We start from the raw sequence: 54852 nt of genomic DNA on the forward strand, positions 1-54852 counted from the left end.
GCAGGTCCTTGATCAGGTCCATCAAGACGTGGATCGACGCCGGGGTCTGCTCGGCGGGCTTGATGACGACCGCGTTGCCGGCGGCCAGGGCCGGGGCGAGCTTCCAGGTCGCCATCAGGATCGGGAAGTTCCACGGGATGATCTGCGCGACCACGCCGAGCGGCTCGTGGAAGTGGTACGCGATGGTGTCGTCGTCGATCTCGGAGAGGCTGCCCTCCTGCGCCCGGACCGCGCCCGCGAAGTAGCGGAAGTGGTCGATGGCCAGGGGGATGTCGGCGGCCAGCGTCTCGCGGACCGGCTTGCCGTTCTCCCAGCTCTCGGCCACCGCGAGGAGCTCGAGGTTCTGCTCCATGCGGTCGGCGATCTTCAGGAGGATGTCGCCGCGGTCGCCGGGCGACGTACGGCCCCACGCGGGCGCGGCGGCGTGCGCGGCGTCGAGGGCGCGCTCCACGTCCTCCGCGGTGCCGCGCGCGATCTCGGTGAACGGCTGCCCGTTGACCGGTGAGGGATTCTCGAAGTACTGGCCACGGGCGGGCGGTACGTACTCGCCGCCGATGAAGTGGTCGTAGCGGGCCTCGTAGGAGACGACGGAGCCCGGGGTGCCCGGGGCTGCGTAGCGGGTCATGGTGAGTTGCCTCCTGTCTCGGCTGCCCGCCGTTGGGCAGCTTTCGCTCGGGAGGCTAGGAGCGCGTACGTTGCAGCTACGTTGCGTGCGCGGGCCCGGCGCCCTGTTCGGCGTCCAGCGTGGCCAGGCGGGCCAGGACCGGCGGCGTCGGCCGGACCGCCGCGAGCGCCTGCCATACGTCGAGGTCGTCCTCGCCCCACGGGGCGTGCGCCCAGTCGGCGAGCAGGTCGGGATCGCCGCGGGCGATGAGCGCCGCCCGCAGCCCGTCGGACACCCTGCGCCGTATACGAGCCACCGCCGGCGCCTGCGACGCGGGCAGCAGCGGGCCGGTGTACGCGGACGCCGCCGCCGTCACCGACCCTGAGCCGAGGCGCCGCTCGACCGTGTCCAGGTCCGACTCCACGGGGACGGTGAGGCGGTAGGGGCGTGACGTGAGGACGCCCGTGCCCAGCACCCGGCGCAGCCGCGCCAGTTCGGCCCGCAGCGTCACGGGGGTCACGGACTCGTCCTCGTACAGCTGGCAGAGCAGTTCGTCGCCGGTCAGGCCCTCCGGGTGGCGGGCCAGCAGGACGAGCAGTTCGCTGTGCCGGCGGCTGAGGCGGGCCTTTTTGCCCGACGGGGTGAGCAGCAGGGCCTCGTCGCGGCCCAGCACATTAAGGCGCAGTCCCTGCTCCCTGCTGGACTGCGGTGTGAGCAGGGCGAGTTGGGACTCGGCCGCACGCGCCACGGCCTGCACGAACGCCAGGCTGTGTGGATGCGCGAGCCCGTCGCCGCCCGTGATGTCGACCGCGCCGAGCAGCCGGCCGGTGCGGGGGTCGTGCACCGGCGCCGCCGCACACGTCCACGGCTGCACCTGGCGGATGAAGTGCTCGGCGGCGAACACCTGCACCGGGCGGTCCACGGCGACCGCCGTGCCCGGCGCGTTCGTGCCCATCGCCGACTCCGACCAGAGGGCGCCCGGCACGAAGTTCATCCGGTCCGCCCGCTGCCGGGTGACCGCGTGCCCTTCGACCCAGAGCAGCCTGCCCTGCGTGTCGCACACGGCCAGGAGATGCTCGCCGTCCGTCGCGAACGTGCCCATCAGCTCGCGGAACAGCGGCATGACGGCAGAGAGCGGATGCTCCGCCCGGTACGCCCCGAGATCGCTGTCGGTCAGCTCCACCGACGCCGAGGCGTCCGGGTTGACGTGCGCGCCCGCCGAACGCCGCCACGACGCGGCGACCACCGGCCGCACCGGGCGGGCGACGGTGCCCGCCGCGGTGAACCGGTCGTGGGCGCGACGCAGCGCCCGCACCCGCTCGGACGGATCGGTACCCGGCTCCAGGGCGACCCATGGATCGGTCAACGCTGCCTCCCCGACACGTTCTTCACTCGACGCGTTCCTCACCCGGCACGTTCCTGACGGCGGTGGGGACATCGTCGCTCCGGGGACGGAGACCGACAAGGCGCGCGGCACCGATCGCACGAGGTGGCACATGCCGCGTGGGGGTGTGAGGACCGGCCGGTCGCTGTCGGTCAGGCGAAGTTGACCATCCTCAGGTAGCGGGTCCAGTCCCAGTACGGGCCGGGGTCCGTGTGGTCCGTACCGGGCACCTCCACGTGTCCGAGGATGTGCTCGCGGTCCCTCGGGATCCCGTAGCGCGCGCAGATCGACGCGGTCAGTGCCGCCGACTGCTGGTACATCGCGTCCGTGAAGTACTGCGGCTTGTCCACCCATCCCTCGTGCTCGATGCCGATGCTGCGCGTGTTGTAGTCCCAGTTCCCCGCGTGCCAGGCGATGTTCTTCTCGCGTACGCACTGCGCGACGTGTCCGTCGGACGAACGGACGACATAGTGCGCGGTGACCTGCTTGGCGGGGTTCTTGAAGATGGCGAGGGTGTCGGCGTAGGTCTCCTGCGTGACGTGGATGATCACGTAGTCGATCGGATAGGAGGAAGGGCGGCTGGAGACCGTGTAGTTGGAGGTGCTCGCGGGGACGGACTCGGCCAGGGGGTAGTCGACCGCCTGCGCTCCGGCGGCGGCGCGGCCCGCGGGCAGCAGCGCTCCGGGTACCGCGGCGAGCGCCCCGGCCTGGAGGAGACGGCGGCGGCTGGTGCCGGGGGAGTGCGAACCTCTTGCTCGGTCCATGACGATCCTGCCTTTCGACTGGCTCGGACGGTGGGGGGAAACGAACCGGCAGTGCTACGGCGCCCGGTATGGCTCGGGGCGCGGCAGCGTCGCCGCTATCTCACGCAGCCGCGCATGGAGTCCGCGGTGCGTCTCGTGTGTCGGCAGCCATTCCTTGCGGAGCTTGGCGACGCACGTGTAATTGGTGTCGCAGACGTTCGCCAGCGGCGACTCGACCGTCTGCGTCGCGAACTGGTAGGCGTCCAACTCGCTGAAGCCGTAGTCCCTGACGAGCCACTGCACCAGGTCGAGCTGGGATATCCGGAACGCGTCCTCCAGCGGTCGGGCCGAGCCCGTCGAGATGATGTGGGTGTCCGACTCGATCCGCGGCCAGGGTGTCGCCACGCCCTTGAGCAGTTCCACGATCACGACGGTGCGCATCGCGCACTCGACGGCGACCCCGCAGGTCTCGCCCTCGCCCTGTCGGGCGTGCCCGTCGCCCAGGCTCAGCAGCGCGCCCTCCACGTTCACCCCGAGGTAGCAGGTGACGCCCGCCCTCATCTCCGGCGTGTCCATGTTGCCGCCGTGCGCGTCGGGGACGAGCGCCGAGCGCACCTCCAGGTTCGCCGGGGCCACGCCCACGGTGCCGTGCATCGGGTCCATCGGCAGCTCCACCGTGAACGCGCTGTCCCGCGCGGCGAACTGAGCCGTGCGCCGGCCCCGGTCGAGCTGCCAGATCCAGACCGCCTCGGGGAGCGGCTGCTGGAGTGTGGCGGTGGTGTGCGTGGACGTGAGCGCCCCGAACAACGGCACCGTCGTGGAGGCCGCCCAGTCGCGGGCCGGCTCCACCGACACGAAGTGCACGGCGACCGTGTCGCCCGGCTCCGCGCCCTCGACGTGGAAGGGACCCGTCTGGGGATTGAGATACGGGAATTCGCAGACTTCCGACACCAGGTCCTTCTCCGAGCGGACCCGGCCCGCGAAACAGTCCTCCGTGTACAGGTCGAGGACGGTGCCCGGCGCGATCCGCGCGACGGGCGGCGCGCCGCCGAACGTCCAGGCGTACTCGCCGGGTTCGGGCCGGACCGTCAACATCCGGGGGTCGCTCATGAGGTCTGAGCTCCGCTCTGTGTGGGGTGGGCGGTCGGTGCGGGGTCGCCGAGCGGGGCCCGGGCCGTCTCGGGTGTGCGCTCCGGATGGCGCCGCGGGAGGGCCACCGGGACAACGACGCCGAGGGCGCGCCGGATACCGGCCACCGGACCCGGTCCCGCCCGTGCGGTAGCGGTGGTGCTGTCGCCGACGTCCCCCGACACAGGAATCCCCCTTCCCGTGCGCACGCCTCCACCCACCGGACGAACGGGAGCGCGACGCCTCGCGTGAAGTACCGTACGGGGCCCGCCGGTTGAGGCGAAAGAGGGCGCGGCGGATCTGTGGATAACCCACGCACTGTGAATAACCGCACGTCAGAGGGGCTTCAGAGGTTCGGACCACTGGCGGTACCCATGAGGCCCGCCCGCCCTACCCCACCGTCCCCACGGCACCCATCGGATCGTCGAGCACACCCCGCACCACCGAATGCGCCGCCCCGAGCAGCGGACCTTCCGATCCGAGGCGCGATACGACGACCCCGTCCGCCGGCGTGGCCGTCCGCCGCGTCAACTCCCTTTCGAGGGACGGCAGAAGCCACGGCGCGAGCCGGGAGAGGGCGCCGCCGAGGACCACCGCGCGCGGGTCGATGAGGTTCACCGCCCCCGTCAGCGCGATACCGAGGGCAGTGCCCGCTCCGCGCAGCGCCTTGCGGGCGGCGGCGTCACCGGACTCGGCCCGCTCGGCCAGCAGGGAGACCCGGTCGGGGCCCGGTGCGATCCCCGCCGCGTGCAGGACCGCCTCCTCGCCGGCGTACTGCTCCAGGCAGCCCCGCCCGCCGCACGGGCAGGCCGGCCCCTCGGGCCGCACCGGCACATGGCCGAGTTCACCGGCGAACCCGCGTGTCCCGCGCAGCAGTAGACCGTCCACGACGAGTGCCGCGCCGATGCCGATCTCGGCGGACACGTGGAGGAAGTCTGCGGGGGAGTCGTCGGCGAGCCACAGTTCGGCGAGTGCGCCGAAGTTCGCCTCGTTGTCGACCGTCAGCGGGACGGAGTGCGGCAGCAGCGCGGCCACGTCGGTGTCGTGCCAGTCCAGGTTGGGGGCGCGTACGACGGTGTGGGTGTCGCGCGCCACCAGTCCCGGCACCGCGACCGCGAGCCCCGCCGGACGCAGCCCCGCCGCCTCCGCCTCGTCGCTCACCTGCCGTACCAGCGCGGCCAGTTCGGCGAGCACGGGCCGCGGTGCACGCCCCCGGTTGCCGACCCGGCGTTCCGCGCGCGCCCGTACCTCGCCGCGCAGATCGACCGCGCACACCGCGAGATGGTCCACGCCCACCTCGGCGCCGAGCCCGGCCGGGCCCCGGCCGCTCACCGCGAGCGCCGAGCCGGGCCGCCCCACGCCGCCCGGCCGCTGCGGGCCCAGTTCCTCCAGGAGCCCGGCCCGGATCAACTCGTCGACGAGGGTGGAGATCGCGGCCCGGGTCAGCCCGATGCGCTGGGCCACCGACGCTCGCGACAACGGTCCCTCGGCGGCCACCGTGTGCAGCACGCGGGACAGATTGCGGCGACGCATGGCCTGCTGGGTGTCGGGCGTCCCCGGGCGCGGCCGGTGCAGTGGTGCGGTCATGCGGACATCGTCCCAGGGCGGACGGCCCGAGGTGGGCGCGGGCCGGACCCACCCGCCGTGAAGGTCCTCATCCCCGCTCCAGAAGAGCCGCCGCGCCCGACAGCACGCCCGAGATCCGGTCCATCGTCGCCTCGTCCCGCTCGACCGGATCGAGCAGCGGACCGCGCGCCGTGTCCCAGCGCCGGGCCACCGCGGCCGGATCCTCACCGGTGAGCAGGCCCGCGGCCTGCGCGGCGGCGCCGAGCGCCACGAGTTCGCGGGCCTCTGGCACCTGAACGGCCCGCCCGGAGAGACGTCGCACCGTCTGCTGCCAGGCCGCGCCCCGCGCACCCCCGCCGATGAGCAGCAGGGGAGTCGACGGATCGGCGTCGGCGGCGTCGTTGGCCAGGACCCGGTCGAGCGCGCCCAGCAGCGCGTGCACCGCCCCGTCGTAGGCGGCCTGGAGCAGCTGCCCGCCGGTCGTGTCGTGCCGCAACCCGGTCAACAGGCCGGAGGCGTCCGGCAGATCGGGCGTCCGCTCACCGTCCAGATAGGGCAGGACGGTCGCCGAGCCGCCCGCCTCCACGGCCTCCCGGTCGAGACCGAGCAGCGCGGCGATGCGGTCGACGGCGAGCGTGCAGTTCAGGGTGCAGGCCAGCGGCAGCCAGTCGCCGCGGGCGTCCGCGAAACCGGCCACCGTGCCCGACGGGTCGGCGGGCCGGTGCCGGGACACCGCGTACACCGTCCCGGAGGTGCCGAGGCTGAGCACCGGCGTGCCCGGCCGCAGGCCCAGACCTAGAGCGGCGGCGGCGTTGTCACCGGTCCCGGCCGCCACCAACGTGCCCTTGGCGAAGGGAAGTTCACCGGAGGCGTCGCGCACCGTGCCCGCGACCTCGCCGGGGCCCACCACCCTGGGCAGCAGCGCGGGATCGAGCCCCACCCGGCCGAGCACGTCCTCGTCGTACGCCTCGGTGGACGACGCCCACCACCCCGTACCGGACGCGTCGCCGCGGTCCGTCGTGCCCGCGCCGGTCAGGCGCCCGGTCAGGTAGTCGTGGGGGAGCCGCACCGCCGCAGTGGCCCGCACGGCCTCCGGCTCGTGCTCGGCCAGCCACGCCCACTTCGAGACGGTGAACGAGGCGCCTGGCACGCTCCCGAACCGCTCCGCCCACGCCTTCGGACCGCCCAGTTCGTCCACCAGGTGCCGGGCCTGCGGCGCGGAGCGCACGTCGTTCCACAGCATCGCGGGGCGCACCGCGCGCCCCTGCGCGTCCAGCGTCACCAGACCGTGCTGCTGACCGCCGACCGACACCGCGGCGGCCCGCCGAGCGGCGTCCCCGCACCGGGCGAGGGCCTCGCGCAGCGCCGCGTACCACTCCTCGGGGTCGCTCTCCCGGGCCGCGCCCGTCGTCACCGTGTGCGGCGCCTGCCCGCTCGCCACCACCGCACCCGTGGCGACGTCGACGACCAGCGCCTTCGTGGACTGCGTGGAACTGTCGATCCCTACGACGAGGGGACCGTCGGCAGCGGACATGCGGCTCTCCTGACTCGTACCTGATGCGTATGTGAATCGGGCCGCGCCCGGTCCCGTACCGAGGCGGCTCTTCCCAGCGGCGTGCCCGCATACTAATTTGTAAAGCGCCATGACGAAATAGGCGGGCGGCGAGCGCTGCCGTGCGCCCGGCAACGGTGAGGGAGCCGCAAGATGACCTACCAGCCCACGCGCGAGGACAAGTTCAGTTTCGGCCTGTGGACGGTCGGCTGGCAGGGCGTCGACCCGTTCGGTGTCGCCACCCGGCCCGCGCTCGACCCCGTCGAGTCGGTGCAGCGCCTGTCCGAACTCGGCGCGTACGGCGTGACGTTCCACGACGACGACCTGATCCCGTTCGGCGTCTCCGAGGCCGAACGCGAGTCGCACATCAAGCGTTTCCGGCAGGCGCTCGACGCCACGGGCATGGTCGTCCCGATGGCGACGACGAACCTGTTCACGCACCCGGTCTTCAAGGACGGCGGCTTCACCGCCAACGACCGTGACGTGCGCCGCTTCGCGCTGCGCAAGGTCGTCCGCAACATCGACCTGGCCGCCGAGCTCGGCGCGAAGACGTACGTGGCGTGGGGCGGCCGCGAGGGCGCCGAGTCCGGCGGCGCGAAGGACGTCCGCGACGCCCTCGACCGCATGAAGGAGGCCTTCGACCTCCTCGGCGAGTACGTCGTCGAGCAGGGCTACGACCTGAAGTTCGCCATCGAGCCGAAGCCGAACGAGCCGCGCGGCGACATCCTGCTGCCGACCGTCGGTCACGCTCTCGCGTTCATCGAGCGCCTGGAGCGCCCGGAGCTGTACGGCGTCAACCCGGAGGTCGGGCACGAGCAGATGGCGGGTCTGAACTTCCCGCACGGCATCGCCCAGGCGCTGTGGGCGGGCAAGCTCTTCCACATCGACCTCAACGGCCAGCACGGCACCCGCTACGACCAGGACCTGCGCTTCGGGGCCGGCGATCTGCGCTCCGCGTTCTGGCTCGTCGACCTGCTGGAGAGGGCCGGGTACGCGGGCCCGCGGCACTTCGACTTCAAGCCGCCGCGCACCGAGGACTTCGACGGTGTGTGGGAGTCGGCCGCCGGCTGCATGCGCAACTACCTGATCCTCAAGGAGCGGGCCGCCGCCTTCCGCGCCGACCCGGAGGTCCAGGAGGCGCTGCGGGCCTCGCGGCTCGACGAGCTCGCGCAGCCGACCGCGGCCGACGGGCTCGCCGCGCTGCTCGCGGACAAGGGCGCGTACGAGGAGTTCGACGTGAACGCGGCCGCCGAGCGCGGCATGGCGTTCGAGCGACTCGACCAGCTGGCGATGGACCACCTGCTGGCCGCCCGCGGCTGACGTCGCTTTCTCGCCCGTCCGGTCCCAACTCCCGTCAGGGGGTCGCGTGTTCGGCCCACTGACGGGACCCTGGGGGCATGGCCACGCCGCCCATGCCCCCGCAGCCGCCACCACCGCCCCCGGGCGGTCCGCCGCCCTCGGGCGGTGACTTCGGACCGCCGCACGACGGTTCCTTCGGCGCGCCGCCCCCGCGCGGGCCGGGGCGCGGTGGGCGGGGCCGCTTCGGAGTGATCGCCGCGATCGTGGCCCTCGTGGTGATCGTCGTGGTCGTGATCGTGGTGGCGACGCACGGCGGCTCCTCGGGCGGCGACGACAAGCCGTCGCCGTCCAAGAGCGGTGAGGGGTCCACGCGGTCGTCGTCGCCCCGGATTCCGAGTGAACTCCCCAGCGAGCTGCCGAGCGAGCTGCCCAGTGACCTCCCGTCGGAGCTCCCGACGGAGCTGCCCAGCGAACTGCCGAGCGGACTGCTGCCGAGCGACGTGGTGGACCTGGTCCGGTGAGCGGCCGTGCCTCGCCGGCCGGCCACCTCGCCGTACCGCCGGAGACTTAGAGCGCGCCCTTCGGCAGCTTCACGAACGTCACTCGCGTCTCGATGCCGCTGTCCACGAGCCGCCCGTTCGCGTCGAACGCCTCGGCGCCGTCCGTCATACCGAAGTCGTTGTCGTTGATCAGGGCGAGCGTGCCGTGTCCGATGACGGCCACGCCCTCGATCTTGTCCTGTACGCCGTCGACGGTGTTCAGGTCGACCACGAGCCGCTTCTTGAGCACCGGCACGCCGGCGGCCGCCGGGTCGTCCAGTTGCTCCAGCGACGGGGACGTCGTCGCGTCGTCCCACTCGTCGCCCAGGATGTTCGCGCCGCGCGTGAGCCGCACCTCCTGGAGGCGGGCCGCCTTGTCCGTGCGCTCCTCCACGAGCAGCCGGTCACCGCCGAGCGCGACCACGGAGGAGATCTTGAGCTCGGAGGTGTCGTCCTCGCCGGGGTCGACGACGTCCACCGCGTCGAAGCGGTACGCGTACTCGGCGGTGACCGCCTGCTTCTTCGGCGAGAAGCGGACCAGGCGCGTGTTCCGCGAGGCGTCGCCCGCGGCTCCGTCCGGCAGGGACAGCGGGCTCTGCAGCGCCAGCACCAGGTCACCGTTCGGCAGCAGGGCGAGTCCCTCGAAGCCGCGGTTGACCTTCCGGTTCAGGAACACCGACGGCAGCGCCTCGACGACCGGGTAGTCGGCGCCCTTCAGGTGCAGTCCCTTGGGCACGTACCGGGTCAGCACCTTGCCGCGCGGCGACACGTGCACGAGCGAGGGGCCGTACTCGTCGACCAGCCAGAAGCTGCCGTCCGCGGCCCGCACGATGCCCTCGGTGTCCAGGCCGTTCGCGTTGTACGTCAGGGGCGTCTTCGCGTCGTACGTGTACGGCTTCTCGTCGCGGCTCTCCTGGTTCGACAGGCCGGTGACGGCCCTGCCGGAGGAGGTGGTGATCGGGATCGCGTCCAGCACCTTCACCTGGTCGCCGGTGACGCGGATCTTGACGATCGCCGGGTCGAAGCCGGGCACGGGGAACGTCCGGCGCTTCGTGCCGTCGATCTTGATCTGACCGTTGGGACCACGGTCGGTCACCGTCCAGAACTCGCCCTTGCGGCCCGCCGGGTAGATGTCGGAGCCGATGCCGCCGAGGTCGACCCCACGGTCGTCGGCGACGGTGCCCTTGAGCAGGCTGTTGCTGAAACCGGCCAGGGGTATGTCGCCGAGCGTGGCGCTGCCGGTGACCTCGGCCGAACCGCCGTGGTGGGACGGGGCGCCCGTCGCGGTCCCGGCGACGGCGAGCGCGGCCAGCGCGGCGAGCGGTACACCGGCGGCGACGGTGCGGCGTACGCGACGGGCGCTGCGGGAGCCGGGGACGAGCGGGGACATGGTGCCTCCAGAGGCGCTTGAACGCTGAACTGCGTGAACTGCGCACACGCTCGACCCCGGCGCCGAACTCCTGGTGACGGCAGGGTGAATGAAAGCGGTGAGGGAAAGTGAACGCGTGGCAGGCCGGACGCGTAGGACGCGCGGACGCGGTAGATGTTCGTCCCGGCGTACGGGAACCGCGCTTTGGGCGAGCCGGTGGCCGCCGGGTCCGCGGCCCGCCTCACCATCCTGGCGTGCCGGGCTCCGGCCGCAGCCGGGTGGCCCGTGCCGTGAAGCTGATGGCGTGGTAGAAGCCGCACAGCATGAGGAGGTCGAGCAGTTGCTCTGGGCCGAACTCCACGGCCAGCCGCTCCCACAGTGGGTCGTCGATGTCATGAGCGGTGTGCAGGGCGTCGACGGCCTCGACCAGCAGCCGGTCGCGCTCGCTCGTCCAGCACGCGTCCGTGCCCGAACCGTCGGCCAGCGAGGAGACCTGCGCGGCCGTCAGGCCCGCACGCCCCGCGAACCGCGCGACGTGCACTCCCCACTCGTACGCGCAGCCGCACCGGGCGCAGGTGCGGTCGATGACGATCTCGCGGTCGCGCAGGCCGAGGCTGAGATTCCGGCTGAGCTGGTAGGAGCCCCAGGAGTGCAGGGCTTCGGCCAGGCGCGGGTGGTGCGCGAACGTGCGGAAGAGGGCGATCGGCTCTTCGCCGGGCGGCATCACGCGCCGCAGCACCGGAGCGACGTCGTCGGGGTACGGGGCATCGAGCGGTGGAATGCGGGCGGACATGACATCTCCCTCGCGAACAGGATCGGGCCCTGGCGGCAGCTGCTTCTTTTTCAGAAGCGGTCGGAGCGAATGGCCGGAGCGTACTGTGTCGAAAACAGAAGCGCCATCCTGTGTCGAGCAGAACAGAACAGAACAGAACAGAACGGAACGCATCGCCGATGACGGCAACTCCCGCACCCGGAAGGCCTGTTCGCGGATCCACCACGGGTCGTCCCGTCATGGCGGCGCTGGATCTCTTCGGGCGGCGCTGGACCCTGCGCATCCTGTGGGAACTGCGCGGTGAGGCGCTCGGCTTCCGGCCGTTGCAGCACCGGTGCGACGCGATGTCGTCCAGCGTGCTGCGCCGACGCCTCCTGGAACTCCAGGAAGCCCGCCTCGTGGAGCGCGACGAGGCGGACGGCTACCGCCTCACCGGGCTCGGCGAGGACGCCTGCGCCCAGCTCGAGGGACTGAACCGCTGGTCCGAGCGATGGGCGGCCGAGGTCGGACGCTCCGCGTGAGGGCGGGATGACGTCGAGGTTTCGTCTAGGGGATCGTTATGAGCGTTGACGATCGATACGATGATGTCGCTCCGGCGCCGTACGCGTCCGGGCACGGCACCGGGGGAGGGTCCACGCCATGCGACTGCACGTCGACCGACGCCACGCGCGCGTCCTCCAACTGGTCAGGGAACGCGGCACTTTGCGCGTCGCCGACCTCGCCCGGGAGCTCGGCGTCTCGCCGGTGACGCTCCGCCGCGACGTCGAGACCCTCGCGACGCAGGGCAGACTCCAGCGGCTGCACGGCGCGGTCATGTGGCCGGGGGACGCGACCGAAGCGCCGCGCGGGGGAGGTCAGTTGGCGAACACCCCTGCGCCCGCACACGTACTCGTGCCCGGCACCGTCGTCGGCATGGTCGTGCCGACCACCGAGTACTACTACGCCGATGTGGTGCGCGGCGCCCGTGAGGCCGTCGAGGAGCGGGGCGCCCGCCTCGTCGTCGCCCTGTCGCAGTACCTGCCCGGTGAGGACACCGTCCAGGTCGACCGGCTGCTGGCCTCGGGCGCCGAAGGGCTTTTGCTCACGCCCAGTTGGGAGGCCGGCAGCCCGGGCCCCGGCGAGGGGGTGCGGATCACCGAGCGGCCGGTGCCGACCGTCCTGGTGGAGCGCTCCGCGCCGCTCGGCCATCCCGCGGCCGCCCTCGACCGGGTCCGCTCCGACCATGCCCACGGCGCGGCCGAGGCGGTGCGTCATCTGGCCGCGCTCGGCCACCGCACGATCGCGCTCGCGGCCCAGGAGTCACCGACCAGCGCCGCGCTGCGGCGCGGCCACGCGGCCGCGGTGGCGGCCCTCGGGCTGCGCCCGGCGCCCGAACAGACGCCGCCGCCGCGCACCGCCACCGAGGCCGAGCGTTTCGAGCGCACCTTCGCCTACCTGCGGGACGCCGTCGAGGAGCACGGGGTGAGTGCCGCGATCCTGCACAGCGACGTCGACGCGATCGTCCTCGTGCCCCGGCTGCGGGCCCACGGCATCCGCGTCCCCGGTGACCTCGCCGTCATCACGTACGACGACGAGGTGGCCGGCCTCGCGGACCTGCCGCTCACCGCGGTCGCCCCGGCCAAGCGGACCGTCGGCCGGCGCGCCGCCGAACTGCTGCTGTCCCGGCTCGCCGAGCGGTCAGGTACTCGCGAGCCGGGACAACACCTCGACATTCTCCCCGAGTTGCGCGTCCGGGAGTCGTGCGGCTCGCCGCTCAGGCCAGTGTGACCGTGACCTTCTGGGTCAGCCCGCCGGTCCCGGAGAGATCGCCGAACGTCAGCTTCAGCTCCCGGCCCGTCTCGGCGCCGGTCACCGAACCCGGCTTCGAGGCGACGGACCTGACCGGCCGCCGCCAGGTCAGCGTGGCCCCCTTCACCGCACGGTTCGGGTCGCTCACGCACACCGTCGCCGTGCCGTCGCGCCGCTCCCGGATCTGCACGATCAGCGGAGCGTCGACACTCACCCTGCCGACCGTCCCCGGCTCCCAGAACGTCACCGAGGTCAGCCCGAGCGACGGCACCCGGACCCCCTGCTGCGCAGCGGAGTTGACGGTGACCTGCATCCAGTCCCGCTCCAACGCCCGCGCGGCGGTGCGCTGTTCACTCGCGCCCGGCAGCACCACGTACGCGTAGGAGGCGTTCGCCGGATCCGTGCCGTGGTCGGCGAGCAGGGTCACGTACCGGCGGGTGACCGGGTCGGTCGAGCCGCCGCCGTTGATGCTCTGCCACGCCGCCGTACGCTCCTCGCGCAGCGCGGTGAGCGAGGCGCCGCCGGGGAAGAGATAGCCGCCGTGCCCGGCCAGATGGGCCCAACGGGCGTCCTTGACCGTCGAGTTCCAGCCGAGCGTGGACGGCTGCGACCGGCCGTCCACCGTGAGTCGCGCCGTCCCGGACGCCCCCAGATTGCGGTTGTCGACCACGCTCTCCACGCCGGCGCCGTCCGTGCTCGTGATGCCCGCGCCGAGGCAGACCACCGCGTCGTCGAGGAAGAACCACGACTTTTTCGCCCGCAGCGTCGACGACAGACCGCGGGTGTCCTGGGCCACCGCCGCGTACGTGCCGTCCGTCGTGCCGCCCACCCACGTCGTGTCGGGACGTGCCGCGCCCCACGTGCCGCCCTCGCCGTCCGCGAGCTTCTTGCGCGAGACCGTCGTGCCGGGCAGCCGGTACGGGTCCACGGTCGGCCAGTACCCGTCGCTGTACTGCCCGCCGCCCGTGCTGTCGCCCGCGGCCCACCAGTACAGCATCCCCGAACCGGTGTGCCAGCCGTGGATGTTCTCGCCGTTGCCGTTCTCGTAGAAGGTGATCGCCTTCGACGACATCGACACGGACGCGGTGAACCGGCTCGTGCGGTGCGCGGCCCGCGCCATCGACGGGAACAGCTTGTGCCCCGTCGGCTCGGCCCCCGCCTTGACCGCCGAGTCGTCGAGCAGCGTCGCGACCCGGGACAGCGCGGCGACGCCCAGGGTGCGGCCGCTCGTCACGTCGCTGTAGCGGTCCCGCGTGAACCAGCCCTTCGCGAGGGCCTGCCAGCGCGCGTTCTCCTCGGCGCTCGCGCCCTGCCCGAGCAGCAGGATCGACGCGATGATCCCATGCCCGCGGGAGTGGTCGTCCTGCTGGACCTTCAGCGTGTCCGTGGCGACCAGGCCGCGGCTGATCGCCCGCCCCGAGACGTTGTCCATCATCAGGCCGTCGTGCAGGAACGGCGCGTACGCGGACTCCACCGAGTCCAGGAAGATCTGCCGCCCGCTGTCGGTGATCGCCCACGTCGACCCGCCGAGCAGCGCGAACAGACGGCTCAGGCCGTCGATGAGGACCGCGCCGTACGAGCCGGTGTACGGCACGTACGTGTGCTGGATCAGCGAGCCGTCCGCGTACAGGCCGTCGCCCGAGGTGACGTAGGGGAAGACCGGCGAGACCGCGTCACGGGCGAGCGCGACCTTCGCGGCGGTGCCGTCGAGGATGCCGCGCAGGGCGAGGACGCGGCACAGGTCGATGCGGTTGGCGCCGGTGCTCGTGCCCGTGTACTTCGACACGAGCGAGTCCGGGACGAAGTGGTCGATCGCCTCGGTCGCCGCCGTCAGCTGGGCCTGGCTGAGGTGCTCGTACATGAGGACGCAGATGTCGAGCAGCCGCTGCGGGGCGCCTATCTGGAAGTTGTACCAGTTGCCGTACTGCGTCTGGGACTTGTTGTAGACCTGCGTGCCGAGGTGGTCAACGGCCGTGAGCACGGCGGTCTTGAGCGACGTGTCGCCGGTGAGGCCGGTCCCCGGCTGGCAGAACGCCTCCGCCATCGTGCGCACGCGCTCGTAACTCGTCTGGATCTTCTCGGAGTAGCCGTACGACTCCGTGTCCGTGTCCGGCTCCGGATCCCCGAACACGGCGTCCGGCCACAGCGATCCGGTGGCCGGGGCCATCGCGTCCTGCCAGGCCTTGGCCTGCGCGCCGAGCGTGGCGAGCTTCGACCTGAACGGCTCGGCGGTCGGGCTGAAGCCCTCGCCGAGGTACAACGCCCGCCACTTCGCGCGCAGTCGGGCGAACTCGTCGGCGCCGTCGGCGGCGGCTGCCGGACGGGGCACTCCGACGGTGAGCGCGGCACCGACGGCCGCCGAGGTGGCGAGGAAGGCGCGACGGGACCAGGGCAGGGACGGCGACGTCATGAAGAGCTCCGGGAGACTGGAGGATCCGCTGGGAGTAAGCGGTTTCTAGCACCCGGTGAATCAAACGCTCAAGAGAAACGACCAAATTGATCGTTTCGATCGTTCAGTGGTGGCTGAAGGGAGAGGGGCGGCGGTCAGGCCCCGACCCACACCGTCGTGATGTTGCAGAACTCCTTGATGCCGTGGCCCGCCAGCTCGCGCCCGTACCCGGACCGCTTGGCGCCCCCGAAGGGCAGGGCGGGGTGCGAGGCCGTCATTCCGTTCACGAAGACACCACCCGCCCCGCTGTCCCGGACGAAGCGGTCGATGTCGGCCTCGTCGCCGGTCCACAGGTTCGAACTCAGCCCGAAGGGCGTGTCGTTGGCGACCTCGATCGCCTCGTCCAGGTCGTCGACCCGGTACAGCGTCGCGACCGGGCCGAACGTCTCCTCGCGGTGGATCCGCATCTCGGGCGTCACATCGGCGATCACGGTCGGCTCGTAGAACCAGCCCCGGTCCGACAGGTCCTTGGGCCGCTGCCCGCCGCACAGCACGGTCGCGCCGCTCTCCACGGCCTCGTCGACCAGCTCCTCCAGATCCTTGCGGCCCTGCTCGCTGGCGAGCGGTCCGACGTCGGTGTCCTCGTCCAGCGGGTCGCCGACGCGCAGCGCCCGCATCCCCTCCACGAACGCGTCCCGGAACTCCTCGAAGGCGTCCTCGTGCACGATGAACCGCTTCGCCGCGATGCACGACTGCCCGTTGTTCTGCACGCGTGCCGTGACCGCGGTCTTCGCCGCCTTCGCCACATCGGCCGACGCCATCACCACGTACGGGTCGCTGCCGCCCAGCTCCAGAACCGTTTTCTTCACCTCGTCGCCGGCGATCGCGGCGACCGAGCGGCCCGCGGGCTCGCTCCCGGTGAGCGTCGCGGCGGCCACCCGCTCGTCGCGCAGAATGCCCTCGACCGCGCCGGACCCGACCAGCAGCGTCTGGAAACAGCCCTCGGGGAATCCGGCCCGCAGCAGCAGATCCTCCAGGTAGAGGGCGGTCTGCGGCACGTTCGACGCATGCTTGAGCAGGCCCACGTTCCCCGCCATCAGAGCGGGCGCCGCGAACCGGACGACCTGCCACAGCGGAAAGTTCCACGGCATGACGGCGAGGACCACGCCGAGGGGCCGGTAACGGACCAGGGCACGCGCCGCGCCGGAGTCCTTCACGTCCTCCTCGGACGGGTGCTCGTCGGCGAGCAGACGCTGCGCGTTCTGCGCGTACCAGCGCATCGTCTTCGCGCACTTCGCCGCCTCGGCACGGGCCGCCGCCACCGGCTTGCCCATCTCCGTCGTCATGACGCGGGCGATGTCGGGCGTGTCCGCGTCCAGCAGGTCGGCGGCCTGCAGCAACGGACGGGCCCGGTCGAAGAACGTCGTCGTGCGGTACGTGTCGAACGTCCGGGACGCCAGGGACAGCTTCGCCTCGATGTCCTCCGGGGACAGGGCGTCGTACGTCTTCAGCCTCTCGCCCGTGGCGGGGTTGACCGTCGCGATCGGCATGGGGGGCGACCTCCTCTGCGCGGTTCCTTCGACCTTCGCGCGCGGCGCGGGGCCGCGCAACGCGGGCGGCCCGGGTACCCGCAGGGCCCGGCGTCAGACCTGCTCCGCCAACCGCTGCAGGAACGCTGTCTGCGCCGTCACGATCACGGCTCGCGCCGCGTCGAGCCCGAACCACGCCACCCGGTCCAGCTCCGGGAACTCGGCGGTCCGGCCGCTGCCGCGCGGCCACTCCATCGTGAACGTGCCCGGCACCACGTCCGCCGGATCGAGATCGCCCTCCACCGCCCACACGGTGACGCGCTTGCCGCCCGACTGGGTCACCTCGCCGAGCGGCAGCGGCGTGCCGTCGGGCGCGGGCAGCCCGAGCTCCTCCCGGAACTCGCGCCGGGCCGCGTCCCAGGGCGTCTCCTCGGAGCCGTCCTCTCCGTACTCGCCCTTCGGGACGGACCACGCACCCGCGTCACGGCGGGCCCAGAACGGGCCGCCCATGTGCCCGAGCAGCACCTCGGGCCCGTCCGGAGTGCGGCGGAAGAGCAGGATTCCCGCGCTGCGCTTGGCCATGTGATCAGTCCCGGTGGAGATAGCGGATGACGGCGAGGACGCGTCGGTTCTGATCCTCCGACGCGGGAAGACCGAGCTTGCCGAAGATCGCCGCGACGTGCTTCTCGACGGTGCCCGCGGACACGTGCAGCGACTGGGCGATCGCCCCGTTCGAGCGGCCCTCCGCCATCAGCGTCAGAACGTCCCGCTCCCGGCCGGTCAGCGACGTCAGCTCCTCGCTCCGGCGCCCCGCCCCGGCGAGCTGGGTGACCACCTCGGGGTCGAGAGCGGTGCCGCCGGCCGCGACCCGCTCCAGCGCGTCCGTGAACTCGGCGACGTTCGCCACCCGCTCCTTCAGCAGGTACCCGACACCGGCCGAGCCCTCGGCGAGCAGCCGCGTCGCGTACTTCGTCTCGACGTACTGGGAGAACAGCAGGACGCCGGTGCCGGGGAGATCGCGGCGGATGTCGATCGCGGCGCGCAGCCCGTCGTCGGTGTGCGTCGGGGGCATCCGGATGTCGACGACGGCGACGTCCGGACGGTGCTCCGTCACGGCCGCGCGCAGGGCGTCCGCGTCGGCGACGGCGGCCGCGACCTCGTGGCCGCGCAGGGTGAGCATCTGGGCGAGGAGTTCGCGCAGGATGGCGGCGTCCTCGGCGATGACTACGCGCATGGGGGGAGCCTCGCACACTTCGGGACGCCGAGCGGAGGCGTCGTACTGGTCAGGCATGCACCGGCAACCTCACGGTGACGGCGGTGGGCCCGCCCCGCGGACTCGACACCGCCAACTCCCCGTCCACCGTCCGCACCCGCTGCACGAGCCCGGCCAGCCCGCCCCCGTCGACGATCCCGGCGCCGCCCCGCCCGTCGTCCGCCACCCGCAGCCGCAACACGCCCTCCCCGGCGGCCAGTTCGACGCGGACTCGGCCCGCCCCGCTGTGCTTGATGGCGTTCGCGAGCAGCTCCGCCGCGCAGTAGTAGGCGAGACTCTCGATCGCCGGGGTCGGGCGGCGCGGTATATCCACCGTCACGTCGACGGGCAGCGAGGACCGGGCGGCGAGCGTGGTGAGCGCGTCAGCGAGACCACCGTCGAGCGCCGGCGGGTGCAGACCGCGCGAGAGGTCACGCAGTTCCGTGAGAGCCTCGGCGGCGCTGTCGCGCGCGGTCTCGACGAGCCGGCGCAGCTCGGGCCGGTCCCGGTCGTCGAGCTGCTCGCGCACCATGTCGAGGCTCATCGCGAGGGCGACGAGCCGCACCTGCGCACCGTCGTGCAGATCGCGCTCCAGCCGCCGAAGGCGCGCATTGGCGTCGTCGACGGCGAGCGCCCGGGTCTCCTCCAAGTCCCTCACCCGCTCGGCGAGTCGGTCGGGCCCGAGCAGGGCCCGTACGAGACGACGGTCGGCGCGGACACACGCCCGGGTCAGCCACGGCGCGACCACGACGATCGCGCAGCCGACCACCGTCGTCCCCAACGCGCCCCACAGGGAGTGCAGTCGGGGCGAGCCGCCGAACGGCAGCGGCGTCACCAGGCTCACGTCGTCCGGGGTGAACGCCCACCGCACCGGCGCCACCACGTTCACCGCACCGACGACCCACCACGACACCGCGTACAGGGCGAGCATCGCCACCGGCAGCCGCACCACCGCGTACGCCACCGCACGCCACGCGGCCCCGTCCCGCAGCCGCGCCTCCGTCCGGTCGAACAGACCGCCGACCGCCCCCGGCGCGCCCGGATCCGCGACCCGATCGTCCAACAGGCCGTTCGCCAGGCGCCGTTGCAGAGCCCCGAGCCCCCGCGCCAGCGCCAGGCCGCCCACCAGGAACAGCACGCCGAGCACCGCCCCGACCAGGGTCAGCGTGAACGCCGTGCCCAGCGCCAGCGCCACCACGACGAGCAGGAAGCCCGCGAGCGCGGGGACGCAGGACAGGAGACAGTACGCCGCCTCCGCCCACGCCCGCCGCGTCAGACAGGCTCGCAGAACGTCACGCATCGCGACGGGCCAGGAGACGGTCGGCCGCCGCGAGGAAGGCGGCCGTGTACAGGCACAGCACGACGAACCCGGCCCACGGCGAGAGCATCCCGTCCATCGGCACCGTCACGGCGAGGGAGTTGCCCGCGATCATCGTGGGGAAGAACCTGGCGACCGCCGTGCCCGTCGTCCCCGCGAGAAGCGCGGGCAGCACGTACGTGATGCCGACGAGCACCCCGATCGCACTTGCCGTGTGCCGGGTGATCACCCCGATCGCGATGCCCATCAGGCCCACCATCGCGAGGTACGCACCCGACAAGAGGACCGCGCGCAGCACGTCGGGATCGCCGAGCGAGGGGTGCGGCACGTCGGCGGAGAGCGCCGCACTGCCCGCGACGAACGACACGAACGTCACCAACTCGCCCACGAACAGAGCGAGTCCGCCGAAGACCGCCGCCTTCGCAGCCAGCGCCAGCCGGCGATCCGGCACCGCGGCGAGCGTCGAACGGATCGTGCCCGACGCGTACTCGCCCGTCACCACCAGCACGCCGAGCACCCCGATGACGAGCTGACCGAGCGCCACGCCCGCGAGAACGTTGTTCGTCGGATCGAAGCTCGCCACCTTCGAAGCACCCTGCGGAGCCTTCGTGTTGGCCATCGTCACGACCCCCATGGAGATCATGCCGACGACGGTGAGGAGCAGCGCGTACGCCGTCGACCGCAGGCTGCGCAGCTTGATCCACTCCATGCGGGCGGCCTGCCGGAAGCCGTAGTGCCCGCCGAGCACCGGGGGAGCGTAGGCCGTGCTCATCGGATACCTCCTGCTTGGCGCGTCGCACCCTGATGCGCCGCACTCTGCCGCGCCGCACCCAGGTGCGCTGCGCCCTGGTACGTGGCGACATCGCCGGTCAGCGCGAAGAAAGCCTCCTCCAACGACCGTCCCGACGCGGTGAGTTCGGCCACCGACGTGTCGGCGACCAGCCTGCCCTGCCCGATCACCAGCAGATGATCGGCCGTCAACGCCATCTCACTGATGAGGTGGCTCGACAGCAGGACCGTACGGCCTTCGGCGGCCAGTTTCCGCGTCAACTCGCGTATCCAGCGCACCCCTTCGGGATCGAGCCCGTTCACCGGCTCGTCCAGGAGCAGCACGCCGGGATCGCCGAGCAGGGCCGCCGCGATGCCGAGCCGCTGCGCCATGCCGAGCGAGAACGTCCCCGCACGTCGGCCCGCGACCGAACTCAGTCCGACCGTCTCCAGGACCTCGTCGACGCGCGCCGCCTCGATGCCGCCGCCCGCCGCGAGCGCCGCGAGATGGCTGCGCGCGCTGCGCCCGGGATGGAAGGCCCTGGCATCGAGGAGCGCGCCGACCTCGCGGAGCGGCCGGCGCAGCTCGCCGTACCGGCGGCCGCCGATCAGGGCCTGCCCGGCGTCCGGCCGGTCCAGACCCATGATCATGCGCAGGGTGGTGGACTTGCCGGAGCCGTTCGGGCCGAGGAAGCCCGTCACGCTCCCGGGACGGACCCGGAACGTCAGGCCGTCGACGGCGAGCGTCTCGCCGTACCGTTTGGTGAGCCCCTTGGCCTCGATCATCACGACTCCCTGCCCGTCGAATCCGTCGCTGCGTGGTGTGTGATCCACGCTAGGAGCGACGGGGAGGCGCCGGAACGAGGTTGTCCTCCGACCCGCCTGGGGGAAATCCCCCAGGCGACGACCGGTTCAGTGGCGCGGGACGCGCGCCTGCACACCCCGCGCCGTCGCGTCGGCCAGGTGCTGGCCGAGGCGCAGCTGGAGCGGCCCGGGCGGCCCCGTCCGCTCCGACAACAGGCTGAGCGAGCCGACCGCGCGGTCGGCCGCGCGCAGCGGCACCGCCACCACGCACGCGAAGCCCAGCGAGCGTGCCATCGCCGTGTACGAGGGCCAGTTGGCCCGCGCGTAGGGATGTGCCAGCGGCACTCCGCGGATCGCCTGCTCGGAGGCCCGGCAGTCCGCGCCGGGACCCTCGCCCCAGGACAGCGAGGCCCGCTCCAGACGCAGCCCCCGGCTGTCGGACGCGGCCAGCTCGACACGGCCGGTCGGCGGCTTGAGCACGGCCGCCGCCGACGGCACTTCCAGCAGCGTGACGCAGCAGGCCACGAGCGCCGCGAGCGCCTGTGAGCCACCGCGCACGGAGGCATCGGCCACTTCGACGAACGCCGTCGCCAGCCGGTCGCTGTCCACCTGGTACGTCTCGTACGGCACGCCACGCATGACGCGTCCCCCTCGCTCCGCTCCACTGCGCCCCCGCCACGGCACCGCCGCCCGCCCGGCACGAGGCCCGGCGGGCGGACTTTGCTCAGGGGGTATGCCCCGTACATGTGGGGTCCAAGCGGCCTCACATGTGGACAGCGCTCCCGCCCGACAGACTCTTCGGCGGACCCGAGCGGTACAGCAGCAGCGTCACGACGAATCCGACGGCGAAGAACAGCGCCGACCACCAGTACGCGGTCGAGTAGCTCTCGATCGAGGCGTTCGCCCGCACCAGCGGCGTGGGCTGCTTGCCCACGAGGTAGCTCGTCGCCGCCGTGGTCGCGAGCGTGTTCAGCAGGGCCGTGCCGATCGAACCGCCCACCTGCTGGCTGGTGTTGACCATCGCGGAGGCGACGCCCGCGTCGTGCGCCGCGATCCCGGACGTGGCCAGGTTCATCGCCGTGGCGAAGATCAGCCCCATACCGATGCCCATGACGAGCAGCGGCGGCAGCACGTGTGCGGCATAACTGCTGTCCAGGTCGAGGAACGTGAGCCACACCATCGCCACGGCGGCGAGGGCCATGCCGCTGGGCACGATGGGCCGAGGCCCGAACTTCGGCACCAGCACGTTCGTGGTGACGATCGACGAGACGACCATGCACGCGACCATCGGCAGGAACGAGACGCCGGTGATCACCGGCGAGTACTCGAGGATCTGCTGCAGGTAGTACGTCAGGAACAGGAACACGCCGAACATGCCGGCACCCGCGATGAACATCGCCAGGTAGGACGCCCCTCGGTCCCGGTCGAGCACGACGCGCAGCGGCAGCAGCGGATGCACCGCCCGGGTCTCGAACCAGGCGAACGCCGAGAGCAGCACCACACCGGCCACCAGGAATCCCCACACCTGGGCCTCGCCCCAGTCGTGCGTCTCGGCCTGCGAGAAGCCGTACACGATGCAGAACAGGCCGACCGACACCAGGATCGTGCCGGGCACGTCCAGCTTGGGCCGGTCCGCGGGGCGGCCGCCGTGCAGCAGACGCGCACCGCCGATCATCGCGACGACGGCGAAGGCCAGGTTCACGAACAGGCACCAGCGCCAGTCCAGGTACTCGGTCAGCACACCGCCGAGCAGCAGACCGACCGCACCGCCCGCACCGGCGATGGCACCGTAGATGCCGAACGCCTTGGCGCGCTCCTTCGGGTCCGTGAACGTCGTCGTCAGCAGCGACAGAGCGGCCGGCGCGAGCAGCGCGCCGAACATGCCCTGCAGCGCCCGTGCCGCCACCAGCATCCCGAAGCTCGTCGCGGCGCCGCCGAACGCGGAGGCCGCGGCGAACCCGGCCAGGCCCGCGAGGAAGACCGCTTTGCGGCCCACCAGGTCGGCGATGCGGCCGCCGAGCAGCAGCAGGCTGCCGAAGGCGAGCGCGTAGGCGGTGACGATCCACTGCCGGTTGCCGTCCGTGAAGCCCAGGTCCTGCTGGGCCGAGGGCAGCGCGATGTTCACGATCGTCGCGTCGAGCACGACCATCAGCTGGGCGAGCCCGATGACGCCGAGGATCAGCCATCGGTGTTCGTGCGCGCCCCCACCTGAGTACGGGACTCCGCCGCCACCGGGCGACACGGCCCCGACCTCGGGTCCAGCGGCACCTGCGGCGGACTCGGGCGAGCGATCCATAGTGGGCCTCCAGACACCCCCGGAACACCCCCCGACCTCGTCCACCACGCTAAGCGCCCTGCTCACGGACGGCGACCGGGGAGAGAACGGGCCCGTACACCGAAGTGCACGGGCCCGTGTCGTTCGCAGCGCTCTGCGCCTTGTGCTCTGCGTCGTCCGTTCCGTGGAGGCGTTCGCCGTCCGGCGTCGGCGGCCGTCAGCCGATCTGCTCGTCGACCGGCGCGGTCTCCTCCGAGGACCGCGGCGCCGGCACGGCCACGGCCTCCTGGGCGCGCGGCCGGAAGAACCGCTGGGCGAGCGGCTGCGTGTAGCGCGCGGTGAGCGGCCCCACGATGACGAGGATCAGGACGTACGCGGTCGCCAGCGGCCCGAGCCGCGGCTCGATCCCGGACGTCACGGCGAGCCCCGCGATGACGATGGAGAACTCGCCCCGCGCCACGAGCGCGCCACCGGCCCGCCACCGGCCCTTGACGGAGATGCCGGCCCGCCGCGCGGCCCAGTACCCGGTGAAGATCTTCGTGCAGGTCGTCACCACGGCCAGCAGCAGCGCGGGCAGCAGCACCGGCGGAATGCTCGCCGGGTCGGTGTGCAACCCGAAGAAGACGAAGAAGACAGCCGCGAACAGGTCCCGCAGCGGCAGCAGCAACTGGTGCGCGCCCTCGGCGACTTCACCGGACAGCGCGATGCCGACGAGGAAGGCGCCCACGGCGGCGGACACCTGCAGCTGCTGGGCGAGACCGGCCACGAGAATCGTCAGCCCCAGCACCACGAGCAGCAGCTTCTCCGGGTCGTCGCTCGACACGAACCGCGAGATCTGCCGGCCGAAGCGCACCGCGACGAACAGGACGAGACCCGCCGCGCCGAGCGCGACGGCGAGCGTGAGCCCACCGGTCGCCCAGCCGACCCCGGCCAACAGGGCGGTGATGATGGGCAGATACACCGCCATCGCGAGGTCCTCGAGGACGAGGATGCTGAGGATCACCGGTGTCTCGCGGTTGCCGAGCCGCCCGAGATCCCCGAGCACCTTGGCGATGACGCCACTCGATGAGATCCAGGTGACTCCGGCGAGCACGACGGCCGCGACCGGACCCCAGCCCATCAGCAGCGCGGCGGCCGCGCCGGGCAGCGCGTTGAACGTCATGTCGACGAGCCCCGCCGGATACTGCGTCTTGAGATTGTTGACCAGGTCGCTCGCCGTGTACTCGAGCCCGAGCATCAGCAGCAGCAGGATGACCCCGATCTCGGAGCCGATCTCCACGAACTCCTCGCTCGCCCCGAGCGGCAGCAGCCCGCCCTCGCCGAACGCGAGCCCGGCCAGCAGATACAGCGGGATCGGCGAGAAACTCAGCCGCCCGGCCAGCCGCCCCAGGAGCCCGAGGGCCAGGATGATCGCACCGAACTCTATGAGGAAGACAGCGGAGTGCATCCGATCACTCCCGTCCCAGAATCGCGGCCGCCGCCTCGACGCCTTCGCGGGTGCCGATCACGATGACCGTGTCCCCGCCCGCGAGCCGGAAGTCCGGCGCCGGCGACGGGATCGCCTCCGCACGGCGCAGCACGGCCACGATCGAGGCGCCGGTCTCGGTCCGCATCTGCGTTTCGCCGAGCAGCCGCCCGTTCCAGTGCGAGGCGCCCGGTATCTCGATCCGCTCGGCGACCAGGCCCAGATCCGTGGTGTGCAGCAGATTCGGGCTGTGGTGCGACGGCATGAGCGCGTCGATGAGGTACGCCGCTTCCCCCGAGGTCAGCTTCATCGACAGGGCACACGCGTCCGGGTCGTCGGCCTGGTACGCGCTGAGCGTGCGGCCCCCGTCCCGGTGCGCGACCACCGACAGAAGTCGCTGTTCTCGGGTGGTCAGGTCGTAGCGGTGGCCGATCCCTGGCAGTGGTGTCCTGCTGAGTCGTGAAGCGGGCACGTCTCTCCCCTTGTCCGTGCATGGTGTCCGGGCTGCGCCCCCGGCGCCTGTTACATGGCGAATGCATCTTTCAACGTCGGAGTCACCTTATACGGCTCATCTTTTGGCAAAGAAACGGTCAGTCGTCGAGCGTGGGCGGCAGCACGTCCGGATGCGCGGCGAGCACGTTCTCGACCGTGTCCGCCTGTTCCGCCGTCTTGTCGTCGCGATAGCGCACGACGCGGGCGAACCGCAGCGTGACGCCCGCCGGATAGCGCGTCGACCGCTGCAGTCCGTCGTAGGCGATCTCGACGACCAACTCGGGCCGCACGATGACGACATGACCGTCGTCACTGACCGCCGACTCCCGCAGCCGTACGGTCTGCCAGTCGAGGAGCGCGTCCGTGAGGCCCTTGAACGTCTTGCCGAGCATCGCGTACGAGCCGTCGTCGCGCCGGGCGCCCAGGTGCAGGTTGGAGAGCTTGCCGGTGCGCCGCCCGTGCCCCCACTCGGCGGCGAGGACCACCAGGTCCAGGGTGTGCACGGGCTTCACCTTCAGCCAGGACGCGCCCCTGCGGCCCGCGCTGTACGCGGCGTCGACGCCCTTGACCACGACGCCTTCGTGCCCGCGCCCGATGGTGTCCGCGAAGAACCGCTCGGCGGCGGCCCGCTGCCGCTCGTCTCCACCGTCCTCCACGACGTACCGGCGCACCCGCATCGGCTCCGGCACGAGCCGCGTCAAGCGCTCGTGCCGCTCGGCGAACGGCAGGTCGAGCAGGTCCTGCCCGCCCTGCCAGCCTTCCCCCTCGTTCCCTTGCTCGGCGTCCGGCACGTACAGCACGTCGAAGAAGACGGGGGAGACGGGCAGTGCCGCCGCGGCGCGGGCCACGTCGACGCGTGATCCGACCCGTCCGGCCACGTCCTGGAAGGGGCGCGGCCGCCCGTTCTCGTCGAGCGCGATCACCTCGCCGTCGAGAATGAACCGCTCGCCCGCGAACTCCCTCACGCAGGCCGTCACTTCTGGCAGCCGCTCGGTGACGTCGTCCAGCGTGCGGGTGTACACGCGTACGTCGTCGCCGTCCCGGTGCACCTGTACGCGGATGCCGTCGAGCTTCTCCTCGACGGCGCACGCCCCCAGCTTGTCGAGCGCCTCGCCGACCGACCCCGCGGTGTGCGCCAGCATCGGCAGCACCGGTCGCCCCACGGTGAGCCGAAAACCTTCGAGCGCGCCGGGCCCGTGCGCGAGCAGCGCCTGCGCCACCGGCTGCAGCCCGCCCGCGAGCATCACCGCGCGCCGCACGTCCGCCGGGGGAGCGTCCGTCGCCCGGGCGAGCCCTTCGAGAGCGACCGCGTCCAGGGCGCCCTGACGGACCTCGCCGGTGACGAGCCCGAACAGGAACCGCTGCTCGTCCGCTGTCGCCGCGCCCATCAACTCCCCGACCAGACGCTTGCGTTCGGCCTGCGAGCCGGTGCCGGAGACGTCCCCGATGACGGTCAGCGCCGCGTCGACGTCCTGCACGCTGAGCCGGGGCCGGTCCGCGGGCGCCACCGGATCACCGAGCACCCGCCAGCCCACTCCGAGCCGCCCCTGCGGGAGGCGTCCCGCCAGGTAGGGGATGACGATCGGGACGTCGTCGGGCGAGGCGTCGCGGAACAACTCGGCGAGCAACGTGATCTTCCGCGACCGCGCCGAGGCGGCGGCCACCTCCTGGGACACCTGAGCGAGCCGGGCGAACAGCATGTAGCCATGGTGCAACGAGGGGTGGGGCGGCGCATCGGGGTGGGGCGTGTGGGGTGACTTTTGCGGGGTCGGACGAGGTGGAGGCGGCTGGAGTGGCACAGGTCGTACGGCAGATCCAGAGGGGCCCAGCCACGGGGGTGTGGTGGGGGAGCTGGGTGGGGTTGCTTCGGGCGGGGTGGCTGGCGGGAGCGGCAAGCCGTCGCCACACCCGGAAGTGCGCCTTGGCGACGAGATCGTCGGCGAGCCAGGGATTGCCGGTCAGCGAGCGGGCGTAGGCGGCGCCGGCTGCGGACCGGCGAGAACCACTCACTCAAATACCGGTAATCCGGATGCTGGGGAGCTTGCCACCGCAATTGACACGTGCTGGATGATGGAGAGGTGAGTGGCGCACGTCACATAGTTTCTTCGCGAAACGCCGTAATACATCTCCCCACTGTCGCGTCGAACCGGTATCAGGAACACGCAGCGCAGCAGAAGCAGAAAGGGAGCCCGCCATGCCGACGACCCTGCCCGTCACGCTGGAACAGCCGGCTCACGCCCGCCTCGTCACCGCCGGGGGCGCGGGCCCGGAACGTGCCGTCACCGTCGGTCTGACGTACGCCTCCGCCGACCCGCTCGCGATAGGCCTCGTCTTCCCGCCCGAGGTGACGCTGGCCGGCACCGAGGTGACCTGGGCCTTCGCGCGTTCGCTCCTCGACGAGGGCCTGCGCTCGCCCACGGGATGGGGCGACGTCCACGCCTGGCCGTGCGGCCGCGCCCGCACCGTGGTGGAACTGCGCGCGCCGGAGGGCCTGGCGATCGTCCAGTTCGACACCTCGGTCCTAAGACGCTTTCTGCGCCGTACGTACGCGCTGGTCCCGGCAGGCCAAGAAGACATGACGGGATACGTGGACCACGCACTGGCCGCGCTGCTGGGGCCCGAGGAGGACCTCACCGCTTGACGTCACGCCGTACCGGGCTTCCGGACAAGGATCTGGATCCCCGTCGACTCGTGGCCGTTCATGGTCGCCACGGTGATGGTCCGGTCGGCGACGCTCTCGAACGCGCTGAGCAGCGTGGAAAGCCACTCGCGCGAGTGATGGCGGCACACCGCGCCGTCGCTGGTCTCGAACACGCCGTAGCCGCCGAAGGAACCGGCGCAATGGTCGTAGCGCCGACGATTGCGTTCGTCGCCCTGCAGCAGAAGATCGCTCACATAGAGGATCCCGCCGGGCTTGAGGAGGCGGCCGACCTCGGCGACCAACCGGCGCTGGGCGTCATCGCCCGGGACGCAGGTGAGCACGGCGAACAGCAGAACCACATCGAAACCGGCGTCGGGCCAAGGCACCCTCGGTGGTGCCTCCAGTACCGCGAACTGCGTTCCGGGAAGCAGCACCCGAGCCCGCTCGATCATCCCCGGCGAGGTGTCGACCCCGGCAAGACGGTCGTGGCCGCGCCGCCCGAGGTCCTCCAGAGTCCGGCCGTACCCGCATCCGTAGTCGAGGACAGCGGCGTGCTTGTCCACTCCCTCGAGCCAGGGCAGATGAAGCGGATGAGTGAACGTCTTGGTGGCCGAGGCCGCATCCCAATAGGGAACTTGACTGTCGAGATCGCGCATGGACGACATGCCTCATCGTTGCCGCGAGACGAGGAGAAACGCCACCCTCCACGTCCAACGGCCCCCGGGCAAGAGCTGAAGGCCCCGAACACAGAGCGACCGCCCCACCGCACCGACAGACGTGAACCGGAAGGCAGGGCGGCCCGGTTGAACCAGGAGTGGTCCGCGTCAGCTCGCGTCCAGCTCCTTCTCGATGGCGGCGACGACCTCGGGCGCGTCAGGGGTGGTCTGCGGCGCGAACCGGGCCACGACCTCACCGGAGCGGCCGACCAGGAACTTCTCGAAGTTCCAGCGGATGTCGCCCGTGTGCCCCTCGGCATCCGCGGTCTCCACGAGACGCGTGTACAGCGGGTGCCGGTCCGCCCCGTTGACGTCCACCTTTTCGGTCATCGGGAACGTCACGCCGTACGTCGCCGAGCAGAACTCGGCGATCTCGTCGGCGGTGCCGGGCTCCTGGCCCATGAACTGGTTGCAGGGCACTCCGAGCACCGTGAAGCCGCGCCCCGCGTACTGCTCGTGCAGCTGCTCCAGGCCCGCGTACTGCGGGGTGAGGCCGCACTTCGAGGCGACGTTGACGATCAGGACGGCCTTGCCCAGGTACTGACCCAGATCGGCGGAACCGCCCTGGAGGCGGTCGATCTCTACTGCGTCGTAAACGGTCATGGTCCGGAGCGTACGCCGCAGCGGCGCTGTGACTGAGTCCAGCCCTTGCCGAGCACGGCGCCCCCTCTCTGCCTGAGGCGGACGCGTTCATTCTGGGAGACGGCCGTGAAGAGTGCCGATGCCTGGACGATCAGCAAGCATGCGCTGCGTCGCGCCGTCGACATGGCGCCCGATCCGGAGGAGATCCGCGCCGGGCTGCTTCATCCGCAGCGAACGTTCCCCGGCTGCACGGCGGGGCGTCTGTACTACCGGCGCGGTCGCATCACCCTGTCCGTCGACTACGCAAGCCGCACCGTGGTCACCGTGCTGTGGACGCCGCGTAACCCCAACGACCGCCCCACGCGCCGGGGCATCGACCGCTGCCGCGATGTGCCGCAGCAGCGGCGCAAAGATTAGCTGTCGTCAGAAGAAGGGGCGGGCACGTCCCACACGATGTAGTGAAATCGCTCGCCCTTCTCGCCGGTGCCGAGCCACTCAACAGCGGCGAGGTGGTTCGCACTGGTCGGCATGCAGTACCAGAGCCCCTCGCTCCCGTCACTGATCTCAACGGTTTGCGCCACGTCGTCGTCCGTGAGCGCGGCGGCGCATGTCTTCGCGGTGGCGCCGCCGCGGGGCTGGCCCACGCGTCCGTTCATAGCCGAATAGGAGACACCTCCCGGCCACGACATGTCCGGGGCCTTGACTGACTCTCCGACGTTGCCATGTTCGAGATCAGCACTGTGCCCTTCGGGCAGCGTGAAGTCCCCCGTCTTGAGGATCTTCGCCACCGCCGTTTGCGACGGGGAGGGCGACAGCGTCGTCAGGTCACCGTCGGCGGGATCATCGCTCGCGTCCGCCGCCCCGCTCGGGTCGGTCGTCGCCGCCGGCTCAGGACTCACTGACTCCCGCGTCGCCGTGGAGGACCCGGCGGCCGGGCCGTCGTCGCGGGAGTCCTTGTTGCTGCTCTGGGTGAAGAGCGTCGCGAGCACGCCAAGCACAGGCACGAGGATGCCAACAACCCACCAGGACCACTTCGGCGGCCCGTGGCTAGGCTCCGGTGGCTCAGGCGGCGTGGGCCGTGGCGGTTGCGACGGCATCGGTGGGTGTAATGGCGTCCTGTCCGGCTCGCCCGTCATGGCGTAAGTCCCCGTATTCTGTCCCGCGCCTGCGTTCGAAGATCCTCACCGTACTAAGCCGGTCGAGTACATGCCATGATTTTCGGACCCTCGACCGCAAGAAATGGTGCTGCCGCGACGTGCCGCAGCGGCGGCGGGGCTAGGGCGTGTCCGATGGGTCGTGTGACGCTCCCGCGGACCACCAACCGACTCAAGAACTTCCGAGCCATCGCCACGCGCTTCGAGAGGAGGGCGTACGGCTTCTACGGGACGGTCGCAGTGGTCGCGATCCGCCGATGGATCCGTCCGCAGTCGCAGTGAAGCGCCCCGTTCAGAGGTCCTTGGCACCCGGGTAGCGGCGGCGAAGGTCGCTGAGTACGCGCTCGTCGACAGCCCTGACGTCCCACGAGGAGCTGTCGAATTCGGTCAGGACGAGCACCAGCTTGTCCTCGGCGAACCCCTGTGCTTCGGCGTCGATCAACTGGAGGAAGGGCGTCGTCAACGACAACAGCGTCAACGTGTCCATCCCTGCGTCAGCGGACCTTCTCGCCATCTCGACACAGCGAGGATCGACGATCTCGTCGAATTGGACGCGCCACGTCACGTCCAGGCCGAAGCTACCGAGGCGAACCAGCAGCTCGGCCAGGGTCACATAGTGCTTTCCGTGCCAGGCAGGAAACGTGATCCCCTTCATCCCCACTGCGGCTGTATCACGTGGCATGCGACCCCCTTGGTCCAGCGAACCTAGGCCACAGCCCTGATCAGGTCACACGGCCCTTCGGACAGCCCCTAGGTGCTGTCCGAGGGCTGCAAGGGCGACGCGATCGAGCTGACCCTGATCCTCAAGAGGGAGGAGTACGCACCGCTGCGCAAGCTGCTCCGCTCCGGCCGCACGCTCTTCCTTCAGACCAACGTGGATCACGCCTGGTGGGTGCGCCCGGTCGGCGACATCCAAGCCGAAGTCCAGGTGAGCGGACAGCGGTTCGTCGATCCGATCCGCTGAGTCAAGGTGACCTTCGCGGAGGTGACTGGGCTGAGACGTCGGTGCTCCGCTCTGGCTGTGATCCTGGCTTGCTCCCGCGAGGCCCATCCAGCGGCCATGCCGGCCAGGGTGGTGCCAATGCCGCCTGCCAGTGCCCCGAGCACTGCTGCCAAGCCCGCGTCCATGGAGAGAGTGTGGCGCGGAGGCGGTCTCCGGGGGGAGCGGATGCGGAACGAGGTGAGGGCGGCGACGAAGGCTCAGGCCGCAGTCACCGCGTACGCCGCCGAGCACGACCTCAACCGATTCGAGGTCGAGAACCAGCTCCGGCAGGTCACCCGCCACCCTCCGAAGCCGGAGGAGTAGGTAGGGCGGAATGGCACTGGACAGATTTGCGCGTCAAGCAGGCCCTGTTCTGTCACCGTCACGGGGCGCGATCGTGGTGATATCTGCAATGACCTCGACGTGTCGCATAAGCGCATGTGAAAGATCAGCTCGACACCTATGAGCTCTTACGAGGTGATGTCTCGTCTCCTCCCAGAGTCCTATCCAGGCGTCGCTGTCATGGGCCACGTCGCGGTCGTCAACTTTGGTGATCATGGCATTCAGTGCCTCTGTGGCTTCCTCGAATTTGTCCAGGACCCATCGCGATTCTGTGGGATCGTCTCGAAGGTCCGGATAGTCGCCAAACTCTAGCCACTCACGACCATCACTACCTTGCGTTCCTGGGATGTACAAGCCGTCATTGAGTGCCTCGTAGAGAGCCGTGCTCGCATCGGTGCGCACCTGCTCCGCCGCTTGGCTGAACACCATGGGATCGACGATTCCATTTTCGAGCAGGCGGAAGGTCCGCCATAGGAGGTTGTCCCATGCGGCCATGGCCTTACGCACCTGCACGACTCGAGCGACCTGAGCGCGCTGCGACTCGGACTGCCGAGACGCCGCCGCAGAAGCAAGAGTCGACTGGCGCTCCGCTGATGCCTCTCGGAGTGCCCGCTTTTGTACCTGAAGGGGCCCGTAGAAGGTAGCGGCGCCTGCGACGATCGCGCCGGCCAGGGCCCCAAGTAGGCCGTAGACAGCGTCCGACACGGTCCCCCTCCATCGCCAAGCAGTCCTAGTGCACGCAAGCGCCGTTCGCGCGAACCTACCGGTCATCGAACTTCGCGGACAATGCTCAGCGCCCTCCCCATGGGTGTTGGGCTGGTGCTCACCCGCCGATTCGAACTTGAACATGTGAACGATCCCGCTCCGCTTTCCCGCCTCGGACTCCTGCGCTTCCTCGAACGCGTGCAGGAGCGAGACCTCGCGCGCACTCGGAGGTGGACAGCGCACGAAGAGGAGCAGGCAGCAGGCCGGGCCCGCGCCGCCGCGCTCCGGCCGCCCGATCCGGACTGGCTCATCGAGTGCGGCCCCGAGGACACCGCGCCGTGTACGTCCACGTCGGCGGCTGCCACATGGCAGGGAAGCGGTCGCGCGCGGCGACGCGGGATCAGGCGCGGCAGGCCCTCGCCGCGGGCGTGGATGAGTGCCCGCACTGCCGGCCGGACACCGCGCTCGGCGTGCTCGACTAGCTGTCGTTGGAGCGGGCGCGCCGTCGTCGGCGGATCGGGGCTGTTGCCCACACGGTCAACCCGACCAACGACAACACGATTGCCCCGCCGACGATGGTGGGGACGACCGCCAGGAATGCGAGGTCGATCATCCACTCAAGAAACATCACCACATCGCTCATCGTGCGCCGCCCCTCGTCACATCCTTCTCGACGTCTGTTCTCAACGGCCGGTTCCGGGGGACTGGCTAATGCTCGGCCACTGCCTGCCGGACACCGCGCTCGGCGTGCTGGATTGAGCGGGTGTGACGGTCACGAGCTGTCTTACGCTGGGTGGACTGTGTGCCTCGGTCGTCGGCGGCCGGGGACCACTTTCGGCCCGCATCCGTACGCGGGCGTAGGCCGGTAGTGCCAAGTCGGCCGTGCACCCAGACCCCGTGCGCGGCCGACGGCAGACGCTCCTCGGCCGTTGGCGGCCGGGGAACACCCCGGTGTCCCCGCTTCGCAATCCGGCCCGCGCACTTCGTTTGCAGCACTGCATTGCAGGCCCACGCCGTTCACGCTGTTGGGCAGAGCCATGCGGTGGCACCTGCCGACAGTGCCGCCGCCCCCGGCCCGCTTGGTGCATGCATTCCATGCACGCCATCAGCGCGCGGCACGGCTGGGTGGGGCGGGTAGTGCTGGGGAGTCGCGCCCGCCCCACCAGCTGCCGATTGCGGTCGACGGAGTAGCCCGAGCTGCGCCCGCCACTTCACGCTCGCGCGCTGGGGACATGGTCTCCCCCCGCAGCCCGTAGTGATCTACCCGCCCGACGAGGCCGGCGGCCGGCGCGTCCGTATCGACGGCACGATCCTCGGTCGCGCCTACAGCACCCAGGATGTTGCCCGGTTCATGCAGGAGGCCGGGCTCCAGTCCTTCGACGAGGTCGACGTTGTGCGCTCGGCGCTGATCGAGTGGCGTGGCGGCGGCCCGGACGCGTGGGCCTGAGGTGGAGTACCCGGTCGCCGTGGCGCTCGCCGAGAATGTTGCTCACCTGCCCAGAGGCGAGGGCTGGTGGTTCGAGCCGAAGTTATGGACAGGGTTTGAGGGTGTCCATGGTCCACCATGGGTGACATCCCGACGCTGGGTACGCGCGCCAGACGGAAGAGGAGTGGCAGCGCCTTCGCACGGAGGCGAGCGAACTGCCCTATCCGTGGGCGCCCGCCTACCGGAGCCTGATCGAGGCCGCGTACACAGGTCCCGGTCCTGGAAGGCGGCGTGGTCGTCGCTCCACTGCTTGGTCAGCCGGGTGACGGTGGCCGGGGACAGACCGGCGGTGCCGCCGAGGAACTGCTCCAGCGCGGGGACGAAGTCCCCGGAGGACAATCCGTGCAGGTAGAGCAGTGGCAGCACCTCGGAGACCTTCGGCGACTTGCGGCACCACGGCGCGAGGATCTTCGAGGAGAACCGCTTGCGCTCGCCCGTGGCCTCGCCGACTCGGCGGTCGTTCACCCGCGGGACCCCGCCCTCGACGGGTCCTGCGGCGGTGACCACGGTTCGGGGCGGGTGGTGGCCGTTGCGGACCACGAGGCGGTGCCCGCGCTCGTCGGTCTCGGCAGCCAACTCGGCTATGTAATGGTTGACTTCCGCCTCCAGCGCGGCAGCCAGCATCCGCCGAGCGCCTTCACGGACGATCTCATCGATCAGGGAGCCGGACTGGGTCGAGCCGTCGTCGGTGACTACGCTGAGCACGGGCGTGCCTTCCCGATCCGCGCTGCAACGCGGGCCTACTCGGAGACCTTACGGATCAGTTCGGGAAGGTACGCCCTCCGCATGCCCCCGGAACCGATCCACAAGTCCTGAGCATTGCTCCGCCACCGCCCGCCTCCTGTACCGGGTTTCCTGATGTTCCGTCGCGCGGGATGGTCTGTCGACGGTGGCAGGGGCTCACTGGCTACGAGGCTCGCGATCTGTCCCTGTTCTGACGCGGGCAGTGAGCGTGAATGCCGATGACGGGGATGCCGCTGTGCTCCCCGCTCCCTAGGGGGCGGCCTCCCTCAGTACTCAACCGTGGCGGCCCGGCGCGTGCCGAGGTGTCGCTTGCCTGGGAAATCGAACATGTGCTCTAGTCGGTGTCATGCGGAACACCATCACCGATGACCTCGTACAGACACAGCAGGAGTGGACCGCGACCTACCAGCAGCTCGCCGAGCAGCCCGGCCGCACCGTTCTGCGGCGGCGCCTGCTGCGCCTGTCGCGCCTGCTGGCCGGTGAACGGCTCAGCCCGGCGGCGAAGGCGGAGCTGCGCCGACGGGCGCAGGAGCAGTCGTGATGTCGTGGCCGGGCTCGAGTGCGGCGGGCTGGTGACATGGGACTAGCGATAGTCGTGCACCGCCCGTCCCCGAGCGGCGGGCGCCGTGTCACGGTCGGATCCGCGAGCCTGGGGCTCGCGCACAGCGACGGCGACCTGATCGAGTTCCTGCGCCGGGCCGGACTCGACGACGCGGAGAGCCTCGTGCTCGGGGACTCGCCGCACATCGTCTGGTGCGGAGGGTGCGCTCACGAGTACGGGGCGGTGTGACGAGGCGGGCGACGCGTGCGGCCTCGGCGCACTTACCGGGCGAGCCGGCCGTCGTCGACGCTGCCGCTCGGGCTGCCCTACGGTGCTGTCCACAGCGATCCGCCTCATGGAAGGGCTGCCATGTCGGAGGAGAAGCCATGGGGCGCACCAGCGCGCGCGGTACAGCTCACCGGCGGTGAGCCGTTCATCGGCCTGGCGGGCAAAACCGTCATGGACTTCTGGCGGTACTCGGTGCCGAACCTGGTCACGAACACGTCGCGCGGCCTCCTCGCGCAGTACCTCGTGCACACGGCGTTGGGCAGTACGACCCGGCCGGATGAGTGGGACTGCTACGACGTGGAGGGTGACGACGGGCTGCGGGTCGAAGTGAAGGCGAGTGCCTACCTCCAGTCCTGGGAGCAGCGCGAGCTGTCCCGGGTCACCTTCTCCGTGGAGAAGCGCCGTAAGTGGACCTCGGCCAACGGGTTCTCCGGCGAGCCGACGCACAACGCTGATGCGTACGTCTTTGCGGTGCACACGGCGACGCGGCACGAGGAATACGACCCGCTGGACGTCTCCCAGTGGGAGTTCTACGTGGCTTCACGCGCCACGATCGCGGAACTGAATCAGAAGACGGCAGGACTGGCCACAGTGCGGCGCATCGCAGCCGGTCCGGTCCCCTTCGGCAGGTTGGGCGAGCTGATCCGCTCGGCCGGTCACGCAGAGGGGGCCGATGGTGCCGGAACTCTGATGTGAACGACGACGGCTGATGAGGGTCCGCCGCAGCGCGTCTTTCGTGATCATTAGGCTACGGCCATGGGTGAAGAGGAGCGCTCGGCGGTCGCCGGGGTTGACGTCGATGATTCGGGCTGGTCCCACACTCGTGCGTGGGTGGAGGGGAGCCTGCGTCCCGGGGAGCGGATCCGTGCCGTGCAAACACTGCGCGGGGGATGGACGTCGCAGATGCGCCGCCTCGATGTCGAGAGGATCGAGGGGAGCCAGGGAATCCCGGGGGAGGAAGAGCCGTACTCCCTCGTGCTCCGGTCGTTCGTCAGGCCGTTCTTCGTGAAGCACGCGAAGGGGCTGCTCACTCGGGAAGCCGAGATTCTCCAGCTGCTGGCGGGTACCGCCGTGCCGGCGGCTCGTCTTCACGGGGTGGACGCGTCGGCCGAGAACTGCGATCACCCGTCGCTGCTGATGTCGTTGTTGCCGGGGAGCGTCAGGCTCGACGCACCGGACATCGAGCGGAGGGCAGAGCTCCTTGCTCGGCAGCTCGCGGTGATTCACGGGTTGCGCGTTCCGGAGGGGGACCGGCCGCGTACGTACCAGGCATGGACGAGTCCGGAGCGGGTGCGGCTTCCCGAGAGCTCGCGTCGCATGGACGTGTGGCAGCGTGCCGTAGAGGTGATCCGCCGTCCGCCGCCGGCTCACCGGTCGTGCTTCCTCCACCGTGACTTCCACCCCGGGAACGTGCTCTTCACCGGAGAAGGAGCGGGTCTGACCGTCACCGGTGTCGTGGACTGGGTGGAGACGTCCTGGGGGCCTGCCGACCTGGACGTGGCCCACTGCTCCACCGCGCTCGCCCTGCTGCACGGAGTGCCCGTCGGCATGCAACTGGCGGATCGGTACCTCGCGGTCGGCGGAACGCTCAGCGACGCCCCGGCCGACCACCTGTACTGGCGTGTGCTGGATGCCCTGGCCTTCGCACCGGACGCGGAGAAGGTCGCTGAGCCCTGGCGGGAACTCGGCAGAACGGACCTGACGCCGGCCGTGCTGACACAGCGCCTGGAGGACTATCTCGAAGCGCTCTTCAGCAGATACGGCTGAGGGGAAGGGGGGCGAGTGTGCGTTCCTCCGATGCACCGTGCCCGGTCACGTCGCTGCCCCGAGGCCGGGCCGTCGAAGCTTTCCCCATGCCACCAGCTCCACCGTCACCGCCACCGCCACCGCCTGCACCGCCAACAACGCGACCAGGACGAACAGCTGGACCGCCCCCGCCATCACCGGTGACGCGCCGCCCAGGAGCATCCCGACGAAGGCGCCGGGGAGGGTGACCAGACCGACCGTACGGGTCTGGTCGAGGCCGGGGAGGAGAGCGTCGGAGGCCGCCGGGCGGGCTATCTCCAGGCGGGACTCGCGGGGGAGCAGGCCGAGCGCCAGGCAGGCCTCCACCTCGCCCTTGCGGGATTCGAGTTCGTCGAGGGCGCGGCGGCCCGCCAGGACGGTCGCCGTGAGCGCCCCGCCGATGAGGATGCCCGTGATCGGGATCAGGGCGATGCCGTTCAGGGGGATCAGGCCGCAGGCGACGAGGGCGCCGACGACGGGAGCCACCGGCGCCGCGATCGGCAACGCCGCCCACACCCAGCTGCGGTCCCGCGTGAGACGGCGACCCGCCGTGCGCGCGGCCACGGTGAACATGAGGAGCAGGAACGCGAGCAGCGCCGCGCCGTGGTGGACGACCCAGCCGATCACCAAGGAGACCGCGCCCAGTTGGAGGGCCGCCCGGACGCCCGCCACCGCGATGTCGCGCGCCCGGCGCCACGACGCGTCGGGCGCGAGCCGGAAGACCGCGGCCACCGTGACGGCCACCAGGAGCAGGGCGACCAGGGCCGCCGCCAGGGTGGCGTTGACGGGGAGGAGGGCGGACGCGGCGGTGGCGGGATCATGCACGCCAGCAGCCTAGGAGGTGCGGGCGGGCCCGAAGAGACCTGCCCACGATTCCCAGGAAGCCCCCACGGCCGCCCCGCCAACCTGCACACGGCCCCAGGACGTCCAGGGCCCGGAGAGAGCCGTGCCGCCCGGCCCGGCCGTACCACCCCGGAACAGTCGTGCCCCCGCCCCGGATCTGTGCCGCATCGTGATCATGGGTGAGGATGGGGGACGTAACAGGACGTGCAGGAACCGCGGAATGAAAGAGGGCTGACCGTCATGGCACAGCAGGTGCAGGGCGTGATCGCACGGGCGAAGGGCGCTCCGGTGACGATCGAGACGATCATCGTGCCGGATCCCGGTCCGGGCGAGGCCGTGGTGAAGGTCCAGGCGTGCGGGGTCTGCCACACGGATCTGCACTATCGGGAGGGCGGGATCAACGACGAGTTCCCGTTCCTGCTCGGGCACGAGGCCGCCGGTGTGGTCGAATCCGTCGGCGAGGGCGTGAGCGAGGTCGCGCCCGGTGACTTCGTCATCCTCAACTGGCGTGCCGTGTGCGGCCAGTGTCGAGCCTGTCTGCGCGGGCGGCCCCAGTACTGCTTCAACACGCACAACGCCAAGCAGAAGATGACCCTGGCCGACGGCACCGAGCTCAGCCCCGCGCTCGGCATCGGCGCCTTCGCGGAGAAGACGCTGGTCGCCGCCGGGCAGTGCACCAAGGTCGACCCGGCCGCCTCCCCGGCCGCGGCCGGACTCCTCGGCTGCGGCGTGATGGCCGGCATCGGCGCCGCCATCAACACCGGCGCGGTCGGCCGCGGTGACTCCGTCGCCGTCATCGGCTGCGGCGGCGTGGGCAACGCGTCGGTCGTCGGCGCCCGGCTCGCCGGCGCCGCGAAGGTCATCGCCGTCGACATCGACGACAAGAAGCTGGAGACGGCCCGCGCGCTCGGCGCCACCCACACCGTCAACTCCCGCGCCACCGACCCGGTCGAGGCCGTGCGCCAGCTCACCGGTGGCTTCGGCGCCGACGTCGTCATCGAGGCGGTCGGCCGCCCGGAGACGTACGAGCAGGCCTTCTACGCGAGGGACCTGGCCGGCACGGTGGTCCTCGTCGGAGTGCCGACGCCCGAGATGCGGCTCGATCTGCCGCTGCTCGACGTCTTCGGACGCGGTGGCGCGCTCAAGTCGTCCTGGTACGGGGACTGCCTGCCCTCCCGCGACTTCCCGATGCTCATCGACCTGTACAGGCAGGGCCGCCTCGACCTCGACGCGTTCGTCACCGAGACCATCGCGCTCGACGAGGTGGAGAAGGCGTTCGAGCGGATGCACCACGGCGACGTGCTGCGCTCGGTGGTGATGTTCTGATGACCGCCGAGAACCAGGGCGCCGGGAACGGCGCACGGGTCGAGCACCTCGTCACCTCAGGGACCTTCTCCCTGGACGGTGGCACCTGGGACGTCGACAACAACGTATGGATCGTCGGCGACGATCAGGAGGCCGTCGTCATCGACGCCGCCCACGACGCCGACGCCATCGCCGCGGCCGTCGGCGACCGGAGGCTCGTCGCGATCGTGTGCACGCACGCCCACGACGACCACATCGACGCCGCGCCCGCCCTGGCCGAGCGGACCGGCGCGCCGATCCTGCTGCACCCCGCCGACACCGACCTGTGGAAGCTCACCCACCCGGACCGCGCGCCCGACGCCGACCTCGCCGACGGGCAGCGACTCACCGTCGCGGGCGTGGAGTTGACCGTGCTGCACACGCCGGGCCACTGCCACGGCGCGGTCAGCCTGTACGCGCCGGGACTCGGCACCGTCTTCACCGGCGACACCCTCTTCAAGGGCGGGCCCGGTGCCACGGGCCGTACGTTCAGCGACTTCCCGACGATCGTCGAGTCGATCCGCGGGCGACTGCTCACCCTGCCGCCCGAGACCGTCGTGCGCACCGGACACGGTGACAGCACGACGATCGGGGCGGAGGCGCCTGACCTCGAGGACTGGATCGCACGAGGCCACTGAGGCGACGGTCGCGGCGGGCGGTGCTCAGCAGGGTGCGAGTACCGCCCGCACCGTCTTGCCGCCGCGTGGATGCGGCTCGACGCTCCATTGGTTCGCCAGCGCGTGTACCAGGGCGATGCCGCGGCCCGACTCGGCCGACTGCGACGCGGGCTTGAGGCGGGGCAGCCCCGGCCCGTCGTCGTGGACGGCCACCGTCAGTTCACCCGCGTCGTTGAGGCGCAGGCTCATACGGCAGCGGCCGCCGGACGCCTTGTTGGCGTTCGTGACCAGCTCCGAGACCACCAGCTCCGCGTCGGCCGCGGTGCCGTCGGTCCGCCCGGCCAGGAACGACCGGGTCAGGCGCCGGGCCAGCCGGGGTGCTCCGGCGCCCTGCGGCATGAGGTACTCCACGCGTGCGGCACGCCGTTCGGCGTCCCTGAGCGCACGCATGACGATCACTCCCCTTCTTTTGATTCCCTCTGGACTGCGTGGGCCTTGCTTCGGTACCGAAGCCCCTTCCCACGGAACTTGATCCCCAAGCGGGATCCCTGCGGCGGGTCCGCCAAGGAGTGGTAGCGGTGCCCGATGCGCCGCCCGACCAGGACGTAGGCGATGAGAGCGCCCGCGGTGTTGAGGATGACGTCGTCCACGTCGAAGGCCCGGCCCTCCACCAGCGCGCCCTGCGCCAGCTCCACCAGCACCATGACCACCGCCGTGAGCAGCAGCACCCGCACCATCCGCATCCGGCGCGCCACCAGCACGGGCAGCAGCAGCCCGAAGGGTGCGCCGAGGAGGAGATTTCCGCCGATCTGCTTGCAGGCGGCCAGGAAGGTGTACGAGTCCGCGTACTGCCGCAGGCTCGCTCCCGGCCGCAGATTCGACCCCGCGATCCCGTTGGAGGAAGGGGAGGGGGTGAGAGTGAGCCGGGCGAGCACGGCGGAGAACGCCACCAGGGCGAGGAACGCCACGAGCGCGATCACCGCCCGCAGGCCAGCCCGCCACCATCGGCTCGTGCGTTGTTCGCTGCGTTCTGTCGTCACCGAGGTCATGTACGTCGGTTGCCCGCATCCCGCGCGATCAGGCGCGTCACCCGCTTTCGGTCGGATGGGCGAGCGTGTCGAGGAACCGCTCGAAGGCCGGCGACGAGGAGCCGTCACCGCACCGGGCCCGCTCCACCTGCGGTATCGACACCTTGCCGAGGTGCACTGCCGGGGCCTCGCCGGCCTCGGCCAAGTGCAGCCGCTCCAGGGCCCGTTCGGCGGCCGTGCGGCGAACGTACTCGATCACTGTCACGCCCAGGTGGTCCGCGTGTCTGCTGACCGCGTCGTACTCGTCGGGCGTGAAGAGCTCCCGCAGGAGCGCGGTACCGTCCATGGCGGCATGATGCCGTTCCGGTTCACGCGGCGTGGGCGGATGGCATATTCGCCCCCCGTTCGCGTGGAGTTGGCGCATGCGGGTGGCGCGCGACGCCAGAACGCGACATGACAACCCGGGAACCCGAACCGAACCGACGACCCCGCAGCGCAGCGCGACGTCAGAACCGGTCGGGGTCCGCGGCCGCCCAGTCCACGGCCCACGACTCGGGCGGACCGGCGGTCAACTGTCCCGGCTCCAGCCAGTCGTGGAGCGCCGCGTAGGGGAGCAGCGTATGGGGCGCGGTGCGCCGCACCAGCAGGTGCGGGCCCAGCTCGCGCGGATCGCGCACCCCCATCGCCGCCATGATCTGCCCGGCGCTGCGCACGGTGGCGCTCTGGTAGTGGTGGACCCGCACCGCCTTCTCCGGCACGTCCAACGCCCTTGCGCGGCCCGGGTCCTGAGTGGCCACGCCGACCGGACAGGTGTTGGTGTGGCAGCGCTGCGCCTGGATGCAGCCGACCGCGAACATCATGGCGCGGGCCGCGTTCGTGAAGTCCGCGCCCTGCGCGAGGCGTTTGACGATGTCGGCGCCGGTGGCGACCTTCCCGCTCGCGCCGACCCGGACGCGGTCGCGCAGACCACTGCCGACGAGCGCGTTGTGCACCGTGATCAGGCTTTCGGTGAGCGGCATGCCGAGGTGGTCGGCGAACTCCAGCGGCGCCGCGCCCGTGCCGCCCTCCGCCCCGTCCACGATCACGAAGTCCGGCGTCACACCCTCCGCGAGCATCGCCTTGCACACCCCGAGGAACTGCGCCCGCGAGCCCACGCACAACTTGAACCCGACCGGCTTGCCGCCCGCGAGTTCCCGCAACTCGGCGAGGAAAAGCACCAGTTGGCGTGGCGTGTCGAACTCGCGGTGGTACGGCGGCGACACGACGGTCTCGCCCTCGGGTACGTCCCGTACGCGCGCGATCTCCGCGTTCACCTTCCCGCCCGGCAGGACCCCGCCGATGCCCGGCTTCGCGCCCTGCGACAGCTTCACCGACACGCACTTCACCTGCTCGCGCGCCGCCTTCTCGGCGAACTCCGCCCGGTCGAAGCCGCCGTCGTCGGTGCGGCACCCGAAATAGCCCGTGCCGAGCTCCCACACCAGGTCGCCGCCGTACGCGAGATGGTGCTCGGACAGGCCGCCCTCACCGGTGTCGTGTGCGAAGCCGCCCAGCGCCGCGCCCTTGTTGAGCGCGCGGATCGCGGGCGCCGACAGGGCGCCGAAGCTCATCGCCGAGACGTTCAGGAGGGCCATGTCGTACGGGCGCGTGCAGTCGGGTCCGCCGATCCGTACCGTCGGCGGCTGTTTGGGCGGGTCCACCGGGCGCATCGACGGCACCAGGAACTCGTAACCCAGCTCGTACACGTCCCGCTCGGTGCCGAACGGCTCCTCGGCCGACCGGTTCTCCTCGTACTTCGCCCGCTCGTAGACGATGTCGCGCACGTCCCGGTCGTAGGGCCGGCCGTCGTAGTTGCGCTCGATGAAGTACTGCTGCATCTCGGGGCGCAGCTCCTCCATGAGGAAGCGCAGATGCCCGAGGAGCGGATAGTTGCGCAGGATCGAGTGGCCCGTCTGGCACAGATCCCACACGCCGAGAGCGGTGAGGGCGAGCAGCGGCAGGGCCGCGCACCACCACCACGGCGAGACGAGCAGCGACAGGGCGAAGGCCCCGGCCGCACCGACGACTACGAGGAAGAACACGAGGAAACGGCGCACGGATCGAGTCAAACGCACGACGTGCCGAACGAGGTGCGCCGACACAGGGCCGTGGGGTGGACCCTCGACGACGATCTCCGCTAAGTTAGGTGAGGCTTACCTAATGGAGGTTCGGGATGGGTGTCCGACAGATCGCTACCGCTGTGCCCACCACGGCGGCCCGCGCGCGGTCCGTGCTCGCCGCCGCGTGGACGTGCGGTGTCACCACCGATGTGGGGCAGGACGACCTCGTCGGCGCGCACCGCGTCGCCGCCGAGGACGGAACGGTACGGATCAGTCCGCCCGCCGAGAGCGTGCTCGCCGCGGCCGTGCTGTGCGCGCCGCACGGACGGCCCACGACGCTCCTGGAGTTCGCCGACGTCGCGCCCGTCCCGGTACGTGATCGCGTGCGGGCCCGGGTCTGGCTCTCGGGCGAACTCGTCCCGGACGGCCCGGGAGGCACGGAACTGGTGCTGCGCCCCGAGCGGGCCGTGCTGCAGACCCGTACCGAACGGATCTGCGTCGACCTCGACGAACTCGCCGCGACCGCGCCCGACCCGCTGGCCCTCGCCGAGCCCCGCCTGCTCACCCATCTCGCCGAGGCGCACCCCGAGGCCGTCGAGCAGCTCACCCTGCTCATCGCGCCCGACAGTCTGCACGGCGTCGTCCGGGTCCAGCCCCTCGCCGTCGACCGGCACGGTCTGACGCTGCGTCTGGAGCGCGCCCGCGGTCAGGCCGACGTGCGCATCCCGTTCCACAGCCCCGCCGACGACCTGGCCTCCCTCACCGAGCGCATGCACTGCCTGCTCGCGTCGGCGCAGGCGGTCACCCGCCGCCGGAGGTGATCGGCTCACGGCGCGTCGCCTCGGGCCCGCGCGCCTGCTTCGGCCTGCGGAACGCCCACTCCATCCGCGGCTCGACGACGTAGCGGAACACGCGTCGTACCGGATGCGTGCACAGCAGTGTGATCAGGGTGACGGCGGCGGCCGTGACCGCCAGCTCACCCGCCGGGCCGTGCAGCCACGCGTGGTCGTACCAGTCCCCGAACCGGGAGGCCTTGATGACGAAGCCGTGCAGCAGGTACGCGTAGACGGTCCCGGTGCCGAGCGCCGTGAACCACAGGGTGCGCCCCGGCACCCACGCCAGGAAGCACGCCGTGAGCACCAGCGCGAGGACGAACAGGGCGGGCGTCGCCCACAGCCCCTCCCACGCGGGCACACCGCGCCCCACCACACTGCCGCGGTGGTAGAACCAGCCCGCGTCGAACCAGGGCGCCACCGCGTACGCGGCCACCACGGCCCCGAGCACGACCGGCACCGCCGCCAGCCGGATCCGCCACCTGCGCAGCCACGAGAAGTGCTCGGGCCGGGCCACCAGACCGACCACGAAGAACGGCAGGAACTGCAGCACCCGTTGGAGCGCCAGGTCGCCGCCCGCGCCCGGCCACATCGACACGGCCGTGCCCACGGCCAGCGCGACCGGCACGGGGTGGCGCAGCTGGAGCCACAGCGGCGTGGTGAGCCGCCAGATGAACAGCGCGGCCAGGAACCACATCAGGTACCAGGGATCCAGCAGGCTGATCGGATAGCCCGGATCGTCCTGCGCCCAGCGGTAGAAGAGCGTGTACGCCACCTCGAAGACGACGTACGGCACCACCACACCGGTCAGCAGCCGCTTCAGCCGCCCGGGCGCCATGTCGAAACTGCGCGAGAAGTACCCCGACACCAGGGCGAACGCCGGCATGTGGAAGGCGTAGACGGTGAGATACACCGCGGTGACCGCGCGGGATCCGTAGGTCAGCGGTTCCCAGGCGTGCCCGCAGGCGACGAGCACGATCGTCAGGTACTTCACGTTGTCGAAGTACGCCTCGCGCGCCTTGCCCCCGCCGCCCGTGGTGGCCTGTGCCGCCTGCTGTCGCATCCTGCCGCCGCGCCCCTTCTCGTACGTGCGTCAGGTACCGCCTGACCCACGACGACCGTTCCATGACTCGGGCACGCGACACAAACACCGCAGGCCCCCGGCGACACGGGGGGAGCGTCGCCGGGGGCCTGGCGTGGGGGAGTCTGTGACTCCGCGGGATCAGACGGCCGTGTAGGCGCCGTCGACCAGGTGGTAGCTGCCCGCGATGAACGAGGCGCGGTCGGAGAGCAGGAACACGATCAGCTCCGCGACCTCCTCGGACTGGCCGAGGCGGCCCGCCGGGTGCAGCGAGACGAGCCCGTCGTAGGCGGCCTTGTCCATCTCCTTGAGCAGCGGCGTGTCGATGAAGCCCGGGCCGACCGCGTTGACGCGGATGCCCTTGGCCGAGTACTCCGCCGCGGCGGTCTTCGTCAGGCCCACGACACCGTGCTTCGCGGCGACATAGGCGGGCGATCCCGCGAAGCCGACCGAGCCGAGGATCGAGGCGACGTTCACGATCGCGCCACCCGTGGCCGCGGCCTCGATGACGGGCAGCTCGTAGCGCATCGAGTAGAAGACGCCGTCGAGGTTCGTGCGGATCACACGGTCGTACGCGTCGATGTCGTACGCGCCCGTGGGCGTGCTGGGACCGCCGATACCGGCGTTGTTCACGGCGAGGTCGAGCCCGCCGAACGTGTCGACGGCGAACTGGACGGCGGCCTCGACGGAGGCGGGCTTCGTCACGTCGAGGGCGACGGCGGCGGCCTTGATGCCCTCGGAGACGAGGGTCTCGGCGGCCTCCTTGGCGCCCTGCTCGTTGAAGTCGGCGATGACGACGTTCGCGCCGCCGCGGCCCAGACGGCGGGCGGTCGCCAGACCGATGCCGGAGGCGGAACCGGTGACGAGGGCGGTCTTCCCGGCGAACTCGGCTGCGTAGTCGGTCACGGGGGCGACGGGGGTGGTGCTCATGGTGCGTGTCACTCTCTGATTGCGGTGTCGGAGGTCGCCGCCGATCGGGCGGCCTCCCCGATGAGGGCGTCGTAGGCCCGCGCCACCAGCTCGGCGAGGTCTTCGGCGTCCGTGCCGCCGCGCGCCCAGGTGCGCAGGGCCGCGGTCAGCACGCCGGCGGCGGCCCCGACCACGACCTCGGGGCGCAGGTCCCGGGCGGGGTCGGTGCCGAGCCGGTCGGCGATGATGCGCACGGACTCGTCCTGGGCGTCGACCCGGATGCGTTCGTACGCGGCGAACAGGGCGGGCTCGCGGTCCACGGCGGCGTACAGCAGGCGCTGTTCCGGCCGGTGGTGCCAGCTGGATGTCTCCCGGTCGGAGAGCCACTCGGCGACGGCCCCGCGGTAGGCGAGCAGCGGGGGCTCGTCGGCGGGGCGCTCGCGCAGCGCGGCGTTGATCCGGTCGCCGTCGGTGCGGGTGAAGTCGAGCGCCGCGTCCTCCTTGCCGGAGAAGTGCCGGCTGAAGGTGCGGCGCGTGACGTCGGCGCGCTCGGCGATCGCCTCCACGGTCACGTCCGCGAGGCCCTTCTCGAGCACCAGCGCGACGGCCGCCTCGGCGAGCGCCTCACGGGTGCGCCGTGCCTTGATCTGCCGCCGGTCCGCGGTGGGCCGGGTGGGCTCGTTCGCCTTCATGCCTTCGAGAGTACACCTGTTGTGTCCCGATGGGACATGAGTCTCGGTGGGACATTTCTCGGAAGGGTTCAGCCGTGCCAGTGCCCGTGCAGGGCGGCCGTCGTGAATCCGGGCCCGTAGGCGACCATCGTGCCGCGGGCGCCCGGGGCCGGGGGCTCCGCGTGGGTCCGCTCGAGCACGCGAAGCACGCTGACTCCGCCGAGGTTTCCCTCTTCGGCGAGGGTGTCCGTCGAGTGCCGGGCGTCGGGGGCGGCGAGGCCGAGCAGGTCCACGGTGTCCGTGATGATGCGGGGACTGCCCGGGTGGATCAGGGCGAAGTCGGTGTGCCGGTCGCCCAGCCATGCTCGGAGGTCGGGGATCACCTGGGCCGAGGCGGCACGCCCAGCCTTCGTGGCGTCGAAGTGCAGACCGTCCTCGGTGATCCGGCCTGCCAGGTGGCCCGCGCTGCCGGGCAGGGTGTGCTCGAAGGAGTCCTCGAACGCGAAGCCCGGGCCGAGGGGCTCGTCGGTGACGACGACGGCGCCCGCCGAGTCGCCGAACAGAGCTTTGTAGATCATCGAGTCGATGCCGGTGTCGTTGTGGTGGTACACGGCGGAGATGACCTCGGCGGCGACCACCAGCACCTTGCTGCCGGGGCGGGCGGCCAGTATGTCCCCCGCGGCGGCGAGCGACTTGGTGCCACCTGTGCACGCGAGCGTGGTCTGGGCGATGCGGCGGGTGGTGGGGCGAAGGCCGAGGGCGTTGATCAGGTGGACGTCGAGATTGGGCGCGGCCCAGCCGGTGGAGTGCGTGGTGACGATCGCGTCGATGTCGCGGGCGTCGAGTCCCGCCGCCCGCAGTGCCGACTCGGCTGCGTGCTGGGCGAGTTGGGCGGCGTCGGCGAAGGCGGTTGTGGCGCGCTCCGCGATCCCCGCGTCCCCGGCCACGGTCGGCGACGCGAGAGGACGGGTGAAATACCTGGCCCGGACGCCGCATCCGAGCACGGCGCGTACGGCCGCGGCGAGTCGTGGGTGGCCCTGGTGATGGGTGCGTATGTCGTCCGCTATCTCGTCGGTGGTCACCTTGTGGGCGCCCAGGGTGGTCCGAGGCATGGAGACGTAAGCAGGCATGTGGTGGCTCCCACGAGGCTCAAGGGGTGGGTGTGGGGGGCCAGTTCAACCTACGTCACCGAAAATGGCTGTTGAAGGGCCGGACGAAGGTCAGCCTGCCTGCAGAGCGGGCCTGCGAGGGTGTGCGCGTTTCACGCCGGGGTGGAACACGAGGATCATCAGGCGTGAGCCCGGAGTGGTGAGGGGCTGGGCGGCGCACATGGTGGCCCAGCCGGGTCCCAGCCGTGCGTGCCGCAGAGGGCGTTCGTCACCGTCGGGGTGGATGACCGAGCCGCCTGCCTCGTAGATCGGCGCCGCCTCCGGGTCGGCGAGCACTTCCTTCTCGATCTGCCGCAGCGTGTCGTCGTCGGGCCGCGCGGCGAGGGCCGACCGCAGTTGGGGGAGCAGCAGAGGGGCCCATGCGGTGGACCAGTCCATGAGCATGTAGCGCGCGTGCGGGTCGAGAACCATCCAGCGCATCGTGTTCTGCGGGGGCCGGAGGTCCGGAAAGAGCTCGACGAAGGCTCCGTTGCAGGCGAGCAGGTCCCAGGAGGCGTCGGACACGTAGGCGATGTGGTTGATCCCGTCGACTGCCTCCTGCCATACGCCGGGGATCTCCTTGCCCGACGACAGGTACAGCGGGCCCGGCGGATCCTGCAGGAGCGCGTACCGGCACAGCAGTACCCACTCCTGCTCGTTCAGCCCGAACAGGCGGGCCACGTCGCGGAGCAGCTCTGCGGGCGGATTCGGGTAACTCCCCGACTCCAGCCGGTGATACGTGCCGAGCGTCCGGTGCAGGAGTTGGTCGACCTGGTGCTGGGAGAGGCCGGGGGCGCGCCTGCCCTGGCCCGTGGGGCGGCTGAAGCCGTGGGACTCGGGGGCTATGAGGGCGCGCCGTTCACGGAGCAGGGCGCGGAGCGCCTTCTTGTTCATGTGGGTAATCCCTCTTCGTACACGCCGAGTTGAGCGTCAGCAGTCTAAATACTCCCATCACCTTTGGTAATAAACATTGCCCGAAGAAAACGATCAGACGGTCCGTCATGATGGAGTGCGCGGGGCTTACCACCTGGCGGTTTCATCGTCCGTGCGTACATGCGCACGGCGAAGCGGCACCTGTGTCGGGTCGATCGAAAATGGCCGAAATTTCCCGGTGGAGGGTAACCCACGAGCCTCTGGGCCGATTGAGGAAGAGTGAGCTGGACCGGGCCACGTATTTAGTTGGATGTGGCCGGAAAATGCGTTGCATGACGCACGTCTCGCGCTCTTCGTCACCGGTACCGGAGGTCACTGGCTGCGGTCGGTGCCGTCACTCGCCATTACGTAGCGGCCACGGCACCGGCCGCGCCCGGTCTGCGCCCCTCAGCCGTGACACCCCGGCTGTCACTCCTCCGTCTTGAGGACCCCGCGCACGTAGTCCTCCGCCGCCGCGTCGAGGCCGATGTCGTGCTGCGCGCGCTCGGACAGGTACCAGCGGTGTTCCAGGAGCTCGTGGTACAGCTCCGCCGCGTCCATGGGGGTGGGGACACGGTCGCGCACCGCCCGGACCGTCGGCCGGAACACGTCACGCACCCAGCGGTGCGCCAGGACCTCGGGGCGGGCGCCGGGGGCGTCGTCCTGGGTGGCCATCCAGCTCTCCAGGTCGTTGAGGAGACGCCGCGCCTGGTTCTCCTCCGCGTCCAGTCCGGTCAGGCGCAGGAGTTGACGCTGATGGTGGCCCGCGTCGACGACCTTGGGGACGAACGTGACCTCGTCGCCGCGCGGGGAGCGGGAGATCTGCATCTCGGCCACGTCGAAACCGAGGTCGTTCAGGCGCCGGATGCGGCGCTCCATGTAGTGGTGCTTGCCCGCCGGGTACACCGAGGTGCGGGTCAGCTCGCTCCACAGGTTGGTGTAGCGCTGCTCGATCTCCGTACCGAACTCGATCGGGTCGATGGAGGGGTGCAGCGCGCCCGACGCCTCCAGGTCCAGCATCTCGCCGCTGATGTTCACGCGGGCCAGCTCGATGTCGTACTCCCGCTGGCCCTGGCTGAGCTTCGGGTGCAGCTCGCCCGTCTCGGCGTCCACGAGGTACGCGGCGAACGCGCCCGCGTCGCGGCGGAACAGGGTGTTGGACAGCGAGCAGTCGCCCCATGCGAAACCGGCGAGGTGCAGGCGGACCAGGAGCACGGCGAGGGCGTCCATCAGGCGGTGGACCGTGGACGGGCGCATCGTCGTCTCGAACATCGAGCGGTACGGCTGCGAACCGCCCAGGTGCCGGGTGATCAGGACCGGTTCGAGCGGCGAGCCGTCCGGTTGTTCGCGGCCGGTGACGACGGCCAGGGGGTCCACCGCGGGTATGCCGATCCGGTCCAGGACGCGCAGCATCTCGTACTCGCGCAGCGCCGGACGCTCGGCGAGCTCCTTCACGGCGACGACCTCGTCACCGGCGCGCGCGTAGCGCACCACGTGCCGGGAGATGCCGCGCGGCAGCGGCACCAAGTGCTCCTCGGGCCACTCCTCCAAGGGGATGTGCCAGGGCAGGGCGAGCAGGAGCACCGGGTGCTCGGGGTTGGTGGCGCTGATCTCGAGCGGCATGGGCACAGCGTATGCGGCCGGCCGAGGCAGGCGGGGCGCGGTGTTCTAAGCGATGGCGGTGGTGCGGCGCCGGACCTACGCTGCCGATCATGCTGCCTCGCGTGGACACCGACGAAGCCTGGAACCGGGTGGTGCCGGACGACGCCCTGCTGCGGCCCGGCGTGCTCGACCTGTGCGGCAGACTCGGGTTGCCCGGAGCCGAACCGGTGCGGTTCACCGAGGGCAGCCAGCCGGTGTACGCGGTCGGCGACGCGCACGTGCTCAAGCTCTTTCCCGCCCAGGCGGCCGACGACGGGGTGCGCGAGGCCCGGGTGCTCGGCCACCTGAACGGGCAACTGCCCGTGGAGACACCGGAGTTGCTGGCCTCGGGGACGTATGAGGACGGCTGGTGGTACGTCCTCATGTCCCGGCTTCCCGGGCGGGATCTCGCCGTCGCCTGGCCCGACCTGTCGACCGCCGAGCAGGACCGCATCGTCGACGCGGCGGGCCGGGCGCTCGCCGCGCTGCACGCCCTCGATCCGGAGCCGCTCGCCGGTGATCTGGGGCCCGCCGACTGGGGTGCCTTCGTCGCCGCGCAGCGCGCCGGGGCCGTTCGGCGGCAGCGCGAGCGCGGTCTCGATGAGCGGTGGTGCGCGCTGATCGACGGGTTCCTCGACGCGGCGACCCCGGTGCGGAGATCCCCACAGGTGCTGCTGCACACGGAGTTCATGCGCCAGCACCTGCTCGTCGCCTCCGACGGCGCGGGCCGGACCCGGCTGAGCGGGCTGCTCGACTTCGAACCCGCGATGGCCGGTGACGCGGACTACGACTTCGTGGGCGTCGGACTGTTCGTGACGCGCGCCGACCCGCGGCTCATGGCGCGCTTCGCGAAGGCGTACGGCCGCACCGTCGACCCGCGTACCGCGATGGCGTACACACTCCTGCACGTGTACAGCAATCTCCCCTGGTACCTGCGGGAGCTGCCGCCGCCCGCCGGTGTGACGGACTTCGCGTCACTCGCCGAGGCCTGGTTCGGCGCCGGCTGACGGGAGGGACCGTTCGGCCGCCGACAGGATCTCCGTGAGACGCAGGCCGAACCGCGCGTCGCACGGGGCCGGGGTCCCCGTGCGCGCCGATTCCAGGAGTACGTCGACCGCGGCGGCCAGGGACTCCTGCGCGTCTCCGCGGCCCGTCGGCAGCGTCGACACCCCTGCCGTTCCCCGCAGTTCGACGGCGACACCGGCCGCGTCCGGGGGAGTGGTCAGGCTCAGCGTCGCCGTGCTCGACGCGCCGGAGTCGTGCCGCAGCAGCAGGTGCACGGTGTCGCCGGCGCCGCGCCCGGCCGTCACCGACGTCACGTCCCCGAGGACCGGCAGCAGCACCGACAGGGCGTGCGGGCCCACGTCCCACAAGGCGCCCCGCTCCGCCCGCCACGGCGTCGTGGCCCGGACGTCCGCGTCGTCGCCGGGCGTGTACAACGCTCCGTACCAGTCGGCGCGACCCGTGAACCAGCCGTCCACGGCGGCCTGTTCGGCGATCCAGGCCGCCGAGGCGGGCGCGTAGCGCATCGTGCAGAACACCACGGAGGCCACCCCGGCGGCATCGACGGCCTCGACCACCGCGCGCGCCGCCACCGGCTCCGTCGCGAGCGGCTTGTCGAGCAGCAGGTGGCAGCCCGCGGCGGCGGCCCTTGCTGCGAGCGGCGCCTGGACGTCCGGGGGCACGGCGAACGCCACCGCGTCGCACGCCGCGAACAGCGCGTCGAGACCGCCGGGGCCGTCGTACGCCGTCGTCGCGTGCGTGGCCGCGAGTTCGGCGGCCGCCTGCGGGCGGCGCCCCCAGACGCCGACGAGTTCCGTGTGCTTGTGGTGCCGCAGGGTCGGGGCGTAGGTCCGCCGCGCCCAGGGTCCTGTGCCGACAAGTCCGAAGCGAAGGCTGTCCGTCGAGGTCATGGTCGGCAGTATCACCCGGCGGCGCCGGGACCGCGCGGGGCAGGGGCGGCGACAGTCGGGCGGCCCTTGGTGAATACTGATTCACCTACCGGGTGAATGGGCATTCACCCGAACCGTCCGCCCGGCGCCGCACCCTCCGTGCCGAGCCCGCGCACCCCGCAGGAGACCCATGGACCACGTCCCGATACCGACGCTGCCCGAAGAGACCGCACCGCCGCGGCTGCGCGAACGGCTCACCATCCCGGTCCTCGCCTTCGGCGGCATCCTCATGGCCGTCATGCAGACCGTCGTCGTCCCGCTCCTGCCCGACCTGCCCCGGCTGACCGGCGCGTCCCCCGCCGCCGTCTCCTGGATGGTCACCGCCACCCTGCTCGCGGGCGCCGTCCTGACCCCCGTGCTCGGCCGGGCCGGCGACATGTACGGCAAGCGGCGCGTCCTGCTCATCGCGCTGGCCCTGATGACCGGCGGCTCCGTGCTGTGCGCGCTGACCTCGGACATCCGCGTCCTCATCGCCGCCCGCGCGCTCCAGGGCGCCGCGGCGGCTGTCGTACCGCTGTCGATCAGCATCCTGCGCGACGAACTCCCGCCCCACCGCACCGGCTCCGCCGTCGCCCTGATGAGTTCGACGGTCGGCATCGGCGCGGGGCTCGGACTCCCGCTCGCCGCGCTCATCGTCCAGTACGCCAACTGGCACGTGATGTTCTGGGCGACCGCCGCGCTCGGCGCCCTCGGCCTCGCCGCCGCCTGGTGGGCGGTGCGCGAATCGCCCGTGCGCAACCCCGGACGCTTCGACGTCCTCGGCACGATCGGCCTCGCCACCGGACTCGTCTGCCTGCTGCTCGGCGTCTCGCAGGGCGGGCAGTGGGGCTGGGGCAGTGCCCGCGTCGTCGGCCTGTTCGCGGGCGCCGTCCTGGTTCTCGCCCTGTGGTCGTGGCAGCAACTGCGGGCCGCGAGCCCCTTGGTGGACCTGCGGCTCGCCGTCGGCCGCAGGGTCGGTCTGCCGCACGTCGCGGCACTGATCACCGGATTCGCGTTCTACGCCAATTCCCTCGTCACCGCACAGCTCGTGCAGGCCCCGGTGGAGACGGGCTACGGCCTCGGTCTGTCCATCGTCGCGACCGGCCTGTGCATGCTGCCCAGCGGCGTCATCATGCTGCTCTTCTCACCGGTGTCGGCCCGCATCTCGGCGGCCCGCGGCCCGCGCATCACCCTCGCCATCGGCGGCGTCGTCCTCGCCCTCGGCTACGCGATCCGCATCGTCGACAGCACCGACCTGTGGGTGATCCTGGTCGGCGCCGCCGTCGTCTCGACCGGTACGACCCTCGCGTACTCCGCGCTGCCCACGCTGATCCTGCGCGCCGTCCCGTCCGGCGCGACGGCCTCCGCGAACGGCGTCAACGTCCTGATGCGCACCATCGGGCAGTCCGTCTCCAGCGCCGCCGTCGCGGCGATCCTGGTCCACCACACCGCCCGTGTGGGCGGGGTGGCCGTACCCACGTTGCACGGCTATCAGCTCGCCTTCACGATGGCGGGTACGGTCGCACTGGTGGCTGCCGCCGTCGCGCTCGCCGTGCCGTCCGACCGGGCGGGGGAGAGCGTCGCAGCGGGTGCGGTGGCCCCGGTGGCCACGGCGAAGGGAGCATGAGGCGATGACCACGGCGCAGCCCGCCGTCCGGCGCGACGCCGAGGCGAGCAAGGCCGCCATCGTGAAGGCCGCCCGGTACCTGCTGGCCCGGCACGCGCACGGCGACATCACGCTCAAGGCCGTCGCGGAACGGGCCGGAGTCAGCCCGCCGCTGATCCTCAAGTACTTCGGCAACAAGGACGCCCTGTTCGCGGGCGTCATGAACTTCGAGGCCGACGTGGACGCCCTGCTCGACGCGCCGCTGGAGGACCTGGGCCGGCACATGGTGCGCTCCGTGGTGACCGGCCAGGCCGAGCGCGGCGCCGACCCGATCCTGCGCATCGTCTTCGCCCCGCTCCACGGCGAACAGGGCGACATCCTGCGCGCCAACTTCCGCACCCAGGTCAGCGAACGCCTGGCGGCACGCCTGTCCGGCGCTGACGCCGTTCTGCGCGCGGAACTCGCCGTCTCCATGCTGCTGGGCCTCGGCGTCATGTACGGCATCGCCCGCGGCTCGCAGGTGCGGGCCGCGGACACGGAGGATGTCGTGGAGCGCTACGCCCCCGCGGTTCAGGCACAACTGATCGCCGAAGGGGCGCGATCAGCCCCGGCTCAGCCGCACTGAACGCGCAGGGGCTCCCCGAAGACCACGACGGACTCGAAGCCGTCGGCCCACGTCACCTTCAACTCGCCCTCGGTGGCGACGACTTCGGTGACGGCGTCGACGAGCGGCACCTCCGGCTCGGTCGCCCCCAGCGAGGCCAGCGCCACGAACACCGCCGTCCCCTCGACATCGGCCGAAAGGCGCGGCACCCGCACCCACGCCTCGTACGCGGTCCCCTGAGGTGCCCGGACCTCGTCGCGCTCCGCCCAGCCGTGGAGTCCGACCAGCTCCGAGCTCAGCGCTTCGGTCGCCCACCCGGTGAGCGACACCCGGGCCCCGTGCGGCGCCCCCACGACCCGGTGTACGCGCAGCTCTCGCGCGCCGCGCGCCACGGTGACGCTCTCCACGCGCAGGCCCGGCACCATCGGCGGCCCCGACGTGAACACGGGCCGGTGCCAGGACGCCGCCCAGCCCCACCCGTCGCCGTGCCCGGCGCCGAGCGGATGAATGCGGCGCCGCACGCTTCCGGCGCCGCCGACCTCGACGGACAGGTGGTTGTCGGAGACGTTCGTGAGCGCGGTCGGGC

At 71.4% G+C, this 54852-nt stretch carries 59 protein-coding genes and 2 pseudogenes (2 of these 61 running past the window's edge); 21 read left to right on the forward strand and 40 right to left on the reverse strand.

All coding sequences use genetic code 11. The annotated features are described in order from the left end of the window. The 6 genes from B072_RS0105075 to xylB all read right to left on the reverse strand — a co-directional run. Positions 1-625, reverse strand: partial view of an aldehyde dehydrogenase family protein gene (locus B072_RS0105075; protein ID WP_018528851.1) — the beginning only. The gene continues 899 nt to the left of window position 1, outside the view; only the first 625 of its 1524 coding nucleotides appear in the window; it begins with the start codon at positions 623-625; its stop codon lies beyond the left edge, outside the window. 76 nt (positions 626-701) lie between these two features. After that, on the reverse strand, positions 702-1970 hold the full coding sequence (locus B072_RS0105080; RefSeq protein ID WP_018528852.1) for a GAF domain-containing protein: 1269 nt from the start codon (positions 1968-1970) through the stop codon (positions 702-704). 170 nt (positions 1971-2140) lie between these two features. Further along, a complete protein-coding gene (locus B072_RS0105085; RefSeq protein WP_018528853.1) occupies positions 2141-2752 on the reverse strand; it encodes an N-acetylmuramoyl-L-alanine amidase in 612 nt (203 codons plus the stop codon). A 54-nt stretch (positions 2753-2806) separates the two neighbouring features. Continuing rightward, a complete protein-coding gene (locus B072_RS0105090; protein WP_026245465.1) occupies positions 2807-3841 on the reverse strand; it encodes an acetamidase/formamidase family protein in 1035 nt (344 codons plus the stop codon). Between the two features lie 408 nt (positions 3842-4249). Then, entirely contained in the window at positions 4250-5446 is a 1197-nt protein-coding gene (locus B072_RS0105095) for an ROK family transcriptional regulator (RefSeq protein ID WP_018528855.1), read from the reverse strand. 67 nt (positions 5447-5513) lie between these two features. Further along, positions 5514-6959, reverse strand: a complete 1446-nt coding sequence (xylB, locus tag B072_RS0105100; protein ID WP_018528856.1) for a xylulokinase — start codon at positions 6957-6959, stop codon at positions 5514-5516. 171 nt (positions 6960-7130) lie between these two features. Here xylB and xylA point away from each other — a divergent pair, with 171 nt between their 5' ends. After that, a complete protein-coding gene (xylA, locus tag B072_RS0105105; RefSeq protein WP_018528857.1) occupies positions 7131-8297 on the forward strand; it encodes a xylose isomerase in 1167 nt (388 codons plus the stop codon). Between the two features lie 77 nt (positions 8298-8374). Continuing rightward, the gene (locus B072_RS46230) at positions 8375-8797 is read left to right on the forward strand and encodes a hypothetical protein (protein WP_026245466.1); all 423 of its coding nucleotides are present in this window, start codon (positions 8375-8377) and stop codon (positions 8795-8797) included. Between the two features lie 46 nt (positions 8798-8843). On the opposite strand, the gene B072_RS0105115 is transcribed toward B072_RS46230, so the two are convergent. Then, positions 8844-10205 carry an esterase-like activity of phytase family protein gene (locus tag B072_RS0105115; RefSeq protein ID WP_018528859.1) on the reverse strand — a complete coding sequence of 454 codons (1362 nt, stop codon included), beginning with the start codon at positions 10203-10205 and terminating at the stop codon, positions 8844-8846. A gap of 220 nt (positions 10206-10425) precedes the next feature. After that, on the reverse strand, positions 10426-10977 hold the full coding sequence (locus tag B072_RS0105120; protein ID WP_018528860.1) for a carboxymuconolactone decarboxylase family protein: 552 nt from the start codon (positions 10975-10977) through the stop codon (positions 10426-10428). A 218-nt stretch (positions 10978-11195) separates the two neighbouring features. Here B072_RS0105120 and B072_RS0105125 point away from each other — a divergent pair, with 218 nt between their 5' ends. After that, the gene (locus B072_RS0105125; protein ID WP_018528861.1) at positions 11196-11477 is read left to right on the forward strand and encodes a winged helix-turn-helix transcriptional regulator; all 282 of its coding nucleotides are present in this window, start codon (positions 11196-11198) and stop codon (positions 11475-11477) included. A 118-nt stretch (positions 11478-11595) separates the two neighbouring features. After that, positions 11596-12723 (forward strand): substrate-binding domain-containing protein, encoded by a 1128-nt coding sequence (locus B072_RS0105130; RefSeq protein WP_018528862.1) that lies wholly within the window; start codon positions 11596-11598, stop codon positions 12721-12723. Here B072_RS0105130 and B072_RS0105135 read toward each other — a convergent pair. The 12 genes from B072_RS0105135 to B072_RS0105190 all read right to left on the reverse strand — a co-directional run bounded on the left by B072_RS0105135 (position 12710) and on the right by B072_RS0105190 (position 26736). Further along, positions 12710-15154 carry a polysaccharide lyase 8 family protein gene (locus tag B072_RS0105135; RefSeq protein WP_018528863.1) on the reverse strand — a complete coding sequence of 815 codons (2445 nt, stop codon included), beginning with the start codon at positions 15152-15154 and terminating at the stop codon, positions 12710-12712. The two genes, B072_RS0105130 and B072_RS0105135, sit on opposite strands and share 14 nt — an antisense overlap. Positions 15155-15288: 134 nt before the next feature. Further along, positions 15289-16683, reverse strand: a complete 1395-nt coding sequence (locus B072_RS0105140) for an NADP-dependent succinic semialdehyde dehydrogenase (protein ID WP_018528864.1) — start codon at positions 16681-16683, stop codon at positions 15289-15291. A gap of 93 nt (positions 16684-16776) precedes the next feature. Beyond that, the gene (locus tag B072_RS0105145) at positions 16777-17244 is read right to left on the reverse strand and encodes an NUDIX domain-containing protein (protein ID WP_018528865.1); all 468 of its coding nucleotides are present in this window, start codon (positions 17242-17244) and stop codon (positions 16777-16779) included. A 4-nt stretch (positions 17245-17248) separates the two neighbouring features. Next, positions 17249-17896, reverse strand: coding sequence for a response regulator transcription factor (locus B072_RS0105150; protein WP_018528866.1), 648 nt, complete (start codon positions 17894-17896; stop codon positions 17249-17251). 49 nt (positions 17897-17945) lie between these two features. Further along, the gene (locus B072_RS0105155) at positions 17946-19214 is read right to left on the reverse strand and encodes a sensor histidine kinase (RefSeq protein ID WP_018528867.1); all 1269 of its coding nucleotides are present in this window, start codon (positions 19212-19214) and stop codon (positions 17946-17948) included. Continuing rightward, on the reverse strand, positions 19207-20004 hold the full coding sequence (locus B072_RS0105160; RefSeq protein ID WP_018528868.1) for an ABC transporter permease: 798 nt from the start codon (positions 20002-20004) through the stop codon (positions 19207-19209). The genes B072_RS0105155 and B072_RS0105160 overlap by 8 nt, the downstream gene beginning before the upstream one ends. Next, a complete protein-coding gene (locus B072_RS0105165) occupies positions 20001-20786 on the reverse strand; it encodes an ABC transporter ATP-binding protein (protein WP_018528869.1) in 786 nt (261 codons plus the stop codon). The genes B072_RS0105160 and B072_RS0105165 overlap by 4 nt, the downstream gene beginning before the upstream one ends. A gap of 126 nt (positions 20787-20912) precedes the next feature. Next, a complete protein-coding gene (locus B072_RS42460) occupies positions 20913-21443 on the reverse strand; it encodes a GAF domain-containing protein (protein ID WP_018528870.1) in 531 nt (176 codons plus the stop codon). Positions 21444-21567: 124 nt separating this feature from the next. Further along, positions 21568-23100 carry an MFS transporter gene (locus B072_RS0105175; RefSeq protein WP_018528871.1) on the reverse strand — a complete coding sequence of 511 codons (1533 nt, stop codon included), beginning with the start codon at positions 23098-23100 and terminating at the stop codon, positions 21568-21570. 196 nt (positions 23101-23296) lie between these two features. Continuing rightward, the gene (locus B072_RS0105180) at positions 23297-24526 is read right to left on the reverse strand and encodes a cation:proton antiporter (RefSeq protein ID WP_018528872.1); all 1230 of its coding nucleotides are present in this window, start codon (positions 24524-24526) and stop codon (positions 23297-23299) included. Between the two features lie 4 nt (positions 24527-24530). Continuing rightward, a complete protein-coding gene (locus B072_RS0105185) occupies positions 24531-25016 on the reverse strand; it encodes a cation:proton antiporter regulatory subunit (protein ID WP_078506296.1) in 486 nt (161 codons plus the stop codon). 118 nt (positions 25017-25134) lie between these two features. Beyond that, complete coding sequence (locus B072_RS0105190) at positions 25135-26736, reverse strand: ATP-dependent DNA ligase (RefSeq protein ID WP_018528874.1); 1602 nt, start codon at positions 26734-26736, stop codon at positions 25135-25137. 494 nt (positions 26737-27230) lie between these two features. On the opposite strand from B072_RS0105190, the gene B072_RS0105195 reads away from it, so the two are divergent. Continuing rightward, a complete protein-coding gene (locus tag B072_RS0105195; RefSeq protein WP_018528875.1) occupies positions 27231-27677 on the forward strand; it encodes an SsgA family sporulation/cell division regulator in 447 nt (148 codons plus the stop codon). A 2-nt stretch (positions 27678-27679) separates the two neighbouring features. Here B072_RS0105195 and B072_RS0105200 read toward each other — a convergent pair whose 3' ends face one another. Together B072_RS0105200 and B072_RS0105205 are read right to left on the reverse strand one after the other, a co-directional pair. Then, on the reverse strand, positions 27680-28333 hold the full coding sequence (locus tag B072_RS0105200; protein WP_026245469.1) for a class I SAM-dependent methyltransferase: 654 nt from the start codon (positions 28331-28333) through the stop codon (positions 27680-27682). Between the two features lie 168 nt (positions 28334-28501). Continuing rightward, positions 28502-28996 (reverse strand): glutathione peroxidase, encoded by a 495-nt coding sequence (locus tag B072_RS0105205; protein WP_018528877.1) that lies wholly within the window; start codon positions 28994-28996, stop codon positions 28502-28504. 105 nt (positions 28997-29101) lie between these two features. Here B072_RS0105205 and B072_RS0105210 point away from each other — a divergent pair, with 105 nt between their 5' ends. After that, a complete protein-coding gene (locus B072_RS0105210; protein WP_018528878.1) occupies positions 29102-29392 on the forward strand; it encodes a hypothetical protein in 291 nt (96 codons plus the stop codon). On the opposite strand, the gene B072_RS0105215 is transcribed toward B072_RS0105210, so the two are convergent. Beyond that, the gene (locus B072_RS0105215) at positions 29389-29973 is read right to left on the reverse strand and encodes a hypothetical protein (protein ID WP_018528879.1); all 585 of its coding nucleotides are present in this window, start codon (positions 29971-29973) and stop codon (positions 29389-29391) included. The two genes, B072_RS0105210 and B072_RS0105215, sit on opposite strands and share 4 nt — an antisense overlap. Positions 29974-30237: 264 nt before the next feature. Here B072_RS0105215 and B072_RS48595 point away from each other — a divergent pair. Next, positions 30238-30411: pseudogene (locus B072_RS48595) on the forward strand (IS5/IS1182 family transposase); the annotation flags it as partial. Positions 30412-30421: 10 nt separating this feature from the next. On the opposite strand, the gene B072_RS0105225 reads toward B072_RS48595, so the two are convergent. After that, positions 30422-30742, reverse strand: a complete 321-nt coding sequence (locus B072_RS0105225; protein ID WP_234018796.1) for a hypothetical protein — start codon at positions 30740-30742, stop codon at positions 30422-30424. A 141-nt stretch (positions 30743-30883) separates the two neighbouring features. Here B072_RS0105225 and B072_RS0105230 point away from each other — a divergent pair, with 141 nt between their 5' ends. Then, complete coding sequence (locus tag B072_RS0105230; protein WP_018528882.1) at positions 30884-31093, forward strand: hypothetical protein; 210 nt, start codon at positions 30884-30886, stop codon at positions 31091-31093. A gap of 204 nt (positions 31094-31297) precedes the next feature. Next, positions 31298-31435, forward strand: coding sequence for a hypothetical protein (locus B072_RS48020; protein ID WP_018528883.1), 138 nt, complete (start codon positions 31298-31300; stop codon positions 31433-31435). Positions 31436-31468: 33 nt separating this feature from the next. On the opposite strand, the gene B072_RS48025 is transcribed toward B072_RS48020, so the two are convergent. Further along, on the reverse strand, positions 31469-31948 hold the full coding sequence (locus B072_RS48025) for a hypothetical protein (RefSeq protein WP_158689153.1): 480 nt from the start codon (positions 31946-31948) through the stop codon (positions 31469-31471). Positions 31949-32496: 548 nt separating this feature from the next. Here B072_RS48025 and B072_RS49750 point away from each other — a divergent pair. Continuing rightward, a complete protein-coding gene (locus B072_RS49750; protein WP_018528884.1) occupies positions 32497-32640 on the forward strand; it encodes a DUF6233 domain-containing protein in 144 nt (47 codons plus the stop codon). Here the strand turns inward: B072_RS49750 and B072_RS48600 are convergent. Next, the gene (locus B072_RS48600; RefSeq protein WP_018528885.1) at positions 32637-32801 is read right to left on the reverse strand and encodes a hypothetical protein; all 165 of its coding nucleotides are present in this window, start codon (positions 32799-32801) and stop codon (positions 32637-32639) included. The genes B072_RS49750 and B072_RS48600 overlap by 4 nt on opposite strands. A gap of 612 nt (positions 32802-33413) precedes the next feature. On the opposite strand from B072_RS48600, the gene B072_RS0105250 reads away from it, so the two are divergent. Next, positions 33414-33605: a hypothetical protein gene (locus tag B072_RS0105250; RefSeq protein WP_018528886.1), complete on the forward strand. Its 192-nt coding sequence runs from the start codon at positions 33414-33416 to the stop codon at positions 33603-33605. Positions 33606-33851: 246 nt separating this feature from the next. Here the strand turns inward: B072_RS0105250 and B072_RS42470 are convergent. Then, positions 33852-34349: pseudogene (locus B072_RS42470) on the reverse strand (transposase); the annotation flags it as partial. A gap of 385 nt (positions 34350-34734) precedes the next feature. Between B072_RS42470 and B072_RS0105260 the strand changes: the two are divergent. From B072_RS0105260 to B072_RS0105275, 4 genes are all read left to right on the forward strand, one after another. Beyond that, entirely contained in the window at positions 34735-34929 is a 195-nt protein-coding gene (locus tag B072_RS0105260; protein ID WP_018528887.1) for a hypothetical protein, read from the forward strand. 36 nt (positions 34930-34965) lie between these two features. Beyond that, positions 34966-35178, forward strand: coding sequence for a hypothetical protein (locus tag B072_RS0105265; RefSeq protein WP_026245472.1), 213 nt, complete (start codon positions 34966-34968; stop codon positions 35176-35178). A gap of 120 nt (positions 35179-35298) precedes the next feature. After that, positions 35299-35913, forward strand: coding sequence for a hypothetical protein (locus B072_RS42475; protein ID WP_018528889.1), 615 nt, complete (start codon positions 35299-35301; stop codon positions 35911-35913). 60 nt (positions 35914-35973) lie between these two features. After that, positions 35974-36984, forward strand: a complete 1011-nt coding sequence (locus B072_RS0105275; RefSeq protein ID WP_018528890.1) for a phosphotransferase family protein — start codon at positions 35974-35976, stop codon at positions 36982-36984. Positions 36985-37029: 45 nt separating this feature from the next. On the opposite strand, the gene B072_RS0105280 is transcribed toward B072_RS0105275, so the two are convergent. Continuing rightward, positions 37030-37827 (reverse strand): ABC transporter permease, encoded by a 798-nt coding sequence (locus B072_RS0105280; protein WP_018528891.1) that lies wholly within the window; start codon positions 37825-37827, stop codon positions 37030-37032. 258 nt (positions 37828-38085) lie between these two features. Between B072_RS0105280 and B072_RS0105285 the strand changes: the two genes are divergently transcribed. Together B072_RS0105285 and B072_RS0105290 are read left to right on the forward strand one after the other, a co-directional pair. After that, positions 38086-39171 (forward strand): S-(hydroxymethyl)mycothiol dehydrogenase, encoded by a 1086-nt coding sequence (locus B072_RS0105285; protein ID WP_018528892.1) that lies wholly within the window; start codon positions 38086-38088, stop codon positions 39169-39171. Next, positions 39171-39827: an MBL fold metallo-hydrolase gene (locus B072_RS0105290; protein ID WP_018528893.1), complete on the forward strand. Its 657-nt coding sequence runs from the start codon at positions 39171-39173 to the stop codon at positions 39825-39827. Before B072_RS0105285 ends, B072_RS0105290 begins: the two co-directional genes overlap by 1 nt. A 24-nt stretch (positions 39828-39851) precedes the next feature. Here the strand turns inward: B072_RS0105290 and B072_RS0105295 are convergent, their stop codons facing one another. The 4 genes from B072_RS0105295 to B072_RS0105310 all read right to left on the reverse strand — a co-directional run bounded on the left by B072_RS0105295 (position 39852) and on the right by B072_RS0105310 (position 42927). Next, positions 39852-40256 (reverse strand): ATP-binding protein, encoded by a 405-nt coding sequence (locus tag B072_RS0105295; protein ID WP_158689154.1) that lies wholly within the window; start codon positions 40254-40256, stop codon positions 39852-39854. Between the two features lie 5 nt (positions 40257-40261). Then, positions 40262-40786, reverse strand: coding sequence for a VanZ family protein (locus B072_RS42480; protein ID WP_018528895.1), 525 nt, complete (start codon positions 40784-40786; stop codon positions 40262-40264). A 106-nt stretch (positions 40787-40892) separates the two neighbouring features. Next, positions 40893-41180, reverse strand: coding sequence for a hypothetical protein (locus B072_RS0105305; RefSeq protein ID WP_018528896.1), 288 nt, complete (start codon positions 41178-41180; stop codon positions 40893-40895). Positions 41181-41340: 160 nt separating this feature from the next. Beyond that, positions 41341-42927 (reverse strand): FMN-binding glutamate synthase family protein, encoded by a 1587-nt coding sequence (locus tag B072_RS0105310; RefSeq protein WP_018528897.1) that lies wholly within the window; start codon positions 42925-42927, stop codon positions 41341-41343. 116 nt (positions 42928-43043) lie between these two features. On the opposite strand from B072_RS0105310, the gene B072_RS0105315 reads away from it, so the two are divergent. Further along, the gene (locus B072_RS0105315; protein WP_026245474.1) at positions 43044-43751 is read left to right on the forward strand and encodes a DUF2470 domain-containing protein; all 708 of its coding nucleotides are present in this window, start codon (positions 43044-43046) and stop codon (positions 43749-43751) included. On the opposite strand, the gene B072_RS0105320 is transcribed toward B072_RS0105315, so the two are convergent. The 6 genes from B072_RS0105320 to B072_RS0105345 form a co-directional block, all read right to left on the reverse strand. After that, positions 43732-44826 carry an acyltransferase family protein gene (locus tag B072_RS0105320; RefSeq protein WP_018528899.1) on the reverse strand — a complete coding sequence of 365 codons (1095 nt, stop codon included), beginning with the start codon at positions 44824-44826 and terminating at the stop codon, positions 43732-43734. The genes B072_RS0105315 and B072_RS0105320 overlap by 20 nt on opposite strands. A gap of 159 nt (positions 44827-44985) precedes the next feature. Then, positions 44986-45774 carry an SDR family NAD(P)-dependent oxidoreductase gene (locus B072_RS0105325; protein ID WP_018528900.1) on the reverse strand — a complete coding sequence of 263 codons (789 nt, stop codon included), beginning with the start codon at positions 45772-45774 and terminating at the stop codon, positions 44986-44988. Between the two features lie 8 nt (positions 45775-45782). Beyond that, complete coding sequence (locus B072_RS0105330) at positions 45783-46445, reverse strand: TetR/AcrR family transcriptional regulator (protein ID WP_018528901.1); 663 nt, start codon at positions 46443-46445, stop codon at positions 45783-45785. Between the two features lie 68 nt (positions 46446-46513). After that, positions 46514-47554 carry a polyketide synthase gene (locus tag B072_RS0105335; protein ID WP_026245475.1) on the reverse strand — a complete coding sequence of 347 codons (1041 nt, stop codon included), beginning with the start codon at positions 47552-47554 and terminating at the stop codon, positions 46514-46516. Between the two features lie 90 nt (positions 47555-47644). Then, positions 47645-48466, reverse strand: a complete 822-nt coding sequence (locus B072_RS0105340) for a helix-turn-helix domain-containing protein (RefSeq protein WP_018528903.1) — start codon at positions 48464-48466, stop codon at positions 47645-47647. A gap of 447 nt (positions 48467-48913) precedes the next feature. Further along, entirely contained in the window at positions 48914-50107 is a 1194-nt protein-coding gene (locus tag B072_RS0105345; RefSeq protein WP_018528904.1) for a DUF4032 domain-containing protein, read from the reverse strand. A gap of 89 nt (positions 50108-50196) precedes the next feature. Between B072_RS0105345 and B072_RS0105350 the strand changes: the two genes are divergently transcribed. Beyond that, positions 50197-51132, forward strand: coding sequence for a phosphotransferase family protein (locus tag B072_RS0105350; RefSeq protein WP_026245476.1), 936 nt, complete (start codon positions 50197-50199; stop codon positions 51130-51132). Here B072_RS0105350 and B072_RS0105355 read toward each other — a convergent pair. Then, the gene (locus B072_RS0105355) at positions 51100-52038 is read right to left on the reverse strand and encodes a Gfo/Idh/MocA family protein (RefSeq protein WP_018528906.1); all 939 of its coding nucleotides are present in this window, start codon (positions 52036-52038) and stop codon (positions 51100-51102) included. The genes B072_RS0105350 and B072_RS0105355 overlap by 33 nt on opposite strands. Before the next feature lie 169 nt (positions 52039-52207). Here B072_RS0105355 and B072_RS0105360 point away from each other — a divergent pair, with 169 nt between their 5' ends. Continuing rightward, positions 52208-53683, forward strand: a complete 1476-nt coding sequence (locus tag B072_RS0105360) for an MFS transporter (RefSeq protein WP_018528907.1) — start codon at positions 52208-52210, stop codon at positions 53681-53683. A 4-nt stretch (positions 53684-53687) separates the two neighbouring features. After that, positions 53688-54287 carry a TetR family transcriptional regulator gene (locus B072_RS0105365; protein WP_018528908.1) on the forward strand — a complete coding sequence of 200 codons (600 nt, stop codon included), beginning with the start codon at positions 53688-53690 and terminating at the stop codon, positions 54285-54287. Here the strand turns inward: B072_RS0105365 and B072_RS0105370 are convergent. Next, positions 54275-54852, reverse strand: the final stretch of a protein-coding gene (locus B072_RS0105370; protein ID WP_018528909.1) for a DUF2264 domain-containing protein. The gene runs 1300 nt beyond the window's last position; the window shows 578 of its 1878 coding nt (coding positions 1301-1878); its start codon lies off the right edge, out of view; its stop codon occupies positions 54275-54277. The two genes, B072_RS0105365 and B072_RS0105370, sit on opposite strands and share 13 nt — an antisense overlap.

This window comes from Streptomyces sp. HmicA12 (assembly GCF_000373565.1).
GTDB lineage: Bacteria > Actinomycetota > Actinomycetes > Streptomycetales > Streptomycetaceae > Streptomyces.

Bases quoted from the DNA above. Each gene is read 5' to 3' on its own strand.
- B072_RS42460 (WP_018528870.1), bottom strand. From the start codon at position 21,443: ATGCGTGGCGTGCCGTACGAGACGTACCAGGTGGACAGCGACCGGCTG.
- B072_RS0105330 (WP_018528901.1), bottom strand. From the start codon at position 46,445: ATGAAGGCGAACGAGCCCACCCGGCCCACCGCGGACCGGCGGCAGATC.
- B072_RS0105340 (WP_018528903.1), bottom strand. From the start codon at position 48,466: ATGAACAAGAAGGCGCTCCGCGCCCTGCTCCGTGAACGGCGCGCCCTC.
- B072_RS0105160 (WP_018528868.1), bottom strand. From the start codon at position 20,004: ATGAGCACGGCCTACGCTCCCCCGGTGCTCGGCGGGCACTACGGCTTC.
- B072_RS0105290 (WP_018528893.1), top strand. From the start codon at position 39,171: ATGACCGCCGAGAACCAGGGCGCCGGGAACGGCGCACGGGTCGAGCAC.
- B072_RS0105115 (WP_018528859.1), bottom strand. From the start codon at position 10,205: ATGTCCCCGCTCGTCCCCGGCTCCCGCAGCGCCCGTCGCGTACGCCGC.
- B072_RS0105145 (WP_018528865.1), bottom strand. From the start codon at position 17,244: ATGGCCAAGCGCAGCGCGGGAATCCTGCTCTTCCGCCGCACTCCGGAC.
- B072_RS0105150 (WP_018528866.1), bottom strand. From the start codon at position 17,896: ATGCGCGTAGTCATCGCCGAGGACGCCGCCATCCTGCGCGAACTCCTC.
- B072_RS0105335 (WP_026245475.1), bottom strand. From the start codon at position 47,554: ATGCCTGCTTACGTCTCCATGCCTCGGACCACCCTGGGCGCCCACAAG.
- B072_RS0105125 (WP_018528861.1), top strand. From the start codon at position 11,196: ATGGCGGCGCTGGATCTCTTCGGGCGGCGCTGGACCCTGCGCATCCTG.
- B072_RS0105205 (WP_018528877.1), bottom strand. From the start codon at position 28,996: ATGACCGTTTACGACGCAGTAGAGATCGACCGCCTCCAGGGCGGTTCC.
- B072_RS0105130 (WP_018528862.1), top strand. From the start codon at position 11,596: ATGCGACTGCACGTCGACCGACGCCACGCGCGCGTCCTCCAACTGGTC.
- B072_RS0105260 (WP_018528887.1), top strand. From the start codon at position 34,735: ATGCGGAACACCATCACCGATGACCTCGTACAGACACAGCAGGAGTGG.
- B072_RS0105090 (WP_026245465.1), bottom strand. From the start codon at position 3,841: ATGAGCGACCCCCGGATGTTGACGGTCCGGCCCGAACCCGGCGAGTAC.
- B072_RS48600 (WP_018528885.1), bottom strand. From the start codon at position 32,801: ATGAGCGATGTGGTGATGTTTCTTGAGTGGATGATCGACCTCGCATTC.
- B072_RS48025 (WP_158689153.1), bottom strand. From the start codon at position 31,948: ATGGCCGCATGGGACAACCTCCTATGGCGGACCTTCCGCCTGCTCGAA.
- B072_RS0105195 (WP_018528875.1), top strand. From the start codon at position 27,231: ATGCCGACGACCCTGCCCGTCACGCTGGAACAGCCGGCTCACGCCCGC.
- B072_RS0105190 (WP_018528874.1), bottom strand. From the start codon at position 26,736: ATGCTGTTCGCCCGGCTCGCTCAGGTGTCCCAGGAGGTGGCCGCCGCC.
- B072_RS0105200 (WP_026245469.1), bottom strand. From the start codon at position 28,333: ATGCGCGATCTCGACAGTCAAGTTCCCTATTGGGATGCGGCCTCGGCC.
- B072_RS0105265 (WP_026245472.1), top strand. From the start codon at position 34,966: ATGGGACTAGCGATAGTCGTGCACCGCCCGTCCCCGAGCGGCGGGCGC.
- B072_RS48020 (WP_018528883.1), top strand. From the start codon at position 31,298: ATGCGGAACGAGGTGAGGGCGGCGACGAAGGCTCAGGCCGCAGTCACC.
- xylA (WP_018528857.1), top strand. From the start codon at position 7,131: ATGACCTACCAGCCCACGCGCGAGGACAAGTTCAGTTTCGGCCTGTGG.
- B072_RS0105355 (WP_018528906.1), bottom strand. From the start codon at position 52,038: ATGACCTCGACGGACAGCCTTCGCTTCGGACTTGTCGGCACAGGACCC.
- B072_RS0105350 (WP_026245476.1), top strand. From the start codon at position 50,197: ATGCTGCCTCGCGTGGACACCGACGAAGCCTGGAACCGGGTGGTGCCG.
- B072_RS0105155 (WP_018528867.1), bottom strand. From the start codon at position 19,214: ATGCGTGACGTTCTGCGAGCCTGTCTGACGCGGCGGGCGTGGGCGGAG.
- B072_RS0105285 (WP_018528892.1), top strand. From the start codon at position 38,086: ATGGCACAGCAGGTGCAGGGCGTGATCGCACGGGCGAAGGGCGCTCCG.
- B072_RS0105140 (WP_018528864.1), bottom strand. From the start codon at position 16,683: ATGCCGATCGCGACGGTCAACCCCGCCACGGGCGAGAGGCTGAAGACG.
- B072_RS0105180 (WP_018528872.1), bottom strand. From the start codon at position 24,526: ATGCACTCCGCTGTCTTCCTCATAGAGTTCGGTGCGATCATCCTGGCC.
- B072_RS46230 (WP_026245466.1), top strand. From the start codon at position 8,375: ATGGCCACGCCGCCCATGCCCCCGCAGCCGCCACCACCGCCCCCGGGC.
- xylB (WP_018528856.1), bottom strand. From the start codon at position 6,959: ATGTCCGCTGCCGACGGTCCCCTCGTCGTAGGGATCGACAGTTCCACG.
- B072_RS0105345 (WP_018528904.1), bottom strand. From the start codon at position 50,107: ATGCCGCTCGAGATCAGCGCCACCAACCCCGAGCACCCGGTGCTCCTG.
- B072_RS0105135 (WP_018528863.1), bottom strand. From the start codon at position 15,154: ATGACGTCGCCGTCCCTGCCCTGGTCCCGTCGCGCCTTCCTCGCCACC.
- B072_RS0105320 (WP_018528899.1), bottom strand. From the start codon at position 44,826: ATGCGACAGCAGGCGGCACAGGCCACCACGGGCGGCGGGGGCAAGGCG.
- B072_RS0105365 (WP_018528908.1), top strand. From the start codon at position 53,688: ATGACCACGGCGCAGCCCGCCGTCCGGCGCGACGCCGAGGCGAGCAAG.
- B072_RS0105175 (WP_018528871.1), bottom strand. From the start codon at position 23,100: ATGGATCGCTCGCCCGAGTCCGCCGCAGGTGCCGCTGGACCCGAGGTC.
- B072_RS42475 (WP_018528889.1), top strand. From the start codon at position 35,299: ATGTCGGAGGAGAAGCCATGGGGCGCACCAGCGCGCGCGGTACAGCTC.
- B072_RS0105120 (WP_018528860.1), bottom strand. From the start codon at position 10,977: ATGTCCGCCCGCATTCCACCGCTCGATGCCCCGTACCCCGACGACGTC.
- B072_RS0105295 (WP_158689154.1), bottom strand. From the start codon at position 40,256: ATGCGTGCGCTCAGGGACGCCGAACGGCGTGCCGCACGCGTGGAGTAC.
- B072_RS0105360 (WP_018528907.1), top strand. From the start codon at position 52,208: ATGGACCACGTCCCGATACCGACGCTGCCCGAAGAGACCGCACCGCCG.
- B072_RS0105275 (WP_018528890.1), top strand. From the start codon at position 35,974: ATGGGTGAAGAGGAGCGCTCGGCGGTCGCCGGGGTTGACGTCGATGAT.
- B072_RS0105305 (WP_018528896.1), bottom strand. From the start codon at position 41,180: ATGGACGGTACCGCGCTCCTGCGGGAGCTCTTCACGCCCGACGAGTAC.
- B072_RS0105165 (WP_018528869.1), bottom strand. From the start codon at position 20,786: ATGATCGAGGCCAAGGGGCTCACCAAACGGTACGGCGAGACGCTCGCC.
- B072_RS0105325 (WP_018528900.1), bottom strand. From the start codon at position 45,774: ATGAGCACCACCCCCGTCGCCCCCGTGACCGACTACGCAGCCGAGTTC.
- B072_RS0105315 (WP_026245474.1), top strand. From the start codon at position 43,044: ATGGGTGTCCGACAGATCGCTACCGCTGTGCCCACCACGGCGGCCCGC.
- B072_RS0105085 (WP_018528853.1), bottom strand. From the start codon at position 2,752: ATGGACCGAGCAAGAGGTTCGCACTCCCCCGGCACCAGCCGCCGCCGT.
- B072_RS0105095 (WP_018528855.1), bottom strand. From the start codon at position 5,446: ATGACCGCACCACTGCACCGGCCGCGCCCGGGGACGCCCGACACCCAG.